Source organism: Pseudomonas fluorescens, assembly GCF_902497895.1.
Classification (GTDB): Bacteria; Pseudomonadota; Gammaproteobacteria; order Pseudomonadales; family Pseudomonadaceae; genus Aquipseudomonas; species Aquipseudomonas fluorescens_BP.
Genome location: NZ_CABVHQ010000044.1, coordinates 1 through 51,507, shown reverse-complemented (window position 1 = coordinate 51,507; position 51,507 = coordinate 1). Strand labels below are relative to the sequence as shown.

Below are 51,507 nucleotides of genomic sequence, written 5' to 3'. Positions count from 1 at the left end.
GCAACTGGCCCAGCCCCAGGCGCCACGGCAGCGGCGCGCCCGCCAGCAACCGGCGCAAGCTTTGCAGCAGCAACAGTAACAGGCCGCCGAGCAGCAGCGCGGCAATTACTCCGCCGCCGAGCAGGGCGAAGGTCAGCAGCAGGTCCAGGCTCAGCCGCCACATGATCAGCGCCAGCGCCGCCAATGCCGCGCCATAGACCATCCAGGTGCTTGACGGGATAGGCAACATGTCCCGGCGCAATACCCGTAGCGGAGGAACACGCCCCAGGGCGGCCAGTGGCGGCAGGGCAAACCCTGCCAGGGCTACCAGTCCGGTACCGATCCCGGCGAATGCCGGCAGCAGCCCGCCGGGCGGGACATCGTTCGGCAACAGATCATGCAGCAGGTAGAACAAGCCATGTTGGGCCAGCCAGCCGAGCAGGGCACCGCAGAGGCTGGCCAGCAGCCCGAGCACGGTCAACTGCACGCTGAACAACAGCATGGTTTCCCGGCGTGACAATCCCAGGCAGCGCAGCAGGGCGCTGGCGTCGAAGCGGCGGGTGGCGAAGCGCGTGGCCGATAGCGCGACCGCCACGCCTGCCAGCAACACCGCCACCAGGCTGGCCATGTTCAAGTAACGCTCGGCCTTGCCCAGGGCTCCGCCGATCTGCCGATTGCCGTCGCGGGCGTCCTGCAATCGCTGGTTGGCGGCCAGGCCGGGTTCGATCGACTTGCGATAGGATTCGAGCCCGGCTGCCGCACCGCGCCAGAGTTCACGGTAGCTGACCCGGCTGCCGGGTTGCACCACGCCGGTGGCTTCGAGGTCTGCCAGATTGATCAGTACCCTCGGGGTCAGGCTGTAGAAGTTGCCGGCGCGATCCGGTTCGTAGGTCAGCACCCGGGTCAGGCGCAGGGTTTTCACGCCGACATCGATGCTGTCACCGATCTTCAGGTTCAGCGCCGGCAACAGCCGGGCCTCGGCCCAGGCTTCACCGGGTTTCGGGCCGCCTCCGACTGTTTCCGGGGTATAGGGGGCATCGGCACTTTTGAGTTCGCCGCGTAACGGATAGGCATCGTCGGCGGCTTTGACACTGGAAAGCTGGATGCCGTTGTCCGTGGCGATGACGCTGGAGAACTCGACCACCCTGGCATGTTCCAGACCCAGCTCGATGCCGCGTTGAATCTGTTCCGGGCGCGCCGGCGAGCTGCTTTCGAGCAGCAGGTCGGCGCCGAGAAATTCGGTCGCGCGCAACAGCATGGCGCCGTTCAGGCGAGCGCCGAAATAGCCGATGGCGGTACTCGCCGCCACCGCGACCAGCAAGGCGAAAAACAGCACCCGCAGTTCGCCGGCGCGGGCATCGCGCAGCAATTGGCGAATGGCGAGGCTGAACAGGCGCAACAGCGGCAAGCGTGCCATCAAGGCTCCAGTGGGACGACCAGCAGGCCGGCTTCAAGGCGGATCTGGCGCCGGCAGCGATGCGCCAGGCGTTCGTCGTGAGTCACCAGCACCAGGGTCGTGCCGCTTTCCTTATTGAGTTCGAAGAGCAAGTCGCTGATGCGCTCGCCCGTATGACTGTCGAGGTTGCCGGTCGGCTCATCGGCGAACAGCACAGTGGGCTGCGCGGCAAACGCACGAGCAATCGCCACCCGCTGCTGTTCACCACCAGAGAGCTGGCGTGGCGAGTGACTCAGGCGTTGCCCCAGGCCAACCCGCTCAAGCAGCTCCCTGGCGCGTTCGCGGGCGTCCGAGCGGCCATCCAGTTCCAGCGGCAGCATGACGTTTTCCAGGGCATTGAGGCTGTCGAGCAGCTGAAATGACTGGAACACAAAACCGACATGCTCGGCCCTGACTCGCGCGCGCTGATCTTCATCGAGGGTGCTCAGGGCTCGACCGGCAAGCACCACTTCGCCGCTGCTGGGCAGATCGAGACCGGCCAGCAGGCCGAGCAGGGTGGATTTGCCGGAACCGGAGGCGCCGACGATGGCCAGGCTGTCGCCCTGGTTCAGTTCCAGGCTGAGTTCGTGCAGGATGGTCAGTTCACCTTCCGCGCTGGGAACCACTTTGCTAAGGTTGCGCGCTGTGAGAATGCTTGCGCCCATGGAGAGTCCGATGCGTGTGTGGTTTTTGAGTGCTGGCCTGGCCTTGATGTGCATGGCCCAGAACGCAGCGGCGGGTACTGTGCTGATCGTTGGCGATAGTATCAGCGCGGCTTTCGGCCTGGATACCCGCTTGGGCTGGGTATCCCTGCTCGAGCAGAGGCTCAGGAGCGAAGGTTTCACCGATAAAGTGGTCAATGCCTCGATCAGTGGCGACACCAGTGCCGGTGGCCAGGCGCGCCTGCCCGCGCTGCTTGCAGCGCATAAGCCGGACCTGGTGATCCTCGAGCTGGGTGGCAACGACGGCCTGCGTGGTCAGCTGCCAACGCAATTGCAACAAAATCTTGCGTCGATGATCGACAGCTCCCGGGCCAGCGGTGCCAAAGTGCTGCTGCTCGGCATGCAGTTGCCGCCTAATTATGGCGTGCGTTACACCCAGGCTTTTGCCGAGGTCTACCGCAACCTCGCCGAAGAGAAAAACATCCCGCTGGTACCGTTTTTTCTCGAAGGGGTGGGCGGCAATCCCGAGCTGATGCAGGCCGATGGCATTCACCCGGCGGCGGTGGCCCAGGGCAAGTTGCTGGAAAATGTCTGGCCGGCGCTGAAACCGCTGCTTTGACACTTTTCTACAGGCAAGCTTTCGGCTAAGGTGGCGCCCCGATTTGGAGCCCCCGATGCCGCGTCCTGCCTGGTCCCTGTTTGCCTACCAACTGATCGAGCCTGATGAGCAGCTGGATCTGTTCGCCTGCCAGGAAGTCCGGGTGCATCTGGTGACGCGTCAATTGGAGTTGGGAGGCTCGGCGGACCGTACGCTGTGCGGCACCTTGTTGCCGGCCCAGCCGCGCTGGTCGAGCGTCGACCGGACGGTTTTCCAGGACCAGCGCCTGTGTTCGCTGTGTCGGGCGATCCTCGAGTCGCAAAAGCGCGGCACTTCGCCGATCTGGCCGGAATTGCGTTTCGAGCTGTAACCAGGCGAACAGGAGCACCGCCCTGTAGAAGCTGCCGCAGGCCGGGATCTTTTGATCTTTGGGGCGTTTGAAAAGATTGCAGGCTACGCCAGACCCTGTCTCGGTGTGCACTGGACCTCGTCGCCTCGGCTCCCGAAGCGGTGGACAGCGGTGTACAATCCCTTTTTTTACCCGTTGATCATGCGAAGGATTTTCCGGATGTTGCCGCGTTTTCCTGCCGTCACCCGCTGCCTGTCTCTTGCCGCACTGTGTGTTGCCGGCCCCGTTGCAGCCCTGGAGCTGCCATTACCACCACCAGGCGAAGATATCGTCGGTCAGGTGCAAGTGGTCAAGGCCAAGTACGAAGATACCTTCGCCGACCTGGGTACGACCTATGATCTCGGCTATCTGGAAATGGTTGCGGCCAACCCGGGTATCGATCCATGGTTGCCGGGGGCGGGCACCGAGGTGGTGTTGCCGACGCGCTTCATCCTGCCGCCGGGCCCGCGTGAAGGCATCGTGATCAACCTGGCTGAATACCGCCTGTACTACTACCCCAAAGGCCGGGATGTGGTTTACACCTTTCCGCTCGGCATCGGCCGTGAAGGCTGGGGCTCGCCGATCGCCCACACCAGTATCGTCGCGAAAACCCCGAACCCGACCTGGACCCCTCCGGCCTCGATCAAGGCCGAGCACCTTGCCGATGGCGACCCGTTGCCAAACGTCGTACCGGCAGGCCCGGACAACCCGCTGGGGCCGTTCAAGTTCACCCTGGGCACTCCGGGTTACCTGATTCACGGTTCGAACAAGAAGTTCGGTATTGGCATGCGTACCAGCCATGGCTGCTTCCGCATGTTCAACAATAACGTGCTGGAAATGGCCAGTATGGTGCCAGTGGGCACCTCGGTGCGCATCATCAGCGATCCATACAAGTTCGGCCTCAGTGGCGGCAAGGTCTATCTGGAAGCCCATACGCCGCTGGATGACAATGGCAATCCGTCAGTCGTCGACAAGCACACTGCGGTGATCAATGCCTTGCTCAAGCGCGAAGACCTGGCCAATAACGTGCGCATGAACTGGGATGTGGTGCGTGACGTGGTAGCCGCTGAAGATGGCCTTCCGGTAGAGATTGCCATACCGGGCACCGGGTCCATGGTCTCCAGCGCGCCGATCGATCTGCAACAGTAACGGCTCGAAAACAGCCCGTCGCAGCTTCACAGCTACGGCGGGTTTTTTATTGTCGACAGAAATGCCGGGCAATAAAAAAGCCGATCCAAGAATGGATCGGCTTGATAACAATCCCGAAGGACTATTACTTGCGGCTAGCTTTTTCCAGCATGCGCAGAGCACGCTCGTTAGCTTCGTCAGCAGTCTGTTGTGCTTTTTGAGCAGCAGCCAGAGCTTCATCAGCTTTACGATAGGCTTCGTCTGCACGAGCCTGGGAGCGAGCTGCTGCGTCTTCAGTTGCGGTCAGACGTGCTTCGGTTTCTTTGGAGACGCTGCTGCAACCGGTAGCCAGAACTGCGGCCAGAGCCAGAGCAGAGAATTTCAGAACGTTGTTCATCGTGTTCCCCTTCAAGGACTTTCAATTAATAGCTATCTCTTCAGAGTGAGGAAACAGCCGGCGTACATACTACCCATTACTTGTAGTAAGTAAACTGAGTTAGCGCAAGAAGCTGTAAAAATTCTAATCCCTGATTCTTTTTCGAGCAACTTTTCATGAATCTGTATAGAAAGCATGCAGCTGCGAGGCCCGCGCTGGGCTAGTCGCTACATTGTCTAGCATAAGCTGGGGCTGTTGTCCGATGTTGTTTCAGATTGTTGGGGGAAGTCGGTCTATATTGATCGGTCTACACTTTTGTTCAGAATCTGCGGGGCGGTTCACGTATCTTTGTTTCTGTAGAGGTGACTTTAAGAAGGGGCGTTCGTCTCAAGAATCGACTCCGGCAATGCACCGGCTTCGACCAGGCAATCGCAGGTCGGGCCGCCTCTACGCGTACCGGGCTGTATCCGCGGGAGCTACGCGATGACGAGCGCGCCTTGAGCAATTTCAACAATGGTGCCTACTATTTGTAACGTGCTCGGCTGTGCGAGATCGGTAAGCTTTTCTCGGTGTCCAGACAGGCACGGGGTGGCGTAGATGTTCCTTCGCCGGAAAAACATCGGTAAGGTAGGGGTCAAAATTCAAGACCCGCGAGGAGTAGTGATGAGCGAGGCGTTGTCCATCCACCATGACCAGGCCAGTCATCAGTTCGAGACCAATGTGGACGGTCATCGTGCCTACCTGACTTATATGGACCTGGGTAAGCAGACCCTGGACATCTATCGGACGTTCGTGCCCAACGCCCTGCGTGGTCGCGGCATAGCGGCTGCGCTGACCGAACAGGCGCTCGAGTACGCAGAGCAAATGGGCTACACAGTGATTCCGTCGTGCTCTTATGTGGAGCGCTACATGGAGCGTCACCAGCGGCACGCCGCGAAGCTCTGATCTCCGGCACACCGGTAATCCCGGGCCTGCCTGGCAAAGCGGTTTACCTGAGCATTGCGCTATGCGATCCAGGGCTATTGATCTCTAAAGCGCCCCGGGCCTTGTTGGCTCGGGGCGTTTTTTATGAAAAAAAGCCTAGGGTCTGTTGACGTTTGGTGACGGCCGCGACGGCGGCCCACTTGGCAGGCCGGCAAATTTGGCCCTGCACCCATTACCCAGGATTCTGGACGTTTTCCCGCGTCACGGCGCTGTCGGATCGACCTCGACCATCCTGAAAACGACCTTGGCGTAGCTTTTTGCCATTATTCCGACGCCCGAGACTTGTGCTCAAGGGCAGCCCATTGCGAATCTGCATGAATAGCAAAATGGCCTTTCTGCCATTGGGTATCGGATGGGGACTGAGCGCAATGATTTCGGCCGTGCAAAGACGTTTTGCCAACCTCGGTATGGCGAAAAAGCTGGGTGTCGGGTTTGTTCTGGTGTTGCTGTTGACGGCCCTGGTGGCGGCCATTGGCGTTTGGTCCCTGCAGACCATCAGTCAGCGCTTCGAGGGTCTCAAGCAAATGTCGGCGCTTAATAGCAGCCTGCTTAAAGTGCGCTTGCTGGAGCAGGACTATGCCTTGCATGGCGATCCGGAAACCGTCGATGCCTTGCATGAAGGCGTTGATGGCCTGATCGGGCTGGCGACGCAGCTCAAGGCTCAGTCGACCACCAACGTGCCGGTGATGAACGATGTCGAACAAGCGCTTGCTGCCTATCGCAAAAGCTTCGATGAGTTCGTCGAACTGGCCCAGGCCAAAGACCTGGCGCTGGAAATGGCCAGCTGGTCGGTTTCCAGTGTCGCCAATAATCTCGATGTGCTCCAGGCCGGTCTGGCCGATGATGGCGCCTACACGCTGAAAGAATCCCAGGGCAAGGAGGGCGCAGAGTTTATCGAGCAGGCCAGTCAGGTCAGTCAGGTCTCCCGGCTGATGCTGCAGGCGATGAACGAAGCGCGGGTGCGCCTGGATCAGAGCCGCAAGGGCGAGGACGAGCGCGCGGGGCAAGGCAAGATCGAACAGGCCGAGCAAGCGTTGACCCAGGCCGAACAACTCAAGACGGCGGTCAAGGATGCGGGGTATCAGACCGTCCTCAACGAAGTGGCCGGGCATATCGCCAGTTTCAGCGAAAAGCTGGGCGAATACACCGGCTTGCTGGCGCAAGAGAAACAGGTCTATCTGCAACTGCATGAGCGCGCCGCACAAGTGGTCGAGCGGGTTGATCAGGCTTATGCGGCTGAAGACCGGTCGATGCAGGTCGAGCTCAAGAACAACTCGATGCTGATTGTCGGCTCGTCGGCATTGGCGCTGCTGGTCGGATTGATCGCCGCCTGGGTGATCACCCGATTGATCGTTGTGCCACTGCGTAGGGTCATTCATGTTGCGCAACAAATTGCGGCGGGGGATCTCAGCTCGACGGTCGAGGTTACCCGGCGTGACGAAATCGGCCAACTGATGCTGGCGATGCAGCAGATGGGGGCCGGGCTCGGCAGCATCGTCAGTGGCTTGCAGGCCGGTATCGAGCAGTTGGCGAGTTCGGCCCAGTCGCTGTCGGCGGTGACCGAACAGACCAATCTCGAAGTCAGCAGCCAGAAAGAAGAAACCGATCAGGTCGCCACTGCGATGAACCAGATGACGGCCACGGTGCATGACGTGGCACGCAATGCCGAAGAGGCGGCGCAGGCTGCACAGAGGGCCGACGACAAGGTTGAGAGTGGTCAGCAGGTGGTCCGCCAGAGTATGCAGCGTATAGAGCAGCTGGCAGACTCAGCCACCTCGGCCAGCACCAGCATCGAAAGCCTCAGTGCGCAAATACAAAACATTGGCACCGTGCTTGGGGTGATCAAGAGCGTGGCCGAACAAACCAACCTGTTGGCGCTCAACGCAGCCATCGAAGCGGCGCGTGCGGGTGAGCAGGGCAGGGGGTTTGCGGTAGTGGCTGATGAAGTCCGGGCGCTGGCCAAGCGTACTCAGCAATCGACCGAGGAAATCGAACGGCTGGTAAGCGCCTTGCGCTCGGCCGCGCAGGCTTCAGTCCAGCAAATCCAGAGCAGTGGCGAGTTGGTCAAGTTGGCGGTCAGCGATGCCTTGCAGACCGAAAGCGCGCTGGGCAGCATTGCCGCGGCAGTGTCGTTGATCCAGCAGATGAACCAGCAGATCGCGGCTGCCGCCGAACAGCAAAGCTCGGTTGCCGAAGAGATCAACCGCAGCGTGACCAGCATCCGCGCCAGTGCCGATCAGTCCTCCCTGGCGATGCAGGGCAACGCCGCATCCAGTATCGAGCTGGCGCAGTTGGGGGCAGAGCTGAAGGGGATGGTCGGGCATTTCCGGTTGTAGGGCGCTAGCTTTGGATTGGGGTAGGAGCAGTCATTTAAGACATTACGCGAACCGTAGCAGCTGCCGAAGGCTGCGTTCGGCTGCGCAGCAGTCGTAAAATCAGGCGCTGCGGTATTCCAGACAAGCCGTGCAAGCAGGATTTGCGACTGCTTCGCAGCCGAACGCAGGCTGCTACGACATCAGGGTTTGTCCGCGAAGACGTCCGGTCACGCTGTCGCCGCTCGCCGCACGAATGGCTCGCGCGGCGAGCGACACCGCTTAGTCGTATATCGCTTTTTTCTTCCAGTCAGCATCGGCCTCAACGGTTTTCAGGCCTTCAGTCAGCTCGTTGACTTCATCTTCCGCCGGCTGAATGTTGGTCAGCACCATCGAGTTGGCCCGCGCCAGGAGTTTCTCCAGGTACTTGAGTTGCTCGGAGTAAACCACCGGGTCCGGCTGTTTGCGCAGATACTGCACGCCACGTTCGAATGCCAGGCGTGCCTGGCCGGGCTGGTTCTGTTGCAGGGCGTGTTGTCCGAGGTTGTTGAAGAACTCGATATGCAGCAGAACCAGGATATGACGAATCTCTTTGACCCAGTGCTTGGCCTCATTGGTTGGCAGAAAACCATCCTGTGCCGCCCGAGTTACCTGGCCATGCAAGGCCTCCAGTAGAAAGCGTACATCCTTGGCCTTGGCTTCGGTCTGGATCGGTGCTGGAGGGTTGCTGACCGGGATCGACTCGCCCTGGGCGACCAGTGCGTTGAGTTCGGCTATCCGTACCTTTGTAGTGGAGTCGGACTTGTTCAGGTGCAGCAAGCGCTGGGAGACATTGAGTTCCAGTCGAGTCAGCAGCAGCTTGAGGGCTGGTGTCATCAACTGACCGGGGAAGGTCTCGGTGATTTCCCCGCAACGGCGCAGGCGATCATTGAGTTCGACCTTAGTGCGGGCCTTTTCCAGTTTGTTGTTTTCCACTACATGGTTCATGTAGCCAATGGCGATCAGTATTACGATCCCGGCTACTACTAGCAGGGTGATCATGAGTGGTGTCACCGTTAAGACCTCTTTATAGGGTTCGCGTGCGAGTCGAGTGTAGTGGCTATGTATATAGGCGCATAGGCTCGTACGACGAGTTGAGCCGAGCCTTTACGCAGGTTCGGGATTGCTTGCTGTATGGGGTACAGATTGCCATCATTCGTAGGCGTGGACTATAGCGCCTTGTCAGGTGACGGAATACAGGCGTCAGATCCTCGACGCATCAATGCCTGAAACGGTGCTCTAAAGGACAGCGAAGTCATTGATTTAAATAAATTTATATCTGGGGGTTGACGACCTGACAATCCATCCATAGAATGCGCGCCACTTACAGCGTAAAGCACAGAGCGAAACGCAGTAAGTAGTGAATGTTGTACGTGTGTCCCCTTCGTCTAGTGGCCTAGGACACCGCCCTTTCACGGCGGTAACAGGGGTTCGAGTCCCCTAGGGGACGCCATTGCGGGAATAGCTCAGTTGGTAGAGCACGACCTTGCCAAGGTCGGGGTCGCGAGTTCGAGTCTCGTTTCCCGCTCCAATTTTAAACAGCGTTGCTTTCGGGCAGGGCTGAGTGAAACCAGAACCAAGTCTTCGGATGCGGGGCTGGACACTGGAACACACACCATGTGTTCCGGTCAGCGTGTCCCCTTCGTCTAGTGGCCTAGGACACCGCCCTTTCACGGCGGTAACAGGGGTTCGAGTCCCCTAGGGGACGCCATTTGCGGGAATAGCTCAGTTGGTAGAGCACGACCTTGCCAAGGTCGGGGTCGCGAGTTCGAGTCTCGTTTCCCGCTCCATTTTTACAAAAACGCCGCTCATTGAGCGGCGTTTTTGTGTGTGCGTGATTTGTCACCCGCTGACGCGACACGATAAAAAAGGCTCGCCAGTCATACTGAGCGAGCCTTTTGCGTGGTGTGTCGAATCACATCGACAGAATCAAGCGCCCGGCGAACAGAATCAGGATCACGCCCATGGTCCGTTCGAACCAGTGGCCCATGCGCATGAACAGCAGTCGCACCCGGGCGCTGGAAAAGAACAGCGCGACGATGACGAACCACAGTGCATTCACAAAGCACATCCAGACCCCGTAAAGCGCCTGAATCTTCAGTGGAGTCGATGCGCTGATCACCGTGGTGAAAATCGCCAGGAAAAACAGTGTGGCCTTGGGGTTGGTGGCATTGGTCAGGAATCCGGTCATAAAGGCCTTGGGCAAGGTCTGGCGTTCCAGTTGCTCCGGCAGGGCAGTGCCGCCTTCAACCGCGGTTTTCGCTTTGCTGCGCAGCAGGCTGATACCGAGATAGAGGATGTAGGCGCCACCCACGACCTTGGCGACGCTCAGCAGCCAGGGCGTGCTGTGCATCAGCGCGCCAACCCCGAGCAAGGTGTAAAGCACATGCACCGAAATGCCTGCGCCGATGCCGATGGCCGTGCACAGGCCAACTACTCGACCGTAACGCACGCTCTGGCGGATGGTGACCGCAAAGTCCGGCCCGGGGGCGACCACCGCCAGAAAGTGAATCGTGGCTAATGCGAGAAATTCGCCCAGGTAGTTCGAAAGCATTTCAACTCCAGTAAGTAAGGGGCGAGGTATTGCCCCGATAGCCGACAAAAAAGGACAGGCTCAAGCGTGGGTCGGATACACCCGGGGTGACGGAGTGCATGCGCCGCGAATTGAACATGATGAAGTCGCCCGGTTCCGGGCGAATTTCCAGCGAAGGAGGGCCAAGCAGCGCGGGGTCGATGCCGTAGCTGTCGCCGCGCATTTCATCGAATCGATCCGCTGAAATGTCGTCCTTCCAGATTTGCAGAGCACCGCCTTCGGGCGGCATATTCAGGTAGACGTTGCAGGCCAGTTGCGCCTCCAGGCTGTGGGCCTGAAGGCTGTCGGGGGCATCCTTGGCGAAAATGTCGTGGTGGGCGAGGAAGCACACGCCAGGGTTCACCACCCGTGACAGGCCGACATACATCTTGCGTCCGTAAATGTTCTCCAGGTGCGCACCGACCGGCCAGCACTCATCGAGCATGCAGCGCAGGGTGTCGATCGGTGAGGCATAAGGTGCACAACGCGCACGCAGTTCTGCGATGTTTGACGCCGCGCAATGAAAGTAGTCTTCGATCAGCAACGGCTGATTTTGCGCCTCGTAAAACGCCATGCCGATGCGGCCAATGCTGGGGGCGTTGAGATAGCCCTCGAAACCGGGAGCGAGAATCTTGTCGCCGATCCGCAGCGCCTGGGGTTTTGGCAGAAAGCCTTTGAGACGAATGGCGAGTACTTCTTCGTGGACAAGTTTTTTTATGCACGTCTCATCGAGACGCTCGACGTCAAGCATCATGTTCAAGGTCCATCTATCAGATTGGTGATCGATCCCGCGCCCCGGGGGCTATCCCTGCTCCTGGCAATGAGTTGCGCGGCTCGTCCGAGGGTTCAGTCCACGCTGTAATGAACGGTTAGCGTTCCCTTCTTCTGCGAGAGGGAAGTGATCTTGACCGTGCCCAGTTCATACAGACGCCGTATATGGGTGCCGCCGCAGCCGTAAGCGGGCAACTCGCCGAAGCCGATTTCACGGGAGCCCTCGCGTAGGGAAATCAAGCGCGGCAAGTCATCGGCAATCCATTGATTCACGCCGTTCTGGATGGTCTCGAGGTCAAAGTTCCGCGGACTTTCTCCTGGTTTGAAGGACACCCGCCCCTCTCCGGGCCAGTGGTGAGCTTTGATCGGGGTCCAACCGAGGGTTTCGGCGAAGTGGCCGATCAGATGGCCAGCCGAATGCATTCGGCTGTTGAACTGGCGGCGCTGTTCATCCACTCGAATCTGGACCATTCCCACATTTACCGGGTGGCTGACGTAGTGGACGATCCGGTCCGGGTCCTGGGCGACTCGCAATACCTGGCTGTCGCCGATCCAGCCGGTATCACAGGGCTGCCCGCCCCCCTGAGGGTGAAAGAGTGTCGCGCGCAGGACCACTGCAAATTCATTCTCGTGGGGTGTGCAATCCAGGACTTCCACATTGGCTTTGAGGTCATCGCTATGGAAAAAAAGGCGCAGTGTCATATTTTCCATACTCTTATTGAATTTCTGTTTTTTATTATAGGGAGGGAGGAATTGCGTGATAATCCATTCAAACATCAATGGACTTTTGCGTTGTGAGCATAAATCTACCACTGCCCTTGTTGGGTGAAATGGCGATTTTCGTCAAGGTTGTCGAGACCGGCAGCTTCTCGGAAGCGGCCCGGCAAATGGGCTCGTCACCGTCTGCGGTGAGCCGCAGCATCTCGAGGCTGGAGAAGGCCCTGGCCACTCGACTGCTGCAACGCACCACCCGCAAGTTGCGCCTCAGCGATGGTGGCGAAGAGGTGTTCAAGCGCTGCCAGGAGATGGTCAGTGCGGCCAGGTCGGTGATGGAAATCAGCGGCCAGTACACCGATGAAGCCGAGGGCCTGGTGCGGGTGAGTGTGCCCAAGGCGGTGGGGCGGTTTGTGATTCATCCGCATATGCCGGAATTCTTGCGCCGATATCCCAAAGTCGATGTGGAACTGCTGCTCGAGGATCGTCAGGTCGACTTGATTGATGACAACGTCGATCTGGCGATCCGCATCACCGATCGACCTCCGGCAGGCCTGGTCGGACGTCAGTTGCTGACCATCGACCATTTGCTCTGCGCCACACCGCAGTACTTGGCGGAACACGGCACGCCGACTCATCCCCATGACTTGCTCAACCACAGCTGTATTTATCTGGGCGAAACGCCGAGCGATGCGCGCTGGAAATTCAAGAAGGGCACCAAGGCGGTGACCGTGGGCGTGCGCGGACGTTATGCGGCCAATCACACCGGTGTGCGGTTGGGGGCGGTGCTGGAGCATATCGGGATTGGCAGCTTGCCGTACTTCACTGCGCGCCATGCGCTGGAGCAGGGACTGATCGTGCAGGTGCTGCCGGACTGGAGTTTCCTCGCGTCGTATCACGGCGGAGCCTGGTTGTTGTATTCACCGACGCGCTATATGCCGCCGAAGCTGCGGGTGCTCATCGATTATCTGGTGGAGTGCCTGGGAAAGGAGCCGACCCTGGGCAAGCCTGGAAAGGTGGCTGGCAGCCGGGCGTACGAGCTGCCGGAGAGTGATGGGGTGCTTTAATAGCAAAATCAAAAGATCGCAGCCTGCGGCAGCTCCTACAGGGGGATGGGCGATAAAAAAGGCCCGCCGGTTTAACCGTGCGGGCCTTTTTGGTTACCGATCGTGGATCAGTGCTTGCTGCCCTGATTCGACATCGACAGCAGCTGCTTTTCCTGGTTCCAGTCGAAGGGTTCGTCGTTTTGTTCGGCTTCATAACGACGATCTTCAAGGGCCTGGTACAGGTCGATCTCGTCGTCGGGCATGAAGTGCAGGCAGTCGCCGGCGAAGTACCACAGCAGGTCGCGTGGCACGAGATGGGCAATCTGCGGATAACGGGCGATGACCTGGCAAAGAATGTCCTGGCCCAGGTATTGGCTTTCGATCGGATCGACCGGCAGCTGCAGCATCAGTTCATCGAAGCGTTCGAGGAACAGCTCGTGGCTTTCTTCCGGAACCTGTTCGGCTTCACCCAAGGCGACCAGGATGCTGCGCAGGTGTGCGAGCAGGGCGAGAGTGTGGTCGAGCATAACGGGAGTCCTCTAGAACTTAAGCAAAACGGGCGCCAGAGTATATAACTCCGGCGCCCGCTTTTCATAATTGAACAGCTGTACGGATTGACTTAGCGGACTTTGCCCTCGCTGAGGGTCAGTTGCTCCTGGGTAAAATCGTCGACGTCGATGACTTTGCGCCGCGCCGCTTCTGCCTCGCGCAAGGTCTGGGCTTCACCCGGTTGCAAGACGCCAGCCTCCAGCGCGGCATCGATGATGGGTTCCCCGGCGACGGGTTTGAGCTGGCCGCTTTTGAGGGCCAGCTGCAGTTTTTTCTGCAGCGGTTGCGCCGAGTTCAACAGATTGCAGGCGTGTTGCAGGGCGCCGACCGGGTCGTCGGCCGATTGCGGGCGATAGCAGCCACCGAGCAACTCTTCGAGGGTCGGATCGCCTTTGGCGCGACCGATCACCGCGGCCACTTCGGCCCCCAGTTTGTCCGACGGGCCTTTGTGCCGACGGCCGAACGGAAACACCACCACCCGCAGCAGGCAGCCGATCAGCTTGTTCGGGAAGTTGCTCAGCAGTTCGTCCAGCGCCCGTTCGGCTTGGCCAAGGCTTTCTTCCATGGCCCAGGCGAACAGCGGATACATATGCTCCGGCGAGTCGAGGTCGTGGTAACGCTTGAGTGCGGCAGAGGCCAGATACATATTGCTCAGCACATCGCCGAGGCGTGCGGACAGGCGTTCGCGACGTTTCAGTTCGCCGCCCAGCAGCATCATGCTGAGGTCGGCAAGCATGGCGAAGGCTGCGGCCTGCCGGTTGAGGGCACGGAAATAACCCTGGCTGAGCTTGTCCCCCGGTGCGTGTTCGAAGTGCCCCAGGCCCAGGTTCAGCACCAGGGTGCTGGCGGCGTTGCTCACGGCAAAACCGATGTGGTTGAGCAGCAGGCCATCGAACTCGATCAGCGCCTGTTGTTGGTCTTCGCGGTCGGCGAGGGCCATTTCCTGGAGTACGAACGGATGACAACGAATCGCCCCCTGGCCGAAGATCATCAGGTTGCGCGAGAGGATGTTCGCGCCCTCCACGGTGATGCAGATCGGCGCACTTTGCCAGCTACGCCCCAGATAGTTGTTCGGACCCATGATAATGGCCTTGCCGCCATGAATATCCATCGCATGGCTGATGCACTCGCGGCCGCGTTCGGTGAGGTGGTACTTGAGAATCGCCGAGAGCACCGAGGGTTTTTCGCCAAGGTCGACTGCGTTGGCGGTGAGCATCCGCGCACTGTCCATCAGCCACGCATTGCCGCCGATTCGCGCCAGTGCTTCCTGAATCCCTTCGAAGGCTGACAACGGCACGTTGAATTGCTCGCGCACCTGGGCATATTGGCCGCTCACCAGGCTGGTGAACTTGGCGGCGCCGGTGCCGACCGCTGGCAGTGAAATCGAGCGCCCGACCGACAGGCAGTTCATCAGCATCATCCAGCCTTGGCCGAGCATCTCCTGGCCGCCAATGAGGAACTCCAGCGGGACGAAGACATCCTTGCCGGAGTTCGGGCCGTTCATGAACGCGGCACCCAGCGGCAGGTGGCGACGACCGATCTCCACCCCGGGGAGCTCGGTCGGAATCAGCGCGAGGCTGATGCCCAGGTCTTCATTGTCGCCCAGCAAGTGATCCGGGTCATAAGCCTTGAAGGCCAGGCCGAGCAAGGTGGCAACCGGGCCGAGGGTGATATAGCGCTTTTCCCAGTTCAGACGCAGGCCGAGGGTTTCCTTGCCTTCCCATTCACCTTTGCAGATCACCCCGGTGTCCGGCATCGCCCCGGCGTCGGAACCGGCCAGCGGACCCGTCAGTGCAAAGCACGGAATGTCGTCGCCGCGGGCCAGCCGGGGCAGGTAATGGTTGCGTTGTTCGTCGGTGCCGTAATGCAGCAACAGTTCGGCCGGACCGAGGGAGTTGGGCACCATCACGGTCGAGGCCAGGTCGCCACTGCGGGTCGCCAGTTTCATCGCTACCTGGGAGTGGGCGTAGGCCGAGAAACCTTTGCCGCCAAACTCCCGGGGAATGATCAGGGCAAAAAAGCCGTGCTGTTTGATGTGCTCCCAGGCCTCCGGCGGCAGGTCCATCGATTGGCCGATCTGCCAGTCGCTGACCATGGCGCAGAGCTCTTCGGTCGGGCCATCGATGAATGCCTGTTCCTCTTCGCTCAGTTGCGCTTTCGGATAGGCCAGCAGCTTGTTCCAGTCCGGACGACCGCTGAACAGCTCGCCATCCCACCAGACCGTACCGGCATCGATCGCGTCACGCTCGGTTTGTGACATGGGTGGCAAGGTTTTCTGAAACCAGCTGAACAGCGGCGCCGTGAAGTATTTGCGACGCAGGTCCGGCAGCAACAGGGGCGCGGCCACTGCCGCGAGCAGCACCCAGAAAAGCAGCAACAGCCAGCCTGGTGCATGGCTGAAGGCGCCCATCGCCAGCAGGTAGACGGCAACCACGCCCAACCCGGGCAGAGGCGCGATGCGCCGATGTGCCAGATACGCAATGCCGACCACCAGAACCAGTATCCACAACAACAGCATATTTAATCCTCCGTGAAACCAGGGGCAAAACCACCCTCAGAGCTTAGACGGCATCCGCAAAAAGGGAGGTAAGAGCGATGTGTTTGAATTTGTAGGAAACATTGGCTGAAATTTGACGGTTATCGCGATGGCAGACTGTTGAAATCGTCCGCATACAGAGCGGCAAACGCTGATATCTGGCCGAAACGTCATGTCTGACGTCTCAATAGTGACCATCCCTGGGGAGTGGAGTTCGCCGAGACGTTGCGCGCGCAGACCGATTTGTCTCGCGCCTGATCCGGCGTAGACTGCCCCGGCATTCATCTATCTAAGGAGCGGTCATGCTGAAGATCTGGGGTCGGAAAAATTCGTCGAATGTCAGGAAGGCACTCTGGTGCGCCGAAGAACTCGGCCTGACCTACGAGGCGGTGGATGCAGGCGGCGCCTTCGGCGTGGTCGACACTCCCGAGTACCGGGCGATGAACCCCAACGGCCGAGTCCCGGTCATCGAAGATGACGGCTTTGTACTTTGGGAATCCAACACCATTGTGCGTTATCTGTGTGCCAGACATGCCCCCGACTCGGTCTGGTATCCGGCGGATCCGCAGGCACGTGCCTCTGCCGAAAAATGGATGGACTGGACCACGTCGACCTTTGCCGATCCGTTCCGTCAGGTGTTCTGGGGCGTATTGCGCACCCCGGCGGATCAGCAGGATTGGGTAAGGATTCATGCTGCGCGCGATACCTGTGTCGAGTTGCTGGCGATGGTCGATCAGGCGCTGGCCGAGCAACCGTACCTGTCCGGCGAGGAGATTGGCTTGGGCGACATCCCCTTGGGCAGCTTCATTTATGCCTGGTTCGAGATGCCCATCGAGCGCCCACAGATGCCCCATCTGCAAGCCTGGTACGAGCGTCTGCAGCAGCGCCCCGCCTACCGCAAGGCGGTGATGACCGCTTTGACTTAATACTGACTATCAATACAGGTGACTGTACTTGTGCGGCGTCGACAAGCACCATTGGTCTTGCGCCGCCGTTGTATTGCGTGCGGTCCGCCCTTATTTGTAACTTTCCTTCCCTTCCTGGTGCGTAAATCCGATATGAGTTCCGCTCTGTCCATCCGGCAGCTAACCAAAACCTACGGCAACGGTTTCCAGGCCTTGAGTGGTATCGATCTGGATGTCGCCGAAGGTGACTTTTTCGCCTTGCTCGGCCCCAACGGTGCCGGCAAATCCACCACCATCGGCATTCTCTCGACCCTGGTGAACAAGACCAGCGGCACGGTGAATATCTTTGGTCATGACCTCGACCGCGAGCCAGCCGCGCTCAAGCGCTGCATTGGCGTGGTGCCGCAAGAGTTCAACTTCAATCAGTTCGAAAAGACCTTCGACATTGTCGTGACTCAGGCCGGCTATTACGGCATTCCGCCCAAAGTGGCCAAGGAGCGGGCCGAGCAGTACCTGACCCAGCTCGGTCTGTGGGACAAGCGCGATGTGCCGTCGCGTTCGTTGTCCGGCGGCATGAAGCGTCGGTTGATGATCGCCCGGGCGCTGGTGCATGAGCCGCGTCTGCTGATCCTCGACGAACCGACGGCCGGGGTGGACATCGAACTGCGTCGCTCGATGTGGACCTTCCTCACCGAGCTGAACCAGAAAGGCATCACCATCATCCTCACCACTCATTATCTGGAGGAGGCTGAGCAGCTGTGCCGCAATATCGGCATCATCGACCACGGCACGATTGTCGAGAACACCAGCATGCGCCAGTTGCTCAGCCAGCTGCATGTCGAGACCTTCCTGCTCGACCTGAAGAACGACACGAAGGTTGCGCCGCAGCTGATCGGCTATCCGAACCGCCTGGTTGACGGCCACACCCTGGAAGTCCAGGTCGATAAAGCGGTGGGCATCACCGCGCTGTTCGGCCAACTGGCGGCACAGAACATCGAAGTGTTGAGCCTGCGTAATAAAACCAATCGCCTCGAGGAGTTGTTCGTGTCCCTGGTGGAGAAAAATCTGGCGAAGGTGGCAGTATGAGTTCCGAGCTGCAACCCAACCTCGTCGCACTGAATACCATCGTCTATCGTGAAGTCCGGCGCTTTACCCGGATCTGGCCGCAGACTCTGCTGCCACCAGCGATCACCATGGTTCTGTACTTCGTGATCTTCGGTAATCTGATCGGTCGGCAGATCGGTGATATGGGTGGTTTCACCTATATGGAATACATCGTGCCCGGGCTGATCATGATGTCGGTGATCACCAACTCCTACGGCAACGTGGTCTCGAGTTTCTTCGGCAGCAAGTTCCAGCGCTCCATCGAAGAACTGATGGTCTCGCCGGTTTCACCACACACCATTCTGATTGGCTACACACTGGGTGGTGTGTTGCGCGGGCTGATGGTCGGGGTGATCGTGACAATGCTTTCGCTGTTCTTCACCGACCTGCAGGTGCATCACCTGGGCGTGACCATTCTGGTGGTGGTACTGACCGCGACGATCTTCTCGCTGCTGGGCTTTATCAACGCCGTGTTCGCGCGCAACTTCGACGACATCTCGATTATCCCGACCTTCGTGCTGACACCGCTGACTTACCTGGGCGGGGTGTTCTACTCGATCAGCCTGTTGCCGCCGTTCTGGCAGACCGTGTCGCTGGCCAACCCGGTGCTGCATATGGTCAACGCCTTCCGCTACGGTATTCTTGGGGTCTCGGATATCAGGATCAGCGTGGCCATCACCTTCATGCTGGTCGCGACGGTGGTGCTGTACGTTGGATGTGCCCGGCTGCTGGTCAGCGGCCGTGGCATGCGCACGTAGGCGCTGCCGCAGGCTGCGATCTTTTGATATTGTTCTTTGGCTTCCCCCGGCACCTTCAACAGTCGCATAGGCGCCGAAGATCAAAAGATCGCAGCCTGCGGCAGCGCCTACAGGCGGTTTTTCTTGCGCTTCTTCCATTGCCGGCCGACCCACCAGCGCCAATAGACCATGGTCAGGCAATAGGCGAGGGCACCCAGCACCAGGCCGGCGACGACCGAGCCGAGCAGGAAAGGCTGCCACAGGGTCGACAACTGCCCGCTGATCCACTCCCAGGTCAACTCGTCAGGCAGGGTTCTGGCGGGGGAGTTCATTAGCCAGGCGCCGATCTGATAGGTGAAAAAGAACACTGGCGGCATAGTGATGGGGTTGGTCAGCCAGACCAGACTGACGGCAATCGGCAGGTTGCCGCGCACAGCAATGGCCAGAAAGGCCGCCAGCAGCATTTGCAACGGAATCGGTATGAACGCGGCAAACAGCCCGATGGCCATCGCCCGTGCCACCGAGTGGCGATTGAGGTGCCAGAGGTTCGGGTCATGCAGCAGCTTGCCGAGAAAGCGTAAGGACTTGTGTTCCCTGATGCTGGTCGGGTCTGGCATGTAGCGTTTGAATAGGCGCCGGGGCATTGGGGTTCTCGGTCGGTTCAGGCGACCAGTATGCCCGGATTCTCCCGAAGGCAAATTCAGACTTTGTGACAATTAATAAAACGGCGTACCTGCAGGTCAGCTAATCCAAGAGGGGGATCGCTCAAGGATGGTTGTATGCGCATAGGGATGTTCGCGCTCGCGCTGGGTCTTCTGGCTTTGCGGTTTTTACCGTGGTTGCCGCCGGTCGGGTTATTGCTGATGCTGCCGGTAGTGGCGCTGATGTTGTTGCCGTTTCGCACTTATCCACTGGCATTTTTCCTGCTCGGCCTGGCTTGGGCCTGTCTCTCGGCGCAGTGGGCACTCGATGATCGTCTGTCGCCCAGTCTCGACGGGAAAACCCTGTGGCTTGAAGGGCGGGTGACGGGTTTGCCGCAGAGCAACGGTCAGTCCGTGCGCTTCGAACTGCTGGACAGCCAGTCGCGGCGGGGTGTGCTGCCCCGGCGAATGCGCCTGAGCTGGCACGGCGGGCCGCCGGTCAAGAGTGGCGAGCGCTGGCGCCTGGCGGTCAAGCTCAAGCGGCCCCATGGATTACTCAATCCCCACGGCAACGATGCCGAAGCCGAATTGTTGGCCAGGCGAATCGGTGCCACTGGATCGGTCAAGGACGGTCAATTGCTGGCCCCGGCGCAGTGGGCGTGGCGCGACCGACTCCGCCAGCGCTTGCTGGATGTCGACGCCAACGGCCGCGCCGGTGCCCTGGCCGCGCTGGTACTGGGTGATGGTTCCGGCCTGACCACACAGGATTGGCGCGTGCTGCAGGACACCGGCACGGTGCACTTGCTGGTGATTTCCGGTCAGCACATCGGGTTGCTGGCCGGATTGATCTACGCCTTGGTCGCCGGTCTGGCACGTTATGGCTGCTGGCCTCGAAGTTGGCCCTGGTTGCCCTGGGCGTGCGGTCTGGCATTTGCCGCGGCGCTCGGCTATGGCCTGTTGGCCGGTTTTCAGGTTCCGGTGCAACGGGCCTGTGTGATGCTCGGTCTGGTATTGCTCTGGCGGTTGCGCTTCCGTCATCTGGGAGCCTGGTGGCCGCTGCTGCTGGCGCTGAACGGGGTGTTGATTCTGGAGCCCCTGGCCAGCTTGCAGCCGGGGTTCTGGCTGTCCTTCGCTGCGGTGGCGGTACTGATTTTTACCTTCAGCGGTCGGCTGGGCGCCTGGCAGTGGTGGCAGGCCTGGAGTCGTGCCCAGTGGCTGATCGCTATCGGCTTGTTGCCGATGCTGCTGATTCTCGGCCTGCCGGTCAGCCTCAGCGGACCGTTGGTCAATCTGCTGGCGGTGCCCTGGATCAGTCTCGCGGTATTACCCCTGGCCTTGCTGGGTACCGTATTGCTAGCGGTGCCGTATCTCGGCGAAGGGCTGTTGTGGGTAGCCGGCGGCCTGCTCGACGGTTTGTTCCAGGTACTGGGCCTGATGGCCGCCGGTCTGCCGGCCTGGGTCCCGCAGGCGCTGCCGGTCTGGGCCTGGGCGCTGAGTGGCCTGGGGGCGGTGCTGCTGCTGTTGCCCAAAGGCATACCGTTGCGATTGCTGGGTTGGCCGATGCTGTTGCTGGCCGTTTTTGCGCCAGGCGCCAAGGTGCCGGTGGGCGAGGTGGAAGTCTGGCAGCTGGATGTGGGTCAGGGTCTGGCCTATATCCTGCGAACTCGCCAGCACGCGATGCTCTACGACGCCGGTCCGCGTTTCGCCGAGCATGACCTGGGGGCGCGAGTGGTGTTGCCGACCTTGCGCAAGCTGGGAATCCGCGAGCTGGATCTGCTGCTGATCAGCCATGCCCATGCCGACCATGCCGGTGGCGCCGTTGCAGTGCATCGCGGGTTGCCGGTCAAGCGGGTGCTCAGTGGCGAGCCGGGTGACCTGCCCGGCGTGCTGCAGGCTGAGTCTTGTATGACCGGCGAGAACTGGGAATGGGATGGGGTCAGGTTTTCCCTGTGGCAATGGTCGGCCGCCGGTGACAGCAACCAGCATTCCTGCGTGTTACGGGTCGAGGCCAAGGACGAACGCCTGTTGTTGGCAGGAGACATCGACGCCCGCGCCGAGCGGGCCCTGCTCAAAAGTCCCATGGCGCAACCGGTGGACTGGTTGCAGGCGCCTCATCACGGCAGCCGCAGTTCGTCGTCCCGGGAGTTTCTCGAGGTGCTGCGGCCCAAGGCATCGTTGATCTCCCGGGGGCTCGGTAACAGTTTCGGCCATCCGCACCCCGAGGTGCTGCAGCGTTACCGGGAGTTGGGCATTCAGGCCTATGACAGCGTTGAACAAGGCGCGCTGCGTCTGCAGCTCGGGACTTTCGACGGGCCCCGGGGATTGCGCGACCAGCGGCGCTTTTGGCGTGAGGCACCGTCGCAGAACAGGTAAAGAGGACTAAATCCCATGCGACATAGCGTACTTCGGTGCATCGACCCCCTATGTTAGAGTGAGCCACTTTTTTCGAGGGGGCTGTCACTGTGTGGGAATTGGTCAAATCCGGCGGCTGGATGATGCTGCCGATCATCCTGAGTTCCATTGCGGCGCTGGCCATCGTTGCCGAGCGTCTGTGGACCCTGCGGGCCAGCCGCGTTTCCCCGGATCATTTGCTGGGGCAGGTCTGGGTCTGGATCAAGGACAAGCAACTCAATAAAGACAAACTCAGGGAACTGCGCGCCCATTCCCCATTGGGCGAGATCATGGCCGCGGGCCTGGCAAACTCCAGGCACGGCCGCGAGATCATGAAAGAGTGCATCGAAGAAGCCGCCGCGCGGGTCATCCATGAACTCGAACGCTACCTCAACGCACTGGGCACCATCGCCGCCATGGCGCCGCTGCTGGGGTTGTTGGGTACGGTCCTGGGCATGATCGATATTTTCAGCGCATTCATGGGCTCGGGCATGAGCACCAATGCCGCGGTGCTGGCCGGTGGTATCTCCAAGGCGCTGATCACCACGGCCGCAGGCTTGATGGTGGGTATTCCAGCCGTGTTCTTCCACCGTTTCCTGCAACGTCGGGTCGATGAACTGGTGGTGGGTATGGAGCAGGAAGCGATCAAACTGGTCGAGGTGGTACAGGGCGACCGTGACGTGGATCTGGCCGAGGGCAAAAAAGCGTGAAATTTCGCCGCAAACCGCGGGAGACGATCGATATCAACCTCGCGTCGCTGATCGACGTGGTGTTTATCCTGTTGCTGTTTTTCGTCGTCACCACCACCTTTACCCGTGAAACCCAGCTGCGCGTCGAACTGCCGGAAGCGGTCAGCGGCTCGCCCGCCGAGGATCAACAAGCCAAGCACCTGGACATCGCCATCAGCGCCGACGGCGTGTTCAGCCTGAACAATCAGTTGCTACCGAAAAGTGACCTGGCCAGCCTGATAGAGGCCTTGCAGAAGGAGTCCGCTGGCGATACCACGCTGCCCCTGTCGATCAGCGCTGACGGCAAAGCCCAGCACAAGGCTGTGATCATCGCGATGGATGCAGCCGGCAAGCTTGGCTTCAGTCACTTGCGCATGACCACCGTCGAGGCGGCGCCGACTCCCTGATGGCCCTTTCCGATCGTTTGCTCGCCGCCTGGTATGCCGGCCATCCTGCGCTGAGGGTGCTGCAGCCGCTGGAATGGCTGTATCGAGGCGTAGTGATGCGCAAGCGCGCACGTTTTCTCGCCGGTGAGGGTGACATCTACCAACCGCCTGTGCCGTTGGTGGTGGTGGGCAATATCACCGTGGGCGGCACTGGCAAGACGCCGCTGATTCTCTGGTTGATCGAGCATTGTCAGCGCAGTGGTCTGCGGGTCGGCGTGGTCAGCCGCGGTTATGGTGCCAAGCCACCGCACCTGCCATGGCGGGTCGAGGCCGAGCAAGCCGCTGAAGTCGCCGGTGACGAGCCGCTGCTGATTGTCCAGCGCAGCGGCGTACCGCTGATGATCGACCCGGATCGTAGCCGCGCCGTGCAGGCGCTGCTGGCCAGCGAGCCGCTGGACCTGATCCTCTCTGACGACGGCATGCAGCATTACCGCATGGCCCGCGACCTTGAACTGGTGCTGATCGATGCTGCGCGTGGCCTGGGCAACCAGCGCTGTCTGCCGGCGGGACCGTTGCGCGAACCGATCGAACGCCTGCAAAGCGTCGATGCCGTGCTCTATAACGGCGCCCGGGCCGACCGCGACGACGGTTTTGCCTTCCAGCTCGAACCGACTGCGCTGGTCAATCTACTGACCGGCGAGCGTCTCCCGCTGGACCACTTTCCTCCCGGGCAATTCATGCATGCGGTGGCCGGCATCGGCAACCCGCAACGTTTCTTCGACACGCTTGAAACGCTACACTGGCGGCCAGTCCCGCATGCTTTTGCCGACCACGCCGAGTACAGCGTGCAGACCTTGAATTTCATGCCGCCATTGCCGCTGGTCATGACCGAGAAAGATGCGGTCAAGTGCCGTGGGTTCGCGGCAGCCGACTGGTGGTACCTGGCAGTCGACGCGGTGCCGTCCGAGGCCTTCGTGGCCTGGTTCGATACGCAGTTGATGCGCTTGTTGCCGGATCGTCTTTTGCCTTAACGCTTTTCCAGGGAGTTTTCATGGACACCAAATTGCTCGACATCCTTGCCTGCCCGGTCTGTAAAGGTCCGCTGAAGCTCAGTGCCGATAAAACCGAGCTGATCAGCAAGGGCGCCGGTCTGGCTTACCCGATTCGTGATGGCATTCCGGTGATGCTCGAAAGCGAAGCCCGTACCCTCAGCACTGATGAGCGACTGGACAAATGACCCCAGCCTTCACCGTTGTCATTCCGTCCCGTTTCGCCTCCACCCGCCTGCCCGGCAAACCGCTGCAGATGATCGCCGGCAAGCCGATGATCCAGCATGTCTGGGAGCAAGCCTGTAAAAGCAATGCCCAGCGAGTGGTGGTCGCCACTGACGATGCGCGCATTGTCGAAGCCTGCAAGGCGTTTGGCGCCGAAGTGGTGCTGACCCGTGAGGATCACGTCTCCGGTACCGATCGCTTGGCCGAAGTCGCCACGCAATTGGGTCTGGCCGCCGATGCGATCGTGGTCAACGTGCAGGGTGACGAGCCGATGATTCCACCGGCAGTGATCGATCAGGTCGCAGCCAACCTGGCAGCTCACCCCGAAGCACGCATGTCGACCCTGGCCGAGCCGATCGAAGACATTGAAACCCTGTTCAATACCAATGTGGTCAAAGTGGTCAGCGATCTCAATGGCCTGGCGTTGACCTTCAGTCGCGCCACGTTGCCCTGGGCCCGGGACGACTTCGCCAAGCGCCGCGAGCAATTGCCGGCCGGCGTGCCTTATCGCCGACATATCGGGATCTACGCCTACCGCACTGGTTTCCTGCATGACTTCGTCAGCTGGGGCCCGTGCTGGCTGGAAAATACCGAGTGCCTGGAACAATTGCGCGCACTCTGGCACGGCGTGCGGATTCACGTCGGCGACGCAGTGCAAGCACCCCCGGCGGGCGTCGATACCGCTGAAGACCTCGAGCGCGTTCGGCGCCTGCTGGAGGCTTGATGCGGGTTCTGTTTGTCTGCCTGGGCAACATTTGTCGTTCGCCCACGGCCGAAGGCGTGTTGCGCCACAAGTTACGTGAAGCGGGGTTGGCGGATCAGGTGGAGGTCGCCTCCGCCGGCACCGGCGAATGGCATATCGGCAAGGCGCCGGACAAGCGCAGTCAGGCCGCCGCCAGGTTGCGCGGCTACGATTTGTCGGCACAGCGCGCCCAGCAAGTGACACGCGCTGACTTTGCCAGCTACGACCTGATCCTGGCGATGGACCAGAGCAACCTGCGCAACCTCCAGGCCCTGCAACCGGCCAAGGGCAAGGCTGAGCTGGACCTGTTCCTGCGTCGCTATGAGTCAGTGGTGGATGAAGTGCCGGATCCTTATTACGACGGCGATCAGGGTTTCGAGCAGGTGCTGGATTTGATCGAGCGCGCCAGCGATTTGCTGGTGCTCGAATTAAAGGGACGGTTATGACCTTGCAAGTGCAACCCCAGGTTTCTCTGAAACCGTTCAACACCTTTGGCGTTGATGTCCGTGCGCAGGTGTTTGCCCAGGCCCACAGCGACGCCGACGTCCGCGAAGCGCTGGCTTATGCATCTGAACAGGGATTGCCGCTGCTGGTGATTGGTGGTGGCAGCAACCTGTTGCTCACCGCTGATATCCCGGCGTTGGTACTGCGCATGGCCACCCGCGGCATTCGCCTGTTGAGTGACGACGCCAGCCTGGTGGTGGTCGAGGCCGAGGCCGGCGAAACCTGGCACCCGTTCGTGCAATGGACCCTGGAGCAGGGGCTGTCGGGCCTGGAGAATCTCAGTCTGATTCCTGGCACGGTGGGCGCTGCGCCAATGCAGAACATCGGCGCCTACGGTGTCGAGATCAAGGACGTGTTCGCCGGTTTGACCGCGTTGGACCGCCAGACTGGCGAGCTGCGGGATTTCACTTTGGCTGAGTGCAACTTTGCCTACCGCGACAGCCTGTTCAAGCATGAGGCCGGGCGTTGGGTGATTCTGCGGGTGCGGTTTGCCTTGAATCGCGTCGAGCATCTGCACCTGGAATACGGCCCGGTTCGTCAACGCTTGAACGAACAGGGCATCGGCCATCCGACGGCCAGCGATGTCAGCCAGGCCATTTGCAGCATTCGCAGCGAAAAGCTGCCTGATCCGGCAGTGCTTGGCAATGCCGGCAGCTTTTTCAAGAATCCGTTGGTAGCGGCGGCGTTGGTTGCCGAGCTTAAACTCGAGTACCCCGATCTGGTGGCTTATCCACAGGCCGACGGGCAAATGAAACTGGCGGCCGGCTGGTTGATCGAGCGCGCTGGCTGGAAGGGCTTTCGTGAGGCCGATGCCGGCGTGCATCGACTGCAGGCGCTGGTGCTGGTCAATTATGGTGCGGCGACCGGGCTGGAGTTGTTGCACCTGGCACAACGAATCCAGAAAGACATTGCCGAACGCTTCAAGGTCCAGCTGGAAATGGAACCCAATCAGTATTGAAGCCAGGCTGCAAGCCTTGAGCTACAGGCCGAAAGCCGAAAACAGCAATCCAGAGCCCTGCAAACCTTTCGTGGTTGCAGGGCTTTTTTGTTAATGCTGCTTTAACCCCGCCTCCTAACGATAGGTCGCTCAGTTCCAAGGAAGGCCCGATGAAGACCCTGCGGTTTTCATAAGAGAGCCCATTCGCCTGAGCCGATCTGCGTTTAACACGTGCTGATTCAAACGGCAGATTGCTCGACCCCATAACCAGAAATACAGGCGGGCGTGCCCATGATTACCCTGAAACTCAACGGACAGGATCACCCATTGGATGTCACCGAGGATATGCCGCTGCTGTGGGCTATTCGCGACGTGGCGGGTTACAGCGGCACCAAATTTGGCTGCGGCATGGGCCTGTGCGGCGCCTGCACCATCCATATCGATGGCTCACCGGCGCGTAGCTGCATCACGCCGATCGGTTCGGTGGTCGGCCAGAACGTCAGCACCATCGACAACCTTCACAGCGACCCGGTCGGACAAGTGGTTCAGCAAGCCTGGCTGGACACGTCCGTAGCCCAGTGTGGTTTCTGCCAGGGTGGGCAGATCATGTCCGCCACGGCCTTGCTCAAGGTCAATCGCAATCCCGGCGACCAACAGATCGAGGAGGCAATGGTCGGCAATATTTGCCGTTGCGGCACCTATAACCGAATCAAAACCGCGATCCGTCGAGCCGCCACTCATCTGCAGGAGGCCAAGGCATGAGCCCGTTACCGAATGATTTTGCCCTGAGCAATTGCAGCCGCCGTGGGTTCCTCAAAGGCGTCGGTGCCACGAGTGCGCTGGTGTTGGCGGCCAGTTGGGGTTGGCAGGGGGCGTTTGCCGCAGAGAAGAAGTTCGGCGCCGACGGCATGCCCAACGGCTGGATCGATGATCCCAAGGTCTACGTCAGCATCGCCGCCGATGGCACAGTGACGGTGATCTGTAACCGGTCGGAGATGGGGCAGGGTATTCGTACCAGTTTGAGTATGGTGGTGGCCGATGAGCTGGACGCGGACTGGACTCTGGTCAAGGTTCAGCAGGCGCCGGGTGACGAAGTGCGCTTCGGCAACCAAAACACTGACGGCTCGCGCAGCATGCGCCATTGGTACGAGCCTATGCGCCGTTGCGGCGCTGCAGCCCGAGCAATGCTTGAACAAGCGGCTGCAGAACATTGGAAAGTGCCAGTCGTCGAGTGCCTCGCCCAATTACACACGGTGGTTCACCAGCCCAGTGGCCGAACTCTGGGATATGGTGCATTGGCAGGGGCGGCCGGCGAGCTGGCTGTGCCTGCCCGTGAGAACCTGCGTTTGAAGCAACCTTCGCAGTTCCGCTACATTGGTAAGGACGTGAATCGAGCCATCGACGGCGAGGATATCGTCAATGGCAGCGCACTCTTTGGTGCCGACCTGAATTTCGATGACATGCTCTTTGCTACCGTGGCGCGACCAGGTGTTTACGGAGGCAAGGTAAAGTCCCTCGATAGCAGTGCCGCGATGAAAGTCAGGGGGGTGATCAAGGTCATGCAAATCGACAGCCGTCCATTACCCTCCGGATTCCAGCCTTTGGGGGGCGTGGCAGTGATCGCGAACACTACCTGGGCGGCGATCAAGGGCCGCGAGGCGCTGCAAGTCGAGTGGGATGACGGTGTCAACGGTGCTTACAACTCGATCTCCTACCGCCAGCAACTGGAAGCTGCGGCCTCGCAGCCGGGTAAAGTGATACGCAGTAGCGGGAATGTCGATGAGGCGATGAGTCGTGCCCACAGCAGTCTGCAAGCCACTTACTATATGCCGCACCTGGCCCAGGCACCGATGGAGCCTATGGTCGCCACAGCCCGGTTCAACGAGGGGCATTGCGAAGTCTGGGCGCCGACCCAGGCCCCGCAAAGAGCTCGCGAAACTATCGCCGAGCGTTTGGGCATACCTTTGGAGAAAGTCACCGTCAATGTCACGTTGCTCGGCGGAGGGTTTGGCCGAAAAGCCAAACCGGATTTCGTCATCGAGGCGGCGGTACTGGCCAAGGCCTTGCCGGGTAAAGCGGTGCGCGTGCAATGGACCCGGGAAGACGACATCCACCACGGTTACTTGCATACCGTCTCGGTGCAGTACCTCAAGGCCAGCCTCGGCAATGACGGCATGCCGAGCGGTTGGTTGCACCGTACCGTGGCGCCGAGCATCACCGCCTTGTTTGCTCCCGGCGTGATCCACCAGGGCGCGGCTGAACTCGGTATGGGCTTTGCCAACATGGCTTACGCCATTCCCAGCGTTCGCCTGGAAAACCCCGAAGCCGTCGCCCATACCCGGGTTGGCTGGTATCGCTCGGTGTCGAACATTCCCCATGGCTTTGCGATTCAGAGTTTTGTCGACGAACTGGCGCATCAAGCCGGGCAGGATCCACTCAAGTACCAGCTGAAACTGCTCGGCCCGGATCGTCATATCGACCCGCGGACCTTGAGTGAAGAGTGGAACTACGGTGAATCACCGGAGCGCTATCCAATCGATACCGCGCGTTTGCGCGGCGTACTGGAAACCGCGGCCAAGGCGGCCGGTTGGGGCCGCCATTTGCCCAAGGGGCGTGGTCTGGGCCTGGCGGTGCACTACAGCTTCGTCACTTATGCGGCGGCAGTGATCGAGGTCGAAGTCAAAGATGACGGCACCCTGATCGTCCATAAGGCCGATATTGCCGTGGATTGCGGCCCACAGATCAACCCCGAGCGAATTCGCTCGCAGTTCGAAGGCGCCTGTGTAATGGGCCTGGGCAATGCCGTACTGGGTGAAATCAGCTTCAAGGACGGCAAGGTCCAGCAGGACAATTTCCATATGTTCGAGGTGGCGCGGATGAATCTGGCACCGAAAGAGATTGCCGTGCATCTGGTCACGCCGGTGGGCAACGTGCCCCTGGGGGGTGTCGGTGAGCCAGGAGTGCCGCCGATTGCCCCGGCACTGTGCAACGCGATCTTCGCGGCGACCGGCAAGCGCATCCGCAGTCTGCCGGTTCGCTATCAGTTGCAGGGCTGGCAGCAGGCAGAAGCCTGATGGACAGTGTCGATCTGAATGTCTTGCGCAGCGTCCTGGAATGGCGCCGCGCCGGGCAGCGAGTGGTGCTCTACAGCGTGGTCCAGACCTGGGGCAGTGCGCCGCGACCACCGGGCGCGATGCTGGCCTTGCGCGAGGACGGCGTGGTGATCGGTTCGGTCTCCGGTGGTTGCATCGAAGATGACTTGATCGCCCGACTGCAGGACGGTCGATTGCCCGTGGACGGGTCGTCCGTGCAGCTGGTGACCTACGGCGTCACCCGCGAGGAGGCTGCGCGATTTGGTTTGCCCTGTGGTGGCACGCTGCTCCTGACCGAGGAGCTGGTTGGCGATCCAGCCTGGGTGGCGCAATTGCTGGCGCGTTGCGAGGCCCATGAGATTGTCGCGCGGGAACTGAATCTGCGCACCGGTGAAGTGCTGCTCAGTGCCGCCGGCAAGACCGATGTCTTGAGCTTTGACGGCACGACCCTGCGGGCGATTTACGGGCCGCGTTGGCGGCTGCTGCTGATCGGCGCCGGGCAGCTGTCCCGCTACGTGGCAGAAATGGCGCGGTTGCTGGATTTCGAAGTGCTGGTCTGCGATCCGCGCAAGGAGTTTGTCTACGGCTGGGAGGAGGAGCTTGGTCGTTTTGTCCCGGGTATGCCGGATGAGGCGGTGCTGAGCATCGAAACCGACGAGCGCACGGCCATCGTCGCCTTGACCCATGATCCGCGTCTGGATGATATGGCGTTGCTCACGGCGCTCAATTCGCGAGCCTTTTATGTTGGCGCGCTAGGGTCGCGGATCAACACCCGCAAGCGCCGGGACAACCTGGCTCAGCTAGGCTTGTCGGAACAGGCCATCGCGCGTTTGCACGGTCCGGTCGGTCTGCATATCGGCAGCCACACACCGGCAGAAATTGCCTTGTCGCTGCTGGCTGAGATCGTTGCGATCAAGAATGGCGTCGAGTTACAGCAAAAGCAGCCGTTGCTCGCAGCGGGCGAGGAGGGTGTATGAACGAACCGATTGGCGTGATCGTGCTCGCCGCTGGGCAGGGCAGTCGTTTTCGGCAGGTTGCCGGGGCGCAGAAGGACAAGTTATTGACCGACTGTACCGGCCGCGATGGCGGCGTGCGGTCGGTGATCGAGCAGGTGTTGGTCAATCTGCCGGCCAGTCTCGAGAAGCGCGTGTTGGTCACCACCGAGGATCGCCCGCAAGTGATTCGCATGGCCAAGGCCTATGGCTGCGAGATCGTGGTGCTGGAATCGACTGGAATGGGAGACAGCATGGCCGCCGCGGTTACTGCTTGTCCGCAGCTCAGTGGTTGGCTGGTGATGCTGGGGGATATGCCGTTCATCCTGCCCGCCACTACCGAACAAGTGCTGGCGAAGATCGAGGACGATTGTATCGTTGTGCCAGTGCACCAGGGCGAGTACGGGCATCCGGTAGGGTTCGGGCGTTCGTTTGGCCCGGAGTTGATGGCGTTGTCTGGTGATCATGGGGCCAAGTCGCTGTTTGCCTCGGCCAGGGTGGTGGAAGTGCCGGTGGAGGATCCCGGGGTGTTGTGGGATGTGGATGTGCCAGCGGAGTTGGTCTTTGGCTAGCGTCCGCTGTCGAACGGATTGCCCCTGAAAAGATCGCAGCCTGCGGCAGCTCCTACGCCGATTTCGGAGGCGAACGCTGCCTTTGTAGGAGCTGCCGCAGGCTGCGATCTTTTGATCTTTTGATTTTTAAATGTAAAAAAAGCCCCGCCTGCATCAGCAGGCGGGGCTTTTTAACAGCCGTTGGAATCAGGCGAGGGGTTTAGGCTCGTGCTCTTTTTCCAGGGCTTCAGGGTGGTGCTCTACCACTTCTTCGACGGAACGCAGGTTTTCGTCGATGGGCGGGGCAGATTCAACAACTGCTCGCTCAGGCGCGCTCTCAGCGACTGGAGCAGGTGCAGCTTGCTCAATCACTTCAGCCACAACCGGCTCGGCCGCCACGACTGCTTCAACCGGCGCTGCAGCAGCGGCCAGTTCGGCTTCTTTCTGCAGACGCTCCTCTTCACGCTTGCGACGACGCACTTCACGTGGATCGTTCGGCGCACGACCGCTGGCGGTCAGGGCGCTTGCAGGTGCGGCTTCGACTACTGGCAAGGCGACCTCGGCAACCACTGGCGCTTCAACCGGTGCAGCAACCACTGGCTCGGCGACCACCACTTCAGCGACCGGGGCTGGAGCTTCGATCACTACCGATTCAGCGATGCGATCGAACGCAGTTGGAGCGTCGTAAGTCGGTTCAAAGGCTTTTTCAGCAACCGGAGCTTCGAAAACCGGCGCTTCGAACGCAGGTTCTGCGGCGACCACTGGCTGTTCAGCGACAACGGCTTGCTCGGCAACATACGCCTCACGAACCGGCGCCACTTCAACGGCAGGAGCGGCAGGCGCTTCAATCGCAGTAGTCGCTTCAACCACGGGTGCTTCAACCGACGCCGTTTCCAGGGTGGCGGCAGTAGCGAGTTCTGCTTGCTGATTGGCCTGAGCTTCGGCAGGAGCGCTGATCACAGAGCTGGCAACAGCCGCGGTAACGGCCAGGCCGGCAGCCAGATCGGCGCTGCTTGGTTCGCTGGCTTCGCCGACTTCGGATTCTTCCGAGCCTTCGATCACATTGCCGTTGGCATCACGTTGACGCTCACGACGATTGCTGCGACGACGCTGGCCACGGGAGCGGCGGCGCGGACGATCGCCTTCGGCGTTGTCCTGGCCGTCATCCTGCAGTTGCTCTTCGTTTGGCAGCAGTTCTTCTTCGCTGACAGCCGCAACAGGCTGTTCGGCACGAGGCTGACGCTCTTCACGCGGTGGACGCGGTTGACGCTCTTCGCGTGGCGCACGGGCCGGGCGCTCTTCAGCAACAGCCGCAACAGCAGCAACAGTGGTCGGTGCGGTTGGTGCGGCATCCAGAGGCTCGCGCAGTTCACGAACCGGACGCTCTTCACGACCTTCGCGCGGTTTGCGATCTTCACGTGGAGGGCGTGGCGCACGTTCTTCACGGGGAGCACGCGGTGCGCGTTCTTCGCGAGGGGCTGGGGCTACGGCCGCTACTTCTTCGCGGACTTCGCGCGGTGCACGTTCCTCACGAGGCGCACGTTCTTCACGTGGAGCACGTTCTTCGCGCGGCTTGCGCTCTTCGTCGCGGCGACCGTTACGGCTGCGGCTCTGCTGACGACCGGTGCGGCGCTCGTCATTGCGCGGCTGGCGTTCGGTAACCGGTTTTTCAACCACCACCGGCGCTGCGGGCTCTTCCTTGGTCGCGAACAGGCTGACCAGCGACTTCACCAGGCCTTTGAACAGGCTTGGCTCGGGAACGTGGGCGGGAGCTGCAACAGGCGCTACGACTTCTACCGGAACCGGAGCATTGGCGCGTACCGGAGCGGTTTTCACTGCGGCTTCCTGGCGAACCAGGGTGCGGGTCGCGGCGGCCGGCTGGACTTCTTCCACTTCGGCAGCGGCAGCAGCAATTTCGTAGCTGGACTGATTGATGCTGGCTTCCGGGCTGTCATCACGCAGGCGCTGAACTTCGAAATGCGGCGTTTCGAGGTGATCGTTCGGCAGAATGACGATGCGTGCGCGGGTGCGCAGTTCGATCTTGGTGATCGAGTTGCGTTTTTCGTTGAGCAGGAACGCAGCCACTGGGATCGGCACTTGTGCGCGAACTTCGGCGGTGCGGTCTTTCAGGGCTTCTTCTTCGATCAGGCGCAGGATCGCCAGCGACAGCGATTCAACATCACGGATGATGCCGGTGCCGTTGCAACGCGGGCAGACGATGCCGCTGCTTTCGCCCAGGGATGGACGCAGGCGCTGACGGGACATTTCCAGCAGGCCGAAGCGCGAGATGCGCCCGACTTGTACCCGGGCACGGTCGGCTTCCAGGCATTCGCGGACTTTCTCTTCCACGGCGCGCTGGTTCTTGGCCGGGGTCATGTCGATGAAGTCGATGACGATCAGGCCGCCGATGTCGCGCAGGCGCAACTGACGGGCGATTTCTTCGGCGGCTTCAAGGTTGGTCTGCAGGGCGGTTTCTTCGATGTCGCTGCCTTTGGTTGCGCGCGCCGAGTTGATGTCGATGGACACCAGGGCTTCGGTCGGATCGATGACGATGGAACCGCCGGAAGGCAGTTCGACGACGCGCTGGAAGGCGGTCTCGATCTGGCTTTCGATCTGGAAACGGTTGAACAGCGGCACGCTGTCTTCGTACAGCTTGATCTTGCTGGCGTACTGCGGCATCACCTGGCGAATGAAGGTCAGGGCTTCGTCCTGGGCTTCAACGCTGTCGATCAGCACTTCGCCGATGTCCTGGCGCAGGTAATCGCGGATGGCGCGGATGATCACGTTGCTTTCCTGGTAAATCAGGAAAGGAGCTGCGCGATCCAGCGAGGCTTCTTTGATGGCGGTCCAGAGTTGCAGCAGGTAATCGAGGTCCCACTGCATTTCTTCGCTGCTGCGGCCCAGGCCGGCAGTGCGCACGATCAGACCCATGTCGGCCGGGGCAACCAGACCGTTCAGGGCTTCGCGCAATTCGTTGCGCTCTTCACCTTCGATGCGACGGGAGATACCGCCGGCACGCGGGTTGTTCGGCATCAGCACCAGGTAACGACCGGCCAGGCTGATGAAGGTGGTCAGGGCTGCGCCCTTGTTGCCACGTTCTTCTTTTTCGACCTGAACGATGACTTCCTGGCCTTCGCTCAGGACGTCCTTGATGTTGACGCGGCCCTCAGGGGCTTTCTTGAAGTATTCGCGGGAGATTTCTTTGAGGGGCAGGAAGCCGTGGCGCTCGGAGCCGAAATCGACAAAGGCAGCCTCAAGGCTTGGTTCGATGCGAGTAATCCGGCCTTTATAGATGTTGGCCTTCTTCTGCTCGCGTGCACCGGATTCGATATCCAGGTCGTAGAGGCGCTGGCCGTCTACCAGTGCAACACGCAACTCTTCGGGTTGGGTTGCGTTAATCAGCATTCTTTTCATGTAGTACCGTCGGTTTCCGGGCTGCCGGAAACGGCGTTCGGCACACACGACTTCTCATGGTCGGTGTCAGGTGCGTAAGGAGTGGTTGGCCACTCCAGTGTCTAGCGAGGTTCGACCAAAGGGGGCGAAGTCGCGACTTACGCGTCCTGCTTGCTGTGGCTACTTAAGCACTCAGTCAGGAGGAGGAATCAGCCGTCGACTGTGGACGATATGAAGCGTCTAAATATAAGCCTAGTGCTACACAGTCCGACGGTTGTGCATCTCCACCCTACACGTATCCCTGATAATTCGGGTGCTGCCGCGCGCAGAATCCGCAGCGGGTTGGCATTTACCGTGAGCTCCGAAAGGGGAGGTCACGCATCATGGCTAATTTAGGCGTTGTTTCCGAAGCCTTCGCTCAGGCTCATTCGAGATCGACTGCACTTTGTGAACTGGCCGTGAATATCGGCGCAAAAGACGAGTAATCACTCTGCTTCTTGCGCTCGCTTCAGGCCTCATGTCACCTGCGCTTGTTACAATCGCGAACTTTCCATAATTGTAGCGAAAGCCCCGTAGGACGGCCTCGCGTCCTGATGAATTGCGATGGTCAGGGCCGGTCGATGACCGTTGGTCCGCTGTCCAGACCGCTTTTGGCGGCGTTCGCGACTATAGCAGCAATCATTAAGTGCTTCAAATCCATAAAAAATTGTTATCATTCGCGGCATGACGACTACTGCCCCCCCGACCCCCAGCGTCCAGCTGCTTGAGGTCTCGCCGGAATATGCCGGCCAACGCATCGACAACTTCCTTCTTGCTCGGCTCAAAGGCGTGCCCAAGACCTTGATTTACCGCATTTTGCGTAAAGGCGAAGTGCGGGTGAACAAGGGTCGGATCAAGCCCGAATACAAGCTGCAGGCGGGTGATATTGTCCGTGTGCCACCCGTACGCGTGCCTGAGCGCGACGAGCCGGTGCCTTTGGCCCAGGGTTTGTTGCAGCGCCTTGAAGCGTCGATTGTCTTCGAAGACAAGGCGCTGATCGTGATCAACAAGCCGGCCGGGATTGCCGTGCACGGCGGCAGCGGCCTGAACTACGGGGTGATCGAAGCCTTCCGTCAGTTGCGGCCCGATACCAAGGAGCTGGAGCTGGTCCATCGCCTCGATCGGGACACTTCCGGGCTGCTGATGATCGCCAAAAAGCGCAGCATGTTGCGCCATCTGCACGCCGCCTTGCGTGGCGATGGCGTCGACAAGCGCTACATGGCGCTGGTTCGCGGCAACTGGGCGGCGTCGATCAAGCAGGTTCGTGCGCCGTTGCTCAAGAGCAACCTGCGCTCCGGCGAGCGCATGGTCGAAGTCAACGAAGAGGGCAAGGAGGCGCTGACGGTCTTCAAGGTGCTGCGCCGCTTCGGCGACTTCGCCACCATGGTCGAGGCTAAACCGGTCACCGGCCGGACTCACCAGATTCGCGTGCACACCTTGCATGCCGGGCACTGCATCGCTGGGGACACCAAGTACGGTGATGAAGACTTCAGCAAAGAGATTCGCGAGTTGGGCGGCAAGCGCCTGTTCCTTCACGCCTACATGCTGACCGTACCGTTGCCGGATGGCGGTGAATTGAAGCTGCAGGCACCGGTGGACGATATGTGGGCCAAGACCGTGGAGCGCCTGAGTGCACCCCTCTGATTACAAACTGCTGATTTTCGATTGGGACGGCACTCTGGCCGACTCTATCGGTCGGATTGTCGAGGCGATGCACGCCGCGGCGCTACAATCGAATTTGCCCCGGCGAGATGATTTTTCCGTCAAGGGCATCATCGGCCTGGGGTTGCCGGAGGCGATTCGGACTCTGTATCCGGAGATCGGCGACGCCGAGCTGGTGGCATTCCGCCAGCGCTACGCGGATCACTACATTGCGCTGGAGGCCGAGCCTTCGCCGCTGTTCGCCGGTGTGGTGGAGTCGCTGGAAGCCTTTCGTGCCGAGGGTTATCACCTGGCTGTGGCCACCGGCAAAGCTCGTCGCGGGCTGGATCGGGTGCTCAAGTCCCATGGCTGGGAAGGGTATTTCGATATCACTCGCGCCGCCGACGAAACCGCCAGCAAGCCGCATCCGCTGATGCTGGAACAGATTCTCGCCCATTGCGACGTCCGTCCCGAGCAAGCGTTGATGGTCGGTGATTCTTCGTTCGACCTGTTGATGGCACGCAATGCCGGGATGGATTCGGTGGCGGTCAGCTATGGTGCTCAATCGATTGAGGCCTTGCGCGCGTTCGAGCCGCGGCTGGCCATCGATCATTTTTCCGAATTGCACGCCTGGCTGAATCAGCCGGCCAATCAAGATTTGCTGGGGTAGATGGCATGGCCGATCAGTGGAAAGCGCCGAGTAAAGCCAGCGCTGAAGGTGTTGACGATAAAAGCTGGAAGCTGCTGGAAAAGACCCTGCTGGCCGGGGTTCAGGAGCAGCGGCGGTCGCGGCGCTGGGGGATTTTCTTCAAACTGCTGACGTTCGTTTACCTGTTGGTCGCGTTGTTGCTGTTCACTCCGTTGATGGATATGGAAAAGAGCGCGACCCGCGGTCCGGGCTATACGGCATTGATCGAAGTGACTGGGGTGATTGCCGACAAGGAACCGGCCAGCGCCGACAACATTGTCGGCAGCTTGCGAGCGGCTTTCGAAGATAAAAAGGTCAAGGGCGTGGTGCTGCGGATCAACAGTCCAGGCGGCAGTCCGGTGCAATCGGGTTATGTCTATGACGAGATCCGTCGTTTGCGCGGCCTGCATCCGCAGACCAAGGTTTACGCAGTGATCTCCGATCTGGGGGCTTCCGGTGCGTATTACATCGCCAGTGCCGCGGATCAGATTTACGCGGACAAGGCGAGTCTGGTCGGCTCCATCGGCGTGACGGCGGCCGGTTACGGATTTGTCGGTACCATGGAGAAGCTGGGTGTCGAGCGTCGGACCTATACCTCGGGCGAGCACAAGTCGTTCCTCGATCCGTTCCAGCCGCAAAAGCCTGAAGAAACCCAATTCTGGCAGAGCGTGCTGGATACCACCCATCGCCAGTTCATCGCCAGCGTCAAGCAAGGCCGTGGCGACCGGCTCAAGGACAAGGAGCATCCAGAACTGTTCTCGGGCCTGGTGTGGTCCGGTGAGCAGGCGCTGCAGCTGGGCCTGATCGATGGCCTGGGCAGTGCCAGTTCGGTGGCGCGGGATGTGATCGGCGAGAAAGAGCTGGTGGACTTCACTATCGAGGAGTCGCCGCTCGATCGCTTCTCGAAAAAGCTCGGCGCCAGCATTGCCCAGCAAATGGCAATGTGGATGGGCTTTCAAGGGCCGGCATTGCGCTGACTCGCGCACGGTATGAAAAAAACCGGCCTTCGCGGCCGGTTTTTTTTAAGGTCAAAAGATCGCAGCCTGCGGCAGCTCCTACAGGGGGATTTGCGTATGTGCTTTTGTAGGAGCTGCCGCAGGCTGCGATCTTTTGATATTCAAGGGATCTGCACACCCTCAGCCAGCAGCATATCCACCAGGCGAATCAGCGGCAGGCCGATCAGGCTGGTGGCGTCCGGGCCTTCGGTGCTTTGAAACAGGCTCACCCCCAGGCCTTCGGCCTTGAAGCTGCCAGCGCAGTCGTAGGGCTGTTCAGCGCGCAGGTAGCGTTCGATGCGAGCGAGCTCGAGCGGGCGCATGTGCACGGTGAAAGGGATGCAGTCGACCTGGCAGTGGCCGTTCTGGCTGTTGAGCAGTGCCAGCCCGGTCAGGAAGGTCACGCTGGCGCCGCTGGCCGCCAACAGCTGCTCGCGGGCTTTCTCGAAGGTGTGGGGTTTGCCGATGAGCCGGCCGTCGAGCACGGCAACCTGGTCGGAGCCGATGATCAGGTGCGCGGGGTGGCTGCCGGCCAGGGCCTGGGCTTTCTCTTTGGCCAGGCGTTTGACCAGGTCGATGGCCTGCTCGCCAGGGCGGTGGCTTTCGTCGATATCCGGTGAGCTGCAGGTAAACGCAAGCTGCAGGCGAGCCAGTAATTCCCGGCGATAAACCGAGCTTGAAGCGAGTAATAAAGGCAGCATGCAGCTCTCCTGAGGTAGGCTGCGAATTCTAGCGAGGCTTGCAAGTGACGGACAGGGCTGAATTTCCTTTGACATGGCCGGGGGCATCCCTATAATGCTGCGCCTATGTTGAATGACCCGATTCCACCTCACGTTGACCCGCGCAAATTGGCTGATCGTGGCACCACCCTTCAAGGTGAAATGCTGCTGGCCGATTTGGAGAGACTCTGCGACCCGCTTTCCGACACCGTCGGTACGGTGCAGGCTAAATTCGTTTTTGAACGAGATGAACGTAAATCTGTGGTTATCCACAGCTTTATCGACACCGAGGTCAAAATGGTTTGCCAGCGTTGTCTTGAGCTGGTCACCCTGCCGATCCACAGCGAATGCAGTTATGCTGTGGTGAAAGAGGGTGCGAATACCCAGTCGTTGCCGAAAGGTTATGACGTGCTGGAACTGGGCGAAGATCCTTTGGATCTGCAGTCACTGATCGAGGAGGAGCTTTTGCTCGCCTTGCCCATTGTGCCTGCTCATCATCCGGAAGAATGCCAGCAGCCGGCGGGTCTCGATGAGCCCGAACCGAGCGAGGACGAGGTAACGCGGTCCAACCCGTTCAGTGTATTGGCGCAGTTAAAGCGTGACCCAAACGTTTAGGAGTTAATCAATTATGGCTGTTCAGCAGAACAAAAAATCCCGCTCTGCCCGTGACATGCGTCGTTCCCACGATGCTCTCTCGGCTAGCACTCTGTCTGTAGAAAAAACCACCGGTGAAATTCACCTGCGTCACCACGTATCGCCAGAAGGCGTATACCGTGGCCGTAAAGTGATCGACAAAGGCGCTGACGAGTAATCCTTGTCCGCTCAAGTCATCGCGATTGACGCAATGGGCGGGGACTTCGGTCCCCGCAGCATTGTTCAGGCCAGTCTTGCTTGCCTGTCCGCTACGCCCTCGTTGCACCTGACCCTCGTCGGTCAACCCTCCCTTTTAGAAGAATTGATTGCCAGTCAGCCGGCTGTGGATCGCGCGCGCCTGAATATCGTGCCGGCCGCCGAAGTCATTGGCATGGACGAAAAGCCCTCGCAGGCGTTGCGTGGCAAGCCGGACTCGTCGATGCGCGTGGCCCTGGGGCTGCTGCGCGATGGCAAGGTCCAGGCGTGCGTCAGTGCCGGCAATACCGGTGCGCTGATGGCGTTGTCGCGTTATATGCTCAAAACCCTGCCAGGTATCGACCGGCCAGCGATGGTGGCGGCTATTCCCACCCAGCGCGGCTTCTGTCAGTTACTCGACCTGGGGGCGAACGTCGATTGCAGTGCCGAACACCTGCTGCAATTTGCCGTCATGGGTTCGGTGGCGGCCGAGGCGCTGGGCGTTGTTCGCCCACGGGTGGCCTTGCTGAATATCGGCACCGAAGACATCAAGGGTAACCAGCAGGTCAAGCTCGCAGCCACGCTGCTGCAGAATGCCCGTGGCCTGAACTACATCGGCTTTGTCGAGGGTGACGGGGTGTACCGGGGCGAGGCTGACGTTGTGGTCTGCGATGGGTTTGTCGGCAATATCCTGCTCAAGTCCAGCGAAGGTCTGGCGACCATGATTGCCACGCGGATCGAAGCGTTGTTCAAGCAAAATCTGGCATCGCGAATGGTCGGCGCCCTGGCGTTGCCGTTTATGCGCCGCTTGCGGGCCGAACTGGCGCCGGCGCGGCACAACGGTGCAAGCTTTCTCGGCTTGCAGGGTATTGTCGTGAAAAGCCATGGCTCGGCCGGGGTGCAGGGTTTCCAGAGCGCCATCCAGCGAGCCTTGATCGAGATCCAGGAAAACCTGCCGGAGCGCTTGCACGGTCGTCTCGAGGATCTGTTGCTTTAGGCGTTTTCGTTCGACAATGCTTAAATGTGACCGTTCGGTTCAATCTGTCATCCAACTGTCAGTTTCTTGTGTCCCTTATTGGGACGTCAATTCTCCGACGACAAGATCATTAGGGGCTTGTTACATGTCTGCTTCCCTCGCATTCGTCTTTCCAGGGCAGGGCTCGCAGTCCCTCGGCATGTTGGCCGAGTTGGGCGCGCAATACCCATTGATCCTTGAAACATTCAAAGAAGCTTCCGATGCCCTGGGTTATGACCTGTGGGCGCTGACCCAGCAGGGGCCGGAAGAGCAACTCAATCAAACCGATAAAACCCAGCCGGCCATTCTGACCGCATCGATCGCCTTGTGGCGTCTGTGGCTGGCTGAGGGCGGTGCACGCCCGGCCTATGTCGCGGGCCACAGTCTTGGCGAATACAGCGCCCTGGTGGCTGCGGGCAGCCTGAGCCTGGGCGATGCGGTGAAGCTGGTAGAGCGTCGCGGTCAGTTGATGCAAGAAGCGGTTCCGGCCGGGCAAGGCGGCATGGCCGCTATTCTCGGTCTGGACGATGCGCAAGTGTTGGCGGCCTGTGCCGACGCGGCGCAAGGCGAAGTGGTCAGTGCGGTCAACTTCAACTCGCCGGGCCAGGTGGTGATCGCCGGGGCCAAGGCGGCTGTCGAGCGCGCCATCGAAGGTTGCAAGGGGCGCGGTGCCAAGCGTGCGATGCCGTTGCCAGTCAGCGTGCCATCCCATTGCGAGTTGATGCGTCCGGCTGCCGAGCGTTTCGCCGAGGCAGTTGCCGCAATCGACTGGCAGGCGCCGCAGATCCCGTTGGTGCAGAACGTCAGCGCCAATGTGGCGACGGATCTGGATACACTCACCCGTGATCTGCTCGAGCAGCTCTACAAGCCTGTGCGTTGGGTCGAGTCCGTCCAGTACCTGGCGGTCAACGGTGCCACTGCGCTGGTCGAGTGCGGCCCTGGCAAAGTCCTTGCGGGCCTGAACAAGCGCTGCGCCGAAGGCGTGTCGACCTCTAACCTGAATACCCCGGATGCCTTCGCTGCCGCTCGTGCGGCGCTGGTCTGAAATTAGGAGAAGCCTGCATGAGTCTGCAAGGGAAAGTTGCACTGGTTACTGGTGCCAGTCGCGGTATTGGTCAAGCCATCGCTCTTGAATTGGGGCGTTTGGGTGCTATCGTCATCGGCACAGCGACTTCCGCTTCGGGTGCCGAGCGTATCGCCGCGACCCTGAAAGAAAATGGTATCCAAGGCACTGGCCTGGAACTCAATGTCACCAGCGACGAGTCTGTCGCTGCTGTGTTGGCGAGCATTCAGGCCCAGTTCGGTGCGCCGGCGATTTTGGTCAATAATGCCGGTATCACCCGCGATAATCTGATGATGCGCATGAAAGACGACGAATGGCATGATGTCGTCGATACCAATTTGAATAGTCTGTTCCGCCTGTCCAAAGGCGTTCTGCGGGGCATGACCAAGGCTCGCTGGGGCCGAATTATCAGTATTGGTTCTGTTGTGGGTGCCATGGGCAACGCAGGCCAAGTAAACTACGCAGCCGCCAAGGCAGGACTGGAAGGTTTCAGTCGCGCTCTGGCCCGTGAAGTCGGTTCGCGGTCGATTACGGTAAACTCGGTGGCCCCTGGGTTCATCGATACCGATATGACCCGCGAATTGCCTGAGACACAGCGGGAAGCCTTGCTGACGCAAATTCCGCTGGGCCGTCTGGGACAAGCTCAAGAGATCGCGCAAGTGGTCGCTTTTTTGGCTTCGGACGGTGCGGCTTACGTTACTGGGGCTACAATCCCGGTGAACGGCGGGATGTACATGAGTTAATGTGACGGATTGATTCAAAAAAATGTAATACGAGCTGTCTAAAATCCGTTATAAAGCTGCAATCTATTTATAGGCAAAGGGTCGATCGGGTTAGAGGAGTGAAGCTTTCAGTTGAAAAACTGAAAAGCCTTTCTATACACTTACCCACTGGCCAGCTGCCTGAATTTGTCCATTAGGAGTGAAAACAAGGTATGAGCACCATCGAAGAGCGCGTCAAGAAAATCGTTGCTGAGCAACTGGGCGTTAAAGAAGAAGAAGTGACCAACAGCGCTTCCTTCGTAGAAGACCTGGGTGCCGACTCCCTTGACACCGTTGAGCTGGTGATGGCTCTGGAAGAGGAATTCGAGACCGAAATCCCTGACGAAGAAGCTGAGAAGATCACTACTGTACAAGCTGCAATCGACTACGTTACCAGCCATCAGGCGTAATTGTTTGTAGTCGTTGCTTGCTGTCATGGAAAAACCGCACTGCCATCATGGCGTGCGGTTTTTTCTTTAGGCCTGATGCAAAGTGTCGTCATTAGAAAAAGGAGAGTGCTGTGTCGCGTAGACGCGTCGTAGTCACCGGTATGGGTATGTTGTCGCCACTGGGTACGGATGTACCGAGCAGTTGGCAGGGCATTCTGGCTGGCCGCAGTGGCATTGGTCTGATCGAACACACCGACCTTTCTGCCTATTCCACCCGCTTTGGCGGCTCGGTAAAGGGCTTCAATGTCGAGGAATACCTGTCGGTCAAGGAAGCTCGCAAACTCGACCTGTTCATTCAATACGGTCTGGCGGCAGGCTTTCAGGCGGTACGCAACGCCGGCCTGGAAGTGACCGATGCCAACCGTGAACGCATTGGCGTGGCCATCGGTTCGGGCATTGGCGGTCTGACCAATATCGAAGAGACCAGTCGCACGTTGCACGAGCAAGGCCCGCGACGGATTTCGCCGTTCTTCGTGCCAGGCTCGATCATCAATATGATTTCCGGTTTCCTGTCTATCCATCTGGGTACCCAGGGACCTAACTACGCCATTTCGACTGCCTGTACCACCGGTACGCACTGCATCGGCATGGCAGCCCGCAACATTGCCTACGGCGAAGCCGATGTGATGATTGCCGGCGGCGCCGAAATGGCCGCCTGTGGCCTCGGTATGGGCGGTTTTGGTGCCGCTCGTGCGCTATCGACGCGCAATGACGAGCCAGCGCGGGCCAGCCGTCCATGGGACAAGGGCCGTGACGGCTTCGTCCTCTCCGACGGCGCCGGAGCCCTGGTGCTCGAAGAGCTGGAGCACGCCAAGGCACGCGGCGCGACCATTTATGCCGAGCTGATCGGCTTTGGCATGAGTGGCGACGCTTACCACATGACCTCACCGCCAGCCGATGGCGCAGGCGCGGCCCGTTGCATCGCCAATGCGATGCGTGATGCGCGGCTGAATGTCGAGGACGTGCAGTACATCAACGCCCACGGCACCTCGACTTCGGCCGGTGATCTGGCGGAAGTCCAGGCGATCAAGTCGGTGTTTGGCGAGCACGCCTACAAAATGGCGGTCAGTTCGACCAAGTCCATGACCGGTCACCTGTTGGGTGCGGCAGGCGCGATCGAGGCGATCTTCAGCGTGCTGGCGATCAACAGCCAGGTGGCTCCGCCGACCATCAACCTGGATGAGCCGGACGAAGGCTGCGACCTCGACTTCGTACCTCATGAGGCACGAAACATGGCCATCGATGTAGTGCTGTCCAACTCGTTCGGCTTTGGTGGCACCAACGGCTCGCTGGTGTTCCGCCGGTTCGCCGAGTGATGCTCAGCTGGGTCGACGGTCAGCCGGCTGACGCTCTGTCGCTAAAAGACCGGGGCCTGGCCTATGGCGATGGTTTGTTCGAGACTATCGCGGTCAAGGGCGGACAGCCGTTACTGCTGGAGCGGCACCTGCAGCGCCTGGCCGAGGGATGTTCACGGCTGGCGATTGCTGCGGACCAGACCCAGGTCCGCAGCGAGCTGTTGGCCTATGCCGCTGCCATGGGGGAGGGGGTGCTCAAGCTGATCCTCACCCGCGGCGACAGCCTGCGCGGTTATGCCGCCGATCCGGCTGCCCGGGCGCGACGGATTCTGCAAGGCAGTCCGCCTGCCGCTTACCCTGCTGCCCATGGGCGGCAGGGTATTCGCCTGTTCCCCTGTACGACGCGCCTGAGCGAGCAGCCCTTGCTCGCCGGGCTCAAGCATTTGAACCGCCTGGAACAGGTTATCGCCCGCTCCGAATGGCAGGCTGCCGAGTATGCCGAAGGCTTGATGCTGGACGTTTCCGGGCGGGTGATCGAGGGGGTTTTCAGCAATCTGTTTCTGCTGCGCAATGGCGTGTTGCGCACCCCCGACTTGAGCCGCTGCGGCGTTGCCGGGGTGATGCGGGCTGAATTATTGTTTCAGGCCAGGTCACTGGGCATTCCTGTGGAAGTGGCCGACATCAGTCTCGATCAGTTGCAACAGGCCGACGAAGTCTTCGTCTGCAACAGCGTGTATGGCGTCTGGCCGGTATGCGGCTATTCAGCACTGAGCTGGCCGGTTGGGCCGCTCACCCGTAAACTGCAAGACATTGCCCGCGCGCTATTGGATGCTTGATTCGTGAGACGTAAATTCTTGGTGCTGCTGGAAACCGGACTGGTTCTGGCGGGGCTACTGCTGGGCGCTTCGGCCTGGAAAGTCAATTCGGCGCTGGACCAGCCGCTCAATCTGAAGCAAGAGGAATTGCTTGAAGTGCCCGCCGGATCGACGCCGAGCGGGACTTTCAATCGGCTGGAGGCCGACGGGGTCCTGAAGGACGCTTTCTGGTTGCGGGTGTATTGGCGCTTCAATCTGGCCGGACAACCCTTGCACAGTGGTGAGTACCGCATGTTGCCGGGCATGACTGCCCAAGGCCTGATCGGTGTCTGGCAACGCGGCGAAGTGGTGCAATACAGCGTGACCCTGGTCGAAGGCTGGAATTTCCGTCAGGTACGGGCCGCCCTGGCCAAACAGGAAAAACTCGAGCAGACCCTGAACGGCTTGAGCGACAGCGAAGTGATGGACAAGCTCGGTCATGCGGGCGTATTTCCGGAGGGACGGTTCTTTCCAGACACCTATCGTTTCGTCCGCGGCATGACCGACGCCGAGCTGCTGACAAAAGCCTACGCCCGTCTGGACGATGTCCTCGCCAAAGAGTGGAGCAAGCGTGCTGCCGACGCACCTTACACTCAGCCCTACCAGGCGCTGATCATGGCTTCGCTGGTGGAAAAGGAAACCGGCGTGCCGCAAGAACGTGGGCAGATTGCCGGGGTCTTTGTGCGGCGCATGCAGCTCGGCATGTTGCTGCAAACCGATCCGACCGTGATCTACGGTCTGGGCGAGCGTTATAACGGCAAGCTGACCCGTGCCCACCTGCGCGAGGAAACCCCTTACAACACCTACATGATTGCCGGGTTGCCACCGACACCGATTGCCATGGTGGGGCGCGAGGCGATCCATGCAGCGCTGAATCCGGTGCCGGGCAGCAGTTTGTATTTTGTCGCTCGCGGTGATGGCAGTCACGTATTCTCCGATGACCTGGATGCGCACAATAATGCCGTGCGTGAGTTCCAGCTCAAACGCCGCGCGGATTATCGATCCAGCCCGGCACCGACCACCGCTCCGGCCGCACCCGAGACTCGGCCTGAAATGCCGGCCGAGAGCGCTCCAGAGCGGACTCAAGAGCCGACTCTCGAAGCGAGTCCGGAGTCGACTCCAGAGCCGATTCCCGAAGCGAGTCCGGAGTCGACTCCAGAGCCGACTCCCGAAACCAGTCCGGAGCCGACTCCAGAGCCGATTCCCGAAACCAGTCCGGAGCCGACTCCAGAGCCGATTCCCGAAACCAGTCCGGAGCCGACTGCAGAGCCTGTAGAGCCTGCAGAGCCGACTCCCGAAATGACTCCGGAACAACCGGCCACGGATCCCGCGCCAGACGCGACCGAGCCGCCAAGCCCGCAATGAATCTGACTAAGGACTGCCTGTGACTGGCCTGTTTATTACCCTGGAAGGACCGGAAGGCGCCGGTAAGAGTACTAACCGCGAGTACCTGGCCGAGCGCTTGCGCGCCGAGGGTATCGAAGTGTTGCTGACCCGCGAGCCGGGCGGCACCCCTTTGGCCGAGCGGATTCGGGAAGTGCTGCTGACCCCTGGCGAAGAAGTCATGTGTGCCGATACCGAACTGCTGCTGGTGTTCGCCGCGCGTGCCCAGCACCTGGCTGAGGTGATTCGCCCGGCGCTGGCCAAAGGCATGGTGGTCCTGTGCGATCGCTTTACCGATTCCACCTACGCCTACCAAGGCGGTGGTCGTGGTTTGTCGCTGGAGCGCATCGCCGCCCTGGAGGCCTTTGTCCAGGGTGATTTGCGCCCGCACCTGACTCTGGTGTTCGACCTGCCGGTTGAAGTCGGCCTGGCCCGCGCCAGTGCGCGTGGCCGGCTGGACCGTTTCGAGCTGGAAGGCCGGCGGTTCTTCGACGCAGTTCGCAGCGCTTACCTGAAGCGTGCCGAGGCTGAGCCGGCGCGTTATCGTCTGGTGGACGCCGCGCAGCCGCTGGCGCAGGTCCAGCAGTCGCTGGATGCCTTGCTTCCGCAATTGCTGGAGCTGTACCGTGGCTGAGGCTTTCCCTTGGCAGGACAGTCTCTGGCAGCAACTGGCCGGCCGTGCCCGGCATGCCCACGCTTACCTGCTGCACGGCCCGGTCGGGATCGGCAAACGCGCGCTGGCCGAACGCTTGATGGCCCGCTTGCTCTGCCAGAAACCGCAAGGGCTGGACGCCTGTGGGCAATGCAAATCCTGCATGCTGCTCAAGGCCGGCAGCCATCCGGATAACTACATTCTGGAGCCGGAAGAGGCGGACAAGGCAATCAAGGTCGACCAGGTCCGTGAACTGGTCGGCTTCGTGGTACAGACCGCACAGATGGGTGGGCGCAAGGTGGTGCTGATCGAGCCGGCCGAGTCGATGAACAACAACGCCGCCAACGCCTTGCTGAAAAGCCTTGAAGAGCCTTCCGGCGATACCGTATTGCTGCTGGTCAGTCATCAGCCAAGCCGTTTGTTGCCAACGGTGAAAAGTCGTTGTGTGCAGCAGGCGTGTCCGCTGCCGAGCGAAGCCATTAGCCTGGAGTGGCTGGCCAAGACCTTGCCCGACTGCGCTGAAGAAGAACGCATCGAATTGCTGACGCTGGCCGCCGGCTCGCCGCTGGCCGCGGTGACCTTGCAGGCTCAGGGTGTGCGTGAGCAACGGGCGCTGGTGGTCGATGGGGTGAAGAAATTGCTCAAGCAGCAGCAATCGCCGACTCAGTTGGCCGAGGGGTGGAATGCCATCCCGTTGCTGCTGGTGTTCGACTGGTTCTGCGATTGGTCGAGCCTGATCCTGCGCTACCAGCTCACTCAGGACGAAACAGGCCTGGGTTTGAGCGATATGCGCAAGGTTGTGCAATACCTGGCGCAGAAGTCTTCTCAGGATAAAGTCCTGGATATCCAGGACTGGATTCTTGCCCAGCGTCAGAAGGTGTTGAACAAGGCCAACCTCAATCGGGTGCTGTTGCTCGAGGCGTTGCTGGTGCAGTGGTCAGGTTTACCTATCCGCCACTGATCGACCGAGCGTAGGGTCTGTTGACGTTTGGTGACGGCTCGCCACCACAGACCCTACAATCAACTATTCAGCTACGGAGGTCAGCATGAACGAAGTAGTCAGTCCGGGTCCACGCAACGGCATCTTGTCCCTGACCATCAAGGACAAGTCGGTGCTCTATGCGGCTTACATGCCCTTCATCAAGAACGGCGGCCTGTTTATCCCGACCCACAAAAGCTACAAGCTGGGGGATGAGGTATTCATGCTGTTGAGCCTGATGGATGAGTCGGAAAAAATTCCGGTTGCCGGCAAAGTCACCTGGATCACCCCTACCGGTGCCCAGGGCAATCGTGTGGCCGGCGTCGGCGTGCAGTTCAATGATGGCGACAATAGCGCCCGCAGCAGAATCGAAACCCATCTGGCCGGAGCCCTGCAGTCCGGCCGTCCCACTCATACGATGTAGTTGCAGCCTTTATGCTTGTAGATTCCCATTGTCACCTTGATCGCCTCGACCTCGCCGAACATGCCGGATCCCTCGATGCTGCCCTCGACGCGGCTCGCCAGCGTGGGGTCGGGCATTTTCTGTGTATCGGCGTGAGCGTCGAGAATGCGGCTGACGTCAAGGCGCTGGCCGAGCGTTATGCCGATGTCGACTGCTCGGTCGGCGTCCATCCGCTCGACGTGCAGCCAGGCGCCGCCCCGGCGCTGGACTGGTTGCTGCAGGAGCTCAACCATCCGCGGGTCGTGGCCATTGGTGAAACCGGCCTGGACTACCACTACGAACCGGAGGCGGCCGAGCTGCAGCAGGAGTCCTTTCGCCTGCATCTGCAAGCCGCGCGGCAGACGGGCAAGCCGGTCATCGTGCATACCCGTGGCGCGCGCGCCGATACCCTGGCGCTGTTGCGTGAGGCGGCGCTGCCCCAGGCTGGCGTGCTGCACTGCTTCACCGAAGACTGGGAAATGGCCAAGGCCGCACTGGACCTGGGTTTCTATATTTCCCTGTCCGGTATTGTCACTTTCCGCAATGCCGATGCTTTGCGGGATGTGGCCAGGCAAGTACCGGCCGATCGTCTGCTGGTGGAAACCGATTCACCGTACCTGGCGCCGATCCCCCATCGGGGCAAACCGAACCTGCCTCAGTATGTGCGCGATGTCGCGGAGTTTCTGGCGATGTTGCGAGGGGAATCGTACGAGCGATTTGCCGAGCAAACGACCGAGAACTTCAAGCGATTGTTTCCGTTGGCGCATGTCATGGCGCCTGTGTGAGCAGATGGACCTGTGGCGAGGGGGCTTGCCCCCGCTCGGCTGCGAAGCAGTCGTAAATTCAGCTTACCCTTTGCATCTGACACAATGCGGTTGCCTGCATTGGGACCGCTGCGCGCTCCAGCGGGGGCAAGCCCCCTCGCCACAATTCATTGCCCACTGACAGGTATGGAGCCACGTTCCGGGTCAAATCCCAGGCAAAAAAAACCCGGGTTCTGGGGGGTGAATCCGGGTTAAGACCATTAGGAGTAAAACAAAGATACGCCGTCCGTTGGTACCTTCATCGGCGCGCCACTTGGGGGAGATGTCACGCCGACAGTTCAAGTATTGATCACTATTGCTACGAGTCCAGTCTGACCCCCGTGTTTTTTAAACAGATTTGGAATACGTGCGCTTCGGTTGGGTTCTCATTACCCGGCAATGCCTGCCACAATTTGCAGAGTTTCGTCGATCACGCGCTTTTCTGTATAGAAATGCGGGGAAAAGCGAATGCCAGGCCCGCGCGGTATGCACACCACCTGGTGTTGCTTGAGTTGCTCGTAGACCAGATGAGTATCGATGCCATCGATACTGAAAGAGAAAATTCCGCCGCGCCGGGCTGGATTCAGCGGGCTGTGCAGCTGCACGCCGGGAATCGCACTCAAGCCGTCCTGTAGCCATTGCACGCGTTCGGCAATGAGCCTGGCAACTTCTTCCATGCCGACTTCTTCGAGCAGCGACAGGCTGGCTTCCAGCGCCATGGCCCCGAGCATGTTCGGGCTGCCACATTCGAAGCGTCGCGCGCTTTTGGCCGGCTCCCACCCAGTGCGATTGTAATCGCCCATGTGCTCGAGCATGTGCCAGCCAAATTCGTGCAATTTCAGGTGTTCGCGCAACTCGCTGCGGCAATAGAACACCCCCAGGCCTTCGGGCCCCAGGAGCCATTTATGGCCGTCAGCCATGGCGAAATCGCATTGATAAGCCTGCACATCAAAGGGCAGGGCGCCCAGTTGCTGGATCGCATCAATACAGAACAGCACGTTCTGCCGTTTACAACCGACGCCCAGGCGCTGCAGGTCCAGGCGCAGGCCGCTGGCGAACTGCACGGCACTGACTGACATCAGCCGGGTGCGCGGACCGCAGGCGGCCAGCAGGGCACTTTCCGGGTCCTCACCCTTGAGGCTGACCTGGATCACTTCCACGCCTTGCGGTGCCAGAGCTTCCCAGACGATGCGATTGGACGGAAATTCTTCGTCACTAATAACAATCTGATCGCCGGCCTGCCATTCCAGTCCGAAAGCGACAAAAGACAGCGCTTCCGAAGTGTTTTTGACCAGCGCCACGTCATCAGTCGACGGAGCGTTAAGCAGGCGCATCAGGCGTTCGCGCAAGCGCTGCTCAAGGGTCATCCAGTCCGAATAGTCCCGCGCGCCCAGCAAAACGTTCTCTCGGGCGAAACGGGCGACCGCCTCGGCGGCCCGATTTGGCCATGGCGCGACGGCCGCATGATTCAAATAACGCAGGCCCGGAGCCTGTACAAATTCATCAAGAAACGTAGACATGGTCGGATGATCCGTGCAATTTGGCGCAAGTTAGGCATAATACGCGGCTTCGATTTTGACCCCTACAGACCTTTTCTTATGCAGAAAGAACCTCGTAAGGTCCGTGAGTTTCGTCGCCGCGAGCAAGAAATTCTCGATACCGCGCTCAAGCTGTTCCTCGAACAAGGTGAAGACAGCGTCACCGTCGAGATGATCGCTGATGCCGTCGGTATCGGCAAAGGGACCATCTACAAGCATTTCAAGTCCAAGGCGGAGATTTATCTGCGCCTGATGCTCGACTACGAGCGCGACCTGAACGAGCTGTTGCACTCTGCCGATGTAGACAAGGATAAGGAAGCCCTGTCCCGGGCCTACTTCGAATTCCGCATGCGCGATCCGGCGCGCTACCGACTGTTCGACCGCCTGGAAGAGAAGGTGGTCAAGGGCAATCAGGTACCGGAGATGGTCGAGGAGCTGCACAAGATCCGCGCCTCCAACTTCGAACGTCTGACCTTGCTGATCAAGGGCCGGATCAGCGAAGGCAAGCTCGAAGACGTCCCCCCTTACTTCCACTATTGCGCAGCCTGGGCGCTGGTACATGGTGCCGTTGCGCTGTATCACTCGCCGTTCTGGAGCAATGTGCTGGAAGATCAGGAAGGTTTCTTCCAGTTCCTGATGGATATCGGCGTGCGCATGGGCAACAAGCGCAAGCGCGATACCGACACCCCCGGCAGCTGAGTCATTCAGTTGCCTTATTGCGCCATGTTTCTCTGCATGGCGCAGTACCTCAGTAATATACTCAGGCTAAGGGTGCGTTCTCGATAACTGACAGTCGCGCCGTCGCCCCGCTGAAATTGTGGGCCGACGGTATTGGCGGCAGGGGCTAGGCCCTACGGGTTGAAGCTGTGATCGCGCCAGGCTGCGTTGCGGGACTTG

The 51,507-nt window shown here is 60.2% G+C and carries 50 protein-coding genes, 4 tRNA genes and 2 pseudogenes; 43 read left to right on the top strand and 13 right to left on the bottom strand.

All coding sequences use genetic code 11. The annotated features are described in order from the left end of the window. Both F8N21_RS20655 and F8N21_RS20650 read right to left on the bottom strand, forming a co-directional pair. On the bottom strand, positions 1-1,396 hold a 1,396-nt coding region (locus tag F8N21_RS20655; RefSeq protein WP_412071657.1), incomplete at its 3' end, for an ABC transporter permease. Next, complete coding sequence (locus F8N21_RS20650; RefSeq protein ID WP_150643864.1) at positions 1,396-2,079, bottom strand: ABC transporter ATP-binding protein; 684 nt, start codon at positions 2,077-2,079, stop codon at positions 1,396-1,398. The genes F8N21_RS20655 and F8N21_RS20650, both read right to left, overlap by 1 nt. Positions 2,080-2,089: 10 nt before the next feature. On the opposite strand from F8N21_RS20650, the gene F8N21_RS20645 reads away from it, so the two are divergent. From F8N21_RS20645 to F8N21_RS20635, 3 genes are all read left to right on the top strand, one after another. Next, the gene (locus tag F8N21_RS20645; protein WP_150643863.1) at positions 2,090-2,695 is read left to right on the top strand and encodes an arylesterase; all 606 of its coding nucleotides are present in this window, start codon (positions 2,090-2,092) and stop codon (positions 2,693-2,695) included. Between the two features lie 55 nt (positions 2,696-2,750). Beyond that, positions 2,751-3,044 carry a hypothetical protein gene (locus F8N21_RS20640; protein ID WP_019692935.1) on the top strand — a complete coding sequence of 98 codons (294 nt, stop codon included), beginning with the start codon at positions 2,751-2,753 and terminating at the stop codon, positions 3,042-3,044. Between the two features lie 198 nt (positions 3,045-3,242). After that, a complete protein-coding gene (locus tag F8N21_RS20635; RefSeq protein WP_150643862.1) occupies positions 3,243-4,211 on the top strand; it encodes a L,D-transpeptidase family protein in 969 nt (322 codons plus the stop codon). 124 nt (positions 4,212-4,335) lie between these two features. On the opposite strand, the gene oprI is transcribed toward F8N21_RS20635, so the two are convergent. Continuing rightward, positions 4,336-4,587, bottom strand: coding sequence for an outer membrane lipoprotei OprI (oprI, locus tag F8N21_RS20630; RefSeq protein WP_003172710.1), 252 nt, complete (start codon positions 4,585-4,587; stop codon positions 4,336-4,338). A 642-nt stretch (positions 4,588-5,229) separates the two neighbouring features. On the opposite strand from oprI, the gene F8N21_RS20625 reads away from it, so the two are divergent. From F8N21_RS20625 to F8N21_RS31510, 3 genes and pseudogenes are all read left to right on the top strand, one after another. After that, positions 5,230-5,511 carry a GNAT family N-acetyltransferase gene (locus tag F8N21_RS20625; RefSeq protein WP_150643861.1) on the top strand — a complete coding sequence of 94 codons (282 nt, stop codon included), beginning with the start codon at positions 5,230-5,232 and terminating at the stop codon, positions 5,509-5,511. 353 nt (positions 5,512-5,864) lie between these two features. Continuing rightward, a pseudogene (locus tag F8N21_RS31515) lies at positions 5,865-7,019 on the top strand (HAMP domain-containing protein); the annotation flags it as partial. Next, a complete protein-coding gene (locus tag F8N21_RS31510; protein WP_412071658.1) occupies positions 7,005-7,886 on the top strand; it encodes a methyl-accepting chemotaxis protein in 882 nt (293 codons plus the stop codon). The pseudogene F8N21_RS31515 and the gene F8N21_RS31510, both read left to right, overlap by 15 nt. Before the next feature lie 258 nt (positions 7,887-8,144). On the opposite strand, the gene F8N21_RS20615 is transcribed toward F8N21_RS31510, so the two are convergent. After that, positions 8,145-8,915, bottom strand: a complete 771-nt coding sequence (locus F8N21_RS20615; protein ID WP_150643860.1) for a hypothetical protein — start codon at positions 8,913-8,915, stop codon at positions 8,145-8,147. A gap of 363 nt (positions 8,916-9,278) precedes the next feature. On the opposite strand from F8N21_RS20615, the gene F8N21_RS20610 reads away from it, so the two are divergent. The 4 genes from F8N21_RS20610 to F8N21_RS20595 all read left to right on the top strand — a co-directional run bounded on the left by F8N21_RS20610 (position 9,279) and on the right by F8N21_RS20595 (position 9,691). Beyond that, positions 9,279-9,354, top strand: a tRNA-Glu gene (locus tag F8N21_RS20610). Between the two features lie 2 nt (positions 9,355-9,356). Then, positions 9,357-9,432: transfer RNA gene (locus F8N21_RS20605), tRNA-Gly, on the top strand. Positions 9,433-9,536: 104 nt separating this feature from the next. Beyond that, positions 9,537-9,612, top strand: a tRNA-Glu gene (locus F8N21_RS20600). Positions 9,613-9,615: 3 nt separating this feature from the next. Continuing rightward, positions 9,616-9,691, top strand: a tRNA-Gly gene (locus F8N21_RS20595). Positions 9,692-9,816: 125 nt separating this feature from the next. Here F8N21_RS20595 and F8N21_RS20590 read toward each other — a convergent pair. From F8N21_RS20590 to F8N21_RS20580, 3 genes are all read right to left on the bottom strand, one after another. After that, a complete protein-coding gene (locus F8N21_RS20590; protein WP_150643859.1) occupies positions 9,817-10,455 on the bottom strand; it encodes a LysE family translocator in 639 nt (212 codons plus the stop codon). A gap of 1 nt (position 10,456) precedes the next feature. Next, positions 10,457-11,227 (bottom strand): 2OG-Fe(II) oxygenase, encoded by a 771-nt coding sequence (locus F8N21_RS20585; RefSeq protein ID WP_150643858.1) that lies wholly within the window; start codon positions 11,225-11,227, stop codon positions 10,457-10,459. Positions 11,228-11,319: 92 nt separating this feature from the next. Next, a complete protein-coding gene (locus F8N21_RS20580; protein WP_150643857.1) occupies positions 11,320-11,946 on the bottom strand; it encodes an alanyl-tRNA editing protein in 627 nt (208 codons plus the stop codon). Between the two features lie 92 nt (positions 11,947-12,038). On the opposite strand from F8N21_RS20580, the gene F8N21_RS20575 reads away from it, so the two are divergent. Next, positions 12,039-13,025, top strand: a complete 987-nt coding sequence (locus F8N21_RS20575) for a LysR family transcriptional regulator (RefSeq protein ID WP_150643856.1) — start codon at positions 12,039-12,041, stop codon at positions 13,023-13,025. Positions 13,026-13,132: 107 nt separating this feature from the next. Here the strand turns inward: F8N21_RS20575 and F8N21_RS20570 are convergent, their stop codons facing one another. Both F8N21_RS20570 and F8N21_RS20565 read right to left on the bottom strand, forming a co-directional pair. Continuing rightward, a complete protein-coding gene (locus F8N21_RS20570) occupies positions 13,133-13,531 on the bottom strand; it encodes a PA2817 family protein (RefSeq protein WP_150643855.1) in 399 nt (132 codons plus the stop codon). 92 nt (positions 13,532-13,623) lie between these two features. Next, positions 13,624-16,071 carry an acyl-CoA dehydrogenase gene (locus F8N21_RS20565; RefSeq protein ID WP_150643854.1) on the bottom strand — a complete coding sequence of 816 codons (2,448 nt, stop codon included), beginning with the start codon at positions 16,069-16,071 and terminating at the stop codon, positions 13,624-13,626. 320 nt (positions 16,072-16,391) lie between these two features. On the opposite strand from F8N21_RS20565, the gene F8N21_RS20560 reads away from it, so the two are divergent. From F8N21_RS20560 to F8N21_RS20550, 3 genes are all read left to right on the top strand, one after another. Next, on the top strand, positions 16,392-17,015 hold the full coding sequence (locus F8N21_RS20560; protein WP_150643853.1) for a glutathione S-transferase family protein: 624 nt from the start codon (positions 16,392-16,394) through the stop codon (positions 17,013-17,015). A 132-nt stretch (positions 17,016-17,147) separates the two neighbouring features. Next, positions 17,148-18,080: an ABC transporter ATP-binding protein gene (locus tag F8N21_RS20555; protein WP_150643852.1), complete on the top strand. Its 933-nt coding sequence runs from the start codon at positions 17,148-17,150 to the stop codon at positions 18,078-18,080. Then, positions 18,077-18,856 (top strand): ABC transporter permease, encoded by a 780-nt coding sequence (locus tag F8N21_RS20550; protein ID WP_150643851.1) that lies wholly within the window; start codon positions 18,077-18,079, stop codon positions 18,854-18,856. Before F8N21_RS20555 ends, F8N21_RS20550 begins: the two co-directional genes overlap by 4 nt. A 107-nt stretch (positions 18,857-18,963) precedes the next feature. Here the strand turns inward: F8N21_RS20550 and F8N21_RS20545 are convergent, their stop codons facing one another. After that, positions 18,964-19,479 (bottom strand): DUF2062 domain-containing protein, encoded by a 516-nt coding sequence (locus F8N21_RS20545; RefSeq protein ID WP_150643850.1) that lies wholly within the window; start codon positions 19,477-19,479, stop codon positions 18,964-18,966. A gap of 135 nt (positions 19,480-19,614) precedes the next feature. Between F8N21_RS20545 and F8N21_RS20540 the strand changes: the two genes are divergently transcribed. The 12 genes from F8N21_RS20540 (at position 19,615) to F8N21_RS20485 (ending at position 31,094) form a co-directional block, all read left to right on the top strand. Further along, positions 19,615-21,849 (top strand): DNA internalization-related competence protein ComEC/Rec2, encoded by a 2,235-nt coding sequence (locus F8N21_RS20540; protein WP_150643849.1) that lies wholly within the window; start codon positions 19,615-19,617, stop codon positions 21,847-21,849. 89 nt (positions 21,850-21,938) lie between these two features. Further along, on the top strand, positions 21,939-22,577 hold the full coding sequence (locus F8N21_RS20535; RefSeq protein ID WP_191624366.1) for a MotA/TolQ/ExbB proton channel family protein: 639 nt from the start codon (positions 21,939-21,941) through the stop codon (positions 22,575-22,577). Then, the gene (locus tag F8N21_RS20530) at positions 22,574-23,002 is read left to right on the top strand and encodes an ExbD/TolR family protein (protein WP_150643848.1); all 429 of its coding nucleotides are present in this window, start codon (positions 22,574-22,576) and stop codon (positions 23,000-23,002) included. Before F8N21_RS20535 ends, F8N21_RS20530 begins: the two co-directional genes overlap by 4 nt. Continuing rightward, entirely contained in the window at positions 23,002-24,012 is a 1,011-nt protein-coding gene (gene lpxK / locus F8N21_RS20525; protein ID WP_150643847.1) for a tetraacyldisaccharide 4'-kinase, read from the top strand. Before F8N21_RS20530 ends, lpxK begins: the two co-directional genes overlap by 1 nt. Positions 24,013-24,032: 20 nt before the next feature. Then, positions 24,033-24,218, top strand: a complete 186-nt coding sequence (locus tag F8N21_RS20520; protein ID WP_042728811.1) for a Trm112 family protein — start codon at positions 24,033-24,035, stop codon at positions 24,216-24,218. Further along, positions 24,215-24,979, top strand: a complete 765-nt coding sequence (gene kdsB, locus F8N21_RS20515; protein WP_150643846.1) for a 3-deoxy-manno-octulosonate cytidylyltransferase — start codon at positions 24,215-24,217, stop codon at positions 24,977-24,979. Before F8N21_RS20520 ends, kdsB begins: the two co-directional genes overlap by 4 nt. Further along, positions 24,979-25,443 carry a low molecular weight protein-tyrosine-phosphatase gene (locus F8N21_RS20510; protein WP_150643845.1) on the top strand — a complete coding sequence of 155 codons (465 nt, stop codon included), beginning with the start codon at positions 24,979-24,981 and terminating at the stop codon, positions 25,441-25,443. Before kdsB ends, F8N21_RS20510 begins: the two co-directional genes overlap by 1 nt. Further along, positions 25,440-26,459, top strand: coding sequence for a UDP-N-acetylmuramate dehydrogenase (gene murB / locus F8N21_RS20505; RefSeq protein WP_150643844.1), 1,020 nt, complete (start codon positions 25,440-25,442; stop codon positions 26,457-26,459). Before F8N21_RS20510 ends, murB begins: the two co-directional genes overlap by 4 nt. A 270-nt stretch (positions 26,460-26,729) precedes the next feature. Then, positions 26,730-27,200 carry a (2Fe-2S)-binding protein gene (locus tag F8N21_RS20500; RefSeq protein WP_150643843.1) on the top strand — a complete coding sequence of 157 codons (471 nt, stop codon included), beginning with the start codon at positions 26,730-26,732 and terminating at the stop codon, positions 27,198-27,200. Further along, entirely contained in the window at positions 27,197-29,512 is a 2,316-nt protein-coding gene (locus F8N21_RS20495) for a xanthine dehydrogenase family protein molybdopterin-binding subunit (protein WP_150643842.1), read from the top strand. The genes F8N21_RS20500 and F8N21_RS20495 overlap by 4 nt, the downstream gene beginning before the upstream one ends. Then, a complete protein-coding gene (locus tag F8N21_RS20490) occupies positions 29,512-30,507 on the top strand; it encodes an XdhC family protein (protein WP_150643841.1) in 996 nt (331 codons plus the stop codon). Before F8N21_RS20495 ends, F8N21_RS20490 begins: the two co-directional genes overlap by 1 nt. Continuing rightward, positions 30,504-31,094 carry an NTP transferase domain-containing protein gene (locus F8N21_RS20485; RefSeq protein ID WP_150643840.1) on the top strand — a complete coding sequence of 197 codons (591 nt, stop codon included), beginning with the start codon at positions 30,504-30,506 and terminating at the stop codon, positions 31,092-31,094. The genes F8N21_RS20490 and F8N21_RS20485 overlap by 4 nt, the downstream gene beginning before the upstream one ends. Positions 31,095-31,280: 186 nt before the next feature. Here the strand turns inward: F8N21_RS20485 and rne are convergent, their stop codons facing one another. Beyond that, positions 31,281-34,487, bottom strand: a complete 3,207-nt coding sequence (rne, locus tag F8N21_RS20480) for a ribonuclease E (protein ID WP_150643839.1) — start codon at positions 34,485-34,487, stop codon at positions 31,281-31,283. 702 nt (positions 34,488-35,189) lie between these two features. On the opposite strand from rne, the gene rluC reads away from it, so the two are divergent. Genes rluC through sppA form a run of 3 tightly spaced genes read left to right on the top strand, consistent with a single transcriptional unit; the run spans position 35,190 to position 37,811 of the window. Beyond that, the gene (gene rluC, locus F8N21_RS20475; RefSeq protein WP_150643838.1) at positions 35,190-36,149 is read left to right on the top strand and encodes a 23S rRNA pseudouridine(955/2504/2580) synthase RluC; all 960 of its coding nucleotides are present in this window, start codon (positions 35,190-35,192) and stop codon (positions 36,147-36,149) included. After that, a complete protein-coding gene (locus F8N21_RS20470) occupies positions 36,136-36,816 on the top strand; it encodes an HAD-IA family hydrolase (protein ID WP_150643837.1) in 681 nt (226 codons plus the stop codon). The genes rluC and F8N21_RS20470 overlap by 14 nt, the downstream gene beginning before the upstream one ends. A 5-nt stretch (positions 36,817-36,821) precedes the next feature. Beyond that, a complete protein-coding gene (sppA, locus tag F8N21_RS20465) occupies positions 36,822-37,811 on the top strand; it encodes a signal peptide peptidase SppA (RefSeq protein WP_150643836.1) in 990 nt (329 codons plus the stop codon). 140 nt (positions 37,812-37,951) lie between these two features. On the opposite strand, the gene F8N21_RS20460 is transcribed toward sppA, so the two are convergent. Beyond that, on the bottom strand, positions 37,952-38,530 hold the full coding sequence (locus F8N21_RS20460) for a Maf family protein (protein ID WP_150643835.1): 579 nt from the start codon (positions 38,528-38,530) through the stop codon (positions 37,952-37,954). Positions 38,531-38,635: 105 nt separating this feature from the next. Between F8N21_RS20460 and F8N21_RS20455 the strand changes: the two genes are divergently transcribed. The 13 genes and pseudogenes from F8N21_RS20455 to F8N21_RS20395 all read left to right on the top strand — a co-directional run bounded on the left by F8N21_RS20455 (position 38,636) and on the right by F8N21_RS20395 (position 49,054). Further along, the gene (locus F8N21_RS20455; protein WP_008152342.1) at positions 38,636-39,163 is read left to right on the top strand and encodes a YceD family protein; all 528 of its coding nucleotides are present in this window, start codon (positions 38,636-38,638) and stop codon (positions 39,161-39,163) included. 13 nt (positions 39,164-39,176) lie between these two features. Next, positions 39,177-39,359, top strand: a complete 183-nt coding sequence (gene rpmF / locus F8N21_RS20450) for a 50S ribosomal protein L32 (RefSeq protein WP_003442519.1) — start codon at positions 39,177-39,179, stop codon at positions 39,357-39,359. Positions 39,360-39,362: 3 nt separating this feature from the next. Then, the gene (gene plsX, locus F8N21_RS20445; protein WP_150643834.1) at positions 39,363-40,373 is read left to right on the top strand and encodes a phosphate acyltransferase PlsX; all 1,011 of its coding nucleotides are present in this window, start codon (positions 39,363-39,365) and stop codon (positions 40,371-40,373) included. A gap of 124 nt (positions 40,374-40,497) precedes the next feature. Beyond that, positions 40,498-41,436, top strand: coding sequence for an ACP S-malonyltransferase (gene fabD, locus F8N21_RS20440; protein ID WP_150643833.1), 939 nt, complete (start codon positions 40,498-40,500; stop codon positions 41,434-41,436). Between the two features lie 17 nt (positions 41,437-41,453). Next, on the top strand, positions 41,454-42,197 hold the full coding sequence (gene fabG / locus F8N21_RS20435; protein WP_150643832.1) for a 3-oxoacyl-ACP reductase FabG: 744 nt from the start codon (positions 41,454-41,456) through the stop codon (positions 42,195-42,197). Positions 42,198-42,388: 191 nt separating this feature from the next. Next, the gene (gene acpP / locus F8N21_RS20430) at positions 42,389-42,625 is read left to right on the top strand and encodes an acyl carrier protein (RefSeq protein WP_004371293.1); all 237 of its coding nucleotides are present in this window, start codon (positions 42,389-42,391) and stop codon (positions 42,623-42,625) included. Between the two features lie 110 nt (positions 42,626-42,735). Beyond that, complete coding sequence (gene fabF, locus F8N21_RS20425; protein ID WP_150643831.1) at positions 42,736-43,980, top strand: beta-ketoacyl-ACP synthase II; 1,245 nt, start codon at positions 42,736-42,738, stop codon at positions 43,978-43,980. Beyond that, positions 43,980-44,795, top strand: coding sequence for an aminodeoxychorismate lyase (gene pabC / locus F8N21_RS20420; protein WP_150643830.1), 816 nt, complete (start codon positions 43,980-43,982; stop codon positions 44,793-44,795). Before fabF ends, pabC begins: the two co-directional genes overlap by 1 nt. 3 nt (positions 44,796-44,798) lie before the next feature. Next, a pseudogene (mltG, locus tag F8N21_RS20415) lies at positions 44,799-46,034 on the top strand (endolytic transglycosylase MltG); the annotation flags it as partial. Between the two features lie 163 nt (positions 46,035-46,197). After that, positions 46,198-46,830 (top strand): dTMP kinase, encoded by a 633-nt coding sequence (tmk, locus tag F8N21_RS20410; RefSeq protein WP_150643828.1) that lies wholly within the window; start codon positions 46,198-46,200, stop codon positions 46,828-46,830. Continuing rightward, positions 46,823-47,809, top strand: coding sequence for a DNA polymerase III subunit delta' (locus F8N21_RS20405; protein ID WP_150643827.1), 987 nt, complete (start codon positions 46,823-46,825; stop codon positions 47,807-47,809). Before tmk ends, F8N21_RS20405 begins: the two co-directional genes overlap by 8 nt. A gap of 85 nt (positions 47,810-47,894) precedes the next feature. Beyond that, on the top strand, positions 47,895-48,251 hold the full coding sequence (locus F8N21_RS20400; RefSeq protein WP_150643826.1) for a PilZ domain-containing protein: 357 nt from the start codon (positions 47,895-47,897) through the stop codon (positions 48,249-48,251). An 11-nt stretch (positions 48,252-48,262) separates the two neighbouring features. Continuing rightward, entirely contained in the window at positions 48,263-49,054 is a 792-nt protein-coding gene (locus F8N21_RS20395; RefSeq protein WP_150643825.1) for a TatD family hydrolase, read from the top strand. Between the two features lie 407 nt (positions 49,055-49,461). On the opposite strand, the gene F8N21_RS20390 is transcribed toward F8N21_RS20395, so the two are convergent. Then, positions 49,462-50,592 (bottom strand): aminotransferase class V-fold PLP-dependent enzyme, encoded by a 1,131-nt coding sequence (locus F8N21_RS20390; RefSeq protein ID WP_150643824.1) that lies wholly within the window; start codon positions 50,590-50,592, stop codon positions 49,462-49,464. 78 nt (positions 50,593-50,670) lie between these two features. Here F8N21_RS20390 and F8N21_RS20385 point away from each other — a divergent pair, with 78 nt between their 5' ends. Then, positions 50,671-51,309 carry a TetR/AcrR family transcriptional regulator gene (locus F8N21_RS20385; protein WP_150643823.1) on the top strand — a complete coding sequence of 213 codons (639 nt, stop codon included), beginning with the start codon at positions 50,671-50,673 and terminating at the stop codon, positions 51,307-51,309. The last annotated feature ends 198 nt before the right edge of the window (positions 51,310-51,507 follow it).

Excerpts from the sequence above, each read along its gene's own strand:
- F8N21_RS20650 (WP_150643864.1), bottom strand. The coding sequence starts at position 2,079 with ATGGGCGCAAGCATTCTCACAGCGCGCAACCTTAGCAAAGTGGTTCCC.
- F8N21_RS20645 (WP_150643863.1), top strand. The coding sequence starts at position 2,090 with ATGCGTGTGTGGTTTTTGAGTGCTGGCCTGGCCTTGATGTGCATGGCC.
- F8N21_RS20640 (WP_019692935.1), top strand. The coding sequence starts at position 2,751 with ATGCCGCGTCCTGCCTGGTCCCTGTTTGCCTACCAACTGATCGAGCCT.
- F8N21_RS20635 (WP_150643862.1), top strand. The coding sequence starts at position 3,243 with ATGTTGCCGCGTTTTCCTGCCGTCACCCGCTGCCTGTCTCTTGCCGCA.
- oprI (WP_003172710.1), bottom strand. The coding sequence starts at position 4,587 with ATGAACAACGTTCTGAAATTCTCTGCTCTGGCTCTGGCCGCAGTTCTG.
- F8N21_RS20625 (WP_150643861.1), top strand. The coding sequence starts at position 5,230 with ATGAGCGAGGCGTTGTCCATCCACCATGACCAGGCCAGTCATCAGTTC.
- F8N21_RS31510 (WP_412071658.1), top strand. The coding sequence starts at position 7,005 with ATGCTGGCGATGCAGCAGATGGGGGCCGGGCTCGGCAGCATCGTCAGT.
- F8N21_RS20590 (WP_150643859.1), bottom strand. The coding sequence starts at position 10,455 with ATGCTTTCGAACTACCTGGGCGAATTTCTCGCATTAGCCACGATTCAC.
- F8N21_RS20585 (WP_150643858.1), bottom strand. The coding sequence starts at position 11,227 with ATGATGCTTGACGTCGAGCGTCTCGATGAGACGTGCATAAAAAAACTT.
- F8N21_RS20580 (WP_150643857.1), bottom strand. The coding sequence starts at position 11,946 with ATGACACTGCGCCTTTTTTTCCATAGCGATGACCTCAAAGCCAATGTG.
- F8N21_RS20570 (WP_150643855.1), bottom strand. The coding sequence starts at position 13,531 with ATGCTCGACCACACTCTCGCCCTGCTCGCACACCTGCGCAGCATCCTG.
- F8N21_RS20565 (WP_150643854.1), bottom strand. The coding sequence starts at position 16,071 with ATGCTGTTGTTGTGGATACTGGTTCTGGTGGTCGGCATTGCGTATCTG.
- F8N21_RS20560 (WP_150643853.1), top strand. The coding sequence starts at position 16,392 with ATGCTGAAGATCTGGGGTCGGAAAAATTCGTCGAATGTCAGGAAGGCA.
- F8N21_RS20555 (WP_150643852.1), top strand. The coding sequence starts at position 17,148 with ATGAGTTCCGCTCTGTCCATCCGGCAGCTAACCAAAACCTACGGCAAC.
- F8N21_RS20550 (WP_150643851.1), top strand. The coding sequence starts at position 18,077 with ATGAGTTCCGAGCTGCAACCCAACCTCGTCGCACTGAATACCATCGTC.
- F8N21_RS20545 (WP_150643850.1), bottom strand. The coding sequence starts at position 19,479 with ATGCCCCGGCGCCTATTCAAACGCTACATGCCAGACCCGACCAGCATC.
- F8N21_RS20540 (WP_150643849.1), top strand. The coding sequence starts at position 19,615 with ATGCGCATAGGGATGTTCGCGCTCGCGCTGGGTCTTCTGGCTTTGCGG.
- lpxK (WP_150643847.1), top strand. The coding sequence starts at position 23,002 with ATGGCCCTTTCCGATCGTTTGCTCGCCGCCTGGTATGCCGGCCATCCT.
- F8N21_RS20520 (WP_042728811.1), top strand. The coding sequence starts at position 24,033 with ATGGACACCAAATTGCTCGACATCCTTGCCTGCCCGGTCTGTAAAGGT.
- kdsB (WP_150643846.1), top strand. The coding sequence starts at position 24,215 with ATGACCCCAGCCTTCACCGTTGTCATTCCGTCCCGTTTCGCCTCCACC.
- F8N21_RS20510 (WP_150643845.1), top strand. The coding sequence starts at position 24,979 with ATGCGGGTTCTGTTTGTCTGCCTGGGCAACATTTGTCGTTCGCCCACG.
- murB (WP_150643844.1), top strand. The coding sequence starts at position 25,440 with ATGACCTTGCAAGTGCAACCCCAGGTTTCTCTGAAACCGTTCAACACC.
- F8N21_RS20500 (WP_150643843.1), top strand. The coding sequence starts at position 26,730 with ATGATTACCCTGAAACTCAACGGACAGGATCACCCATTGGATGTCACC.
- F8N21_RS20495 (WP_150643842.1), top strand. The coding sequence starts at position 27,197 with ATGAGCCCGTTACCGAATGATTTTGCCCTGAGCAATTGCAGCCGCCGT.
- F8N21_RS20490 (WP_150643841.1), top strand. The coding sequence starts at position 29,512 with ATGGACAGTGTCGATCTGAATGTCTTGCGCAGCGTCCTGGAATGGCGC.
- F8N21_RS20485 (WP_150643840.1), top strand. The coding sequence starts at position 30,504 with ATGAACGAACCGATTGGCGTGATCGTGCTCGCCGCTGGGCAGGGCAGT.
- rne (WP_150643839.1), bottom strand. The coding sequence starts at position 34,487 with ATGAAAAGAATGCTGATTAACGCAACCCAACCCGAAGAGTTGCGTGTT.
- rluC (WP_150643838.1), top strand. The coding sequence starts at position 35,190 with ATGACGACTACTGCCCCCCCGACCCCCAGCGTCCAGCTGCTTGAGGTC.
- sppA (WP_150643836.1), top strand. The coding sequence starts at position 36,822 with ATGGCCGATCAGTGGAAAGCGCCGAGTAAAGCCAGCGCTGAAGGTGTT.
- F8N21_RS20460 (WP_150643835.1), bottom strand. The coding sequence starts at position 38,530 with ATGCTGCCTTTATTACTCGCTTCAAGCTCGGTTTATCGCCGGGAATTA.
- F8N21_RS20455 (WP_008152342.1), top strand. The coding sequence starts at position 38,636 with ATGTTGAATGACCCGATTCCACCTCACGTTGACCCGCGCAAATTGGCT.
- rpmF (WP_003442519.1), top strand. The coding sequence starts at position 39,177 with ATGGCTGTTCAGCAGAACAAAAAATCCCGCTCTGCCCGTGACATGCGT.
- fabD (WP_150643833.1), top strand. The coding sequence starts at position 40,498 with ATGTCTGCTTCCCTCGCATTCGTCTTTCCAGGGCAGGGCTCGCAGTCC.
- fabG (WP_150643832.1), top strand. The coding sequence starts at position 41,454 with ATGAGTCTGCAAGGGAAAGTTGCACTGGTTACTGGTGCCAGTCGCGGT.
- acpP (WP_004371293.1), top strand. The coding sequence starts at position 42,389 with ATGAGCACCATCGAAGAGCGCGTCAAGAAAATCGTTGCTGAGCAACTG.
- pabC (WP_150643830.1), top strand. The coding sequence starts at position 43,980 with ATGCTCAGCTGGGTCGACGGTCAGCCGGCTGACGCTCTGTCGCTAAAA.
- F8N21_RS20400 (WP_150643826.1), top strand. The coding sequence starts at position 47,895 with ATGAACGAAGTAGTCAGTCCGGGTCCACGCAACGGCATCTTGTCCCTG.
- F8N21_RS20395 (WP_150643825.1), top strand. The coding sequence starts at position 48,263 with ATGCTTGTAGATTCCCATTGTCACCTTGATCGCCTCGACCTCGCCGAA.
- F8N21_RS20390 (WP_150643824.1), bottom strand. The coding sequence starts at position 50,592 with ATGTCTACGTTTCTTGATGAATTTGTACAGGCTCCGGGCCTGCGTTAT.
- F8N21_RS20385 (WP_150643823.1), top strand. The coding sequence starts at position 50,671 with ATGCAGAAAGAACCTCGTAAGGTCCGTGAGTTTCGTCGCCGCGAGCAA.